44 protein-coding genes (1 of these 44 running past the window's edge) are annotated in these 57,671 nt (G+C 48.5%); 19 read left to right on the plus strand and 25 right to left on the minus strand.

What is annotated here, in order from left to right; genetic code table 11:
* The 5 genes from rplQ to ACOJUN_RS11265 all read left to right on the plus strand — a co-directional run.
* A protein-coding gene (gene rplQ, locus ACOJUN_RS11245; RefSeq protein WP_422136695.1) for a 50S ribosomal protein L17 crosses the window boundary here: on the plus strand, window positions 1–258 show its 3' portion. The gene continues 129 nt to the left of window position 1, outside the view; the window shows 258 of its 387 coding nt (coding positions 130–387); its start codon lies off the left edge, out of view; it ends in the stop codon at window positions 256–258.
* Between the two features lie 168 nt (window positions 259–426).
* Window positions 427–1,725: an amino acid permease gene (locus ACOJUN_RS11250; protein ID WP_422136696.1), complete on the plus strand. Its 1,299-nt coding sequence runs from the start codon at window positions 427–429 to the stop codon at window positions 1,723–1,725.
* Between the two features lie 369 nt (window positions 1,726–2,094).
* Window positions 2,095–2,670, plus strand: a complete 576-nt coding sequence (locus ACOJUN_RS11255) for an IS607 family transposase (protein WP_422136697.1) — start codon at window positions 2,095–2,097, stop codon at window positions 2,668–2,670.
* Between the two features lie 106 nt (window positions 2,671–2,776).
* On the plus strand, window positions 2,777–3,229 hold the full coding sequence (locus ACOJUN_RS11260; protein WP_422136698.1) for a hypothetical protein: 453 nt from the start codon (window positions 2,777–2,779) through the stop codon (window positions 3,227–3,229).
* A gap of 41 nt (window positions 3,230–3,270) precedes the next feature.
* A complete protein-coding gene (locus ACOJUN_RS11265; RefSeq protein WP_422136699.1) occupies window positions 3,271–3,795 on the plus strand; it encodes a zinc ribbon domain-containing protein in 525 nt (174 codons plus the stop codon).
* 136 nt (window positions 3,796–3,931) lie between these two features.
* Here ACOJUN_RS11265 and ACOJUN_RS11270 read toward each other — a convergent pair whose 3' ends face one another.
* Complete coding sequence (locus tag ACOJUN_RS11270; RefSeq protein WP_422136700.1) at window positions 3,932–4,375, minus strand: bactofilin family protein; 444 nt, start codon at window positions 4,373–4,375, stop codon at window positions 3,932–3,934.
* Window positions 4,376–4,611: 236 nt separating this feature from the next.
* Window positions 4,612–7,446 carry an excinuclease ABC subunit UvrA gene (uvrA, locus tag ACOJUN_RS11275; protein WP_422136701.1) on the minus strand — a complete coding sequence of 945 codons (2,835 nt, stop codon included), beginning with the start codon at window positions 7,444–7,446 and terminating at the stop codon, window positions 4,612–4,614.
* A 277-nt stretch (window positions 7,447–7,723) separates the two neighbouring features.
* Here uvrA and ACOJUN_RS11280 point away from each other — a divergent pair, with 277 nt between their 5' ends.
* Window positions 7,724–8,443, plus strand: a complete 720-nt coding sequence (locus ACOJUN_RS11280) for a riboflavin synthase subunit alpha (protein ID WP_422136702.1) — start codon at window positions 7,724–7,726, stop codon at window positions 8,441–8,443.
* A 109-nt stretch (window positions 8,444–8,552) separates the two neighbouring features.
* Here ACOJUN_RS11280 and ACOJUN_RS11285 read toward each other — a convergent pair whose 3' ends face one another.
* From ACOJUN_RS11285 to ACOJUN_RS11300, 4 genes are all read right to left on the minus strand, one after another.
* Window positions 8,553–9,419, minus strand: a complete 867-nt coding sequence (locus ACOJUN_RS11285) for an amino acid ABC transporter ATP-binding protein (protein WP_422136703.1) — start codon at window positions 9,417–9,419, stop codon at window positions 8,553–8,555.
* On the minus strand, window positions 9,412–10,077 hold the full coding sequence (locus ACOJUN_RS11290; RefSeq protein WP_422136704.1) for an amino acid ABC transporter permease: 666 nt from the start codon (window positions 10,075–10,077) through the stop codon (window positions 9,412–9,414). Before ACOJUN_RS11290 ends, ACOJUN_RS11285 begins: the two co-directional genes overlap by 8 nt.
* A gap of 15 nt (window positions 10,078–10,092) precedes the next feature.
* A complete protein-coding gene (locus ACOJUN_RS11295; RefSeq protein ID WP_422136705.1) occupies window positions 10,093–10,734 on the minus strand; it encodes an amino acid ABC transporter permease in 642 nt (213 codons plus the stop codon).
* Window positions 10,735–10,843: 109 nt separating this feature from the next.
* The gene (locus tag ACOJUN_RS11300; protein WP_422136706.1) at window positions 10,844–11,707 is read right to left on the minus strand and encodes a transporter substrate-binding domain-containing protein; all 864 of its coding nucleotides are present in this window, start codon (window positions 11,705–11,707) and stop codon (window positions 10,844–10,846) included.
* A gap of 165 nt (window positions 11,708–11,872) precedes the next feature.
* Here ACOJUN_RS11300 and ACOJUN_RS11305 point away from each other — a divergent pair, with 165 nt between their 5' ends.
* Window positions 11,873–13,393, plus strand: coding sequence for a PLP-dependent aminotransferase family protein (locus tag ACOJUN_RS11305; RefSeq protein ID WP_422136707.1), 1,521 nt, complete (start codon window positions 11,873–11,875; stop codon window positions 13,391–13,393).
* A gap of 72 nt (window positions 13,394–13,465) precedes the next feature.
* Here the strand turns inward: ACOJUN_RS11305 and ACOJUN_RS11310 are convergent, their stop codons facing one another.
* Window positions 13,466–14,779, minus strand: a complete 1,314-nt coding sequence (locus tag ACOJUN_RS11310; RefSeq protein WP_422136708.1) for an aspartate aminotransferase family protein — start codon at window positions 14,777–14,779, stop codon at window positions 13,466–13,468.
* A gap of 225 nt (window positions 14,780–15,004) precedes the next feature.
* Between ACOJUN_RS11310 and ACOJUN_RS11315 the strand changes: the two genes are divergently transcribed.
* Both ACOJUN_RS11315 and ACOJUN_RS11320 read left to right on the plus strand, forming a co-directional pair.
* Window positions 15,005–15,712 (plus strand): TSUP family transporter, encoded by a 708-nt coding sequence (locus ACOJUN_RS11315; RefSeq protein ID WP_422136709.1) that lies wholly within the window; start codon window positions 15,005–15,007, stop codon window positions 15,710–15,712.
* Between the two features lie 13 nt (window positions 15,713–15,725).
* Window positions 15,726–16,481 (plus strand): SDR family NAD(P)-dependent oxidoreductase, encoded by a 756-nt coding sequence (locus ACOJUN_RS11320; RefSeq protein ID WP_422137065.1) that lies wholly within the window; start codon window positions 15,726–15,728, stop codon window positions 16,479–16,481.
* Window positions 16,482–16,759: 278 nt separating this feature from the next.
* Here the strand turns inward: ACOJUN_RS11320 and ACOJUN_RS11325 are convergent, their stop codons facing one another.
* Window positions 16,760–17,710 (minus strand): hypothetical protein, encoded by a 951-nt coding sequence (locus ACOJUN_RS11325; protein WP_422136710.1) that lies wholly within the window; start codon window positions 17,708–17,710, stop codon window positions 16,760–16,762.
* 252 nt (window positions 17,711–17,962) lie between these two features.
* Between ACOJUN_RS11325 and ACOJUN_RS11330 the strand changes: the two genes are divergently transcribed.
* The 6 genes from ACOJUN_RS11330 (at window position 17,963) to ACOJUN_RS11355 (ending at window position 24,679) form a co-directional block, all read left to right on the plus strand.
* Window positions 17,963–19,303 carry an MFS transporter gene (locus ACOJUN_RS11330; protein WP_422136711.1) on the plus strand — a complete coding sequence of 447 codons (1,341 nt, stop codon included), beginning with the start codon at window positions 17,963–17,965 and terminating at the stop codon, window positions 19,301–19,303.
* A 90-nt stretch (window positions 19,304–19,393) separates the two neighbouring features.
* Window positions 19,394–20,017: a single-stranded DNA-binding protein gene (ssb, locus tag ACOJUN_RS11335; RefSeq protein ID WP_422136712.1), complete on the plus strand. Its 624-nt coding sequence runs from the start codon at window positions 19,394–19,396 to the stop codon at window positions 20,015–20,017.
* 539 nt (window positions 20,018–20,556) lie between these two features.
* Window positions 20,557–21,141 (plus strand): 5-formyltetrahydrofolate cyclo-ligase, encoded by a 585-nt coding sequence (locus tag ACOJUN_RS11340; protein WP_422136713.1) that lies wholly within the window; start codon window positions 20,557–20,559, stop codon window positions 21,139–21,141.
* A 498-nt stretch (window positions 21,142–21,639) separates the two neighbouring features.
* Entirely contained in the window at window positions 21,640–22,482 is an 843-nt protein-coding gene (locus ACOJUN_RS11345) for a DUF547 domain-containing protein (RefSeq protein WP_422136714.1), read from the plus strand.
* A gap of 45 nt (window positions 22,483–22,527) precedes the next feature.
* Window positions 22,528–23,145 carry a LysE/ArgO family amino acid transporter gene (locus tag ACOJUN_RS11350; protein ID WP_422136715.1) on the plus strand — a complete coding sequence of 206 codons (618 nt, stop codon included), beginning with the start codon at window positions 22,528–22,530 and terminating at the stop codon, window positions 23,143–23,145.
* Between the two features lie 154 nt (window positions 23,146–23,299).
* Entirely contained in the window at window positions 23,300–24,679 is a 1,380-nt protein-coding gene (locus ACOJUN_RS11355; RefSeq protein WP_422136716.1) for a hypothetical protein, read from the plus strand.
* Window positions 24,680–24,864: 185 nt separating this feature from the next.
* Here ACOJUN_RS11355 and ACOJUN_RS11360 read toward each other — a convergent pair whose 3' ends face one another.
* Complete coding sequence (locus ACOJUN_RS11360) at window positions 24,865–30,585, minus strand: hypothetical protein (protein ID WP_422136717.1); 5,721 nt, start codon at window positions 30,583–30,585, stop codon at window positions 24,865–24,867.
* Between the two features lie 198 nt (window positions 30,586–30,783).
* On the opposite strand from ACOJUN_RS11360, the gene ACOJUN_RS11365 reads away from it, so the two are divergent.
* Window positions 30,784–30,996 (plus strand): hypothetical protein, encoded by a 213-nt coding sequence (locus tag ACOJUN_RS11365; protein WP_422136718.1) that lies wholly within the window; start codon window positions 30,784–30,786, stop codon window positions 30,994–30,996.
* Window positions 30,997–31,180: 184 nt separating this feature from the next.
* Here the strand turns inward: ACOJUN_RS11365 and ACOJUN_RS11370 are convergent, their stop codons facing one another.
* From ACOJUN_RS11370 to rep, 4 genes are all read right to left on the minus strand, one after another.
* The gene (locus ACOJUN_RS11370; protein ID WP_422136719.1) at window positions 31,181–34,573 is read right to left on the minus strand and encodes a hypothetical protein; all 3,393 of its coding nucleotides are present in this window, start codon (window positions 34,571–34,573) and stop codon (window positions 31,181–31,183) included.
* Window positions 34,574–34,612: 39 nt separating this feature from the next.
* Window positions 34,613–37,222: a hypothetical protein gene (locus ACOJUN_RS11375; protein WP_422136720.1), complete on the minus strand. Its 2,610-nt coding sequence runs from the start codon at window positions 37,220–37,222 to the stop codon at window positions 34,613–34,615.
* 292 nt (window positions 37,223–37,514) lie between these two features.
* Window positions 37,515–40,289: a hypothetical protein gene (locus ACOJUN_RS11380; protein WP_422136721.1), complete on the minus strand. Its 2,775-nt coding sequence runs from the start codon at window positions 40,287–40,289 to the stop codon at window positions 37,515–37,517.
* A gap of 170 nt (window positions 40,290–40,459) precedes the next feature.
* Window positions 40,460–42,472, minus strand: coding sequence for a DNA helicase Rep (rep, locus tag ACOJUN_RS11385; RefSeq protein ID WP_422136722.1), 2,013 nt, complete (start codon window positions 42,470–42,472; stop codon window positions 40,460–40,462).
* 131 nt (window positions 42,473–42,603) lie between these two features.
* On the opposite strand from rep, the gene ACOJUN_RS11390 reads away from it, so the two are divergent.
* Window positions 42,604–43,398, plus strand: coding sequence for a DUF1028 domain-containing protein (locus ACOJUN_RS11390; protein ID WP_422136723.1), 795 nt, complete (start codon window positions 42,604–42,606; stop codon window positions 43,396–43,398).
* 92 nt (window positions 43,399–43,490) lie between these two features.
* Here ACOJUN_RS11390 and ACOJUN_RS11395 read toward each other — a convergent pair whose 3' ends face one another.
* From ACOJUN_RS11395 to phnR, 8 genes are all read right to left on the minus strand, one after another.
* A complete protein-coding gene (locus ACOJUN_RS11395) occupies window positions 43,491–45,254 on the minus strand; it encodes a putative 2-aminoethylphosphonate ABC transporter permease subunit (protein ID WP_422136724.1) in 1,764 nt (587 codons plus the stop codon).
* Window positions 45,235–46,293, minus strand: coding sequence for a putative 2-aminoethylphosphonate ABC transporter ATP-binding protein (locus tag ACOJUN_RS11400; protein WP_422136725.1), 1,059 nt, complete (start codon window positions 46,291–46,293; stop codon window positions 45,235–45,237). The genes ACOJUN_RS11395 and ACOJUN_RS11400 overlap by 20 nt, the downstream gene beginning before the upstream one ends.
* Window positions 46,294–46,380: 87 nt before the next feature.
* Window positions 46,381–47,403, minus strand: a complete 1,023-nt coding sequence (locus tag ACOJUN_RS11405) for a putative 2-aminoethylphosphonate ABC transporter substrate-binding protein (protein WP_422136726.1) — start codon at window positions 47,401–47,403, stop codon at window positions 46,381–46,383.
* A 249-nt stretch (window positions 47,404–47,652) separates the two neighbouring features.
* Window positions 47,653–48,144, minus strand: a complete 492-nt coding sequence (locus ACOJUN_RS11410; RefSeq protein ID WP_422136727.1) for a DUF29 domain-containing protein — start codon at window positions 48,142–48,144, stop codon at window positions 47,653–47,655.
* The gene (locus ACOJUN_RS11415; RefSeq protein WP_422136728.1) at window positions 48,134–48,601 is read right to left on the minus strand and encodes a DUF29 domain-containing protein; all 468 of its coding nucleotides are present in this window, start codon (window positions 48,599–48,601) and stop codon (window positions 48,134–48,136) included. The genes ACOJUN_RS11410 and ACOJUN_RS11415 overlap by 11 nt, the downstream gene beginning before the upstream one ends.
* 298 nt (window positions 48,602–48,899) lie before the next feature.
* The gene (locus ACOJUN_RS11420; protein WP_422136729.1) at window positions 48,900–50,033 is read right to left on the minus strand and encodes a TIGR03364 family FAD-dependent oxidoreductase; all 1,134 of its coding nucleotides are present in this window, start codon (window positions 50,031–50,033) and stop codon (window positions 48,900–48,902) included.
* Window positions 50,034–50,049: 16 nt separating this feature from the next.
* Entirely contained in the window at window positions 50,050–50,718 is a 669-nt protein-coding gene (locus ACOJUN_RS11425; RefSeq protein WP_422136730.1) for a phosphonatase-like hydrolase, read from the minus strand.
* Between the two features lie 99 nt (window positions 50,719–50,817).
* Entirely contained in the window at window positions 50,818–51,543 is a 726-nt protein-coding gene (phnR, locus tag ACOJUN_RS11430; RefSeq protein WP_422136731.1) for a phosphonate utilization transcriptional regulator PhnR, read from the minus strand.
* Window positions 51,544–51,826: 283 nt separating this feature from the next.
* On the opposite strand from phnR, the gene phnW reads away from it, so the two are divergent.
* Window positions 51,827–52,969 carry a 2-aminoethylphosphonate--pyruvate transaminase gene (gene phnW, locus ACOJUN_RS11435; RefSeq protein WP_422136732.1) on the plus strand — a complete coding sequence of 381 codons (1,143 nt, stop codon included), beginning with the start codon at window positions 51,827–51,829 and terminating at the stop codon, window positions 52,967–52,969.
* A gap of 115 nt (window positions 52,970–53,084) precedes the next feature.
* Here the strand turns inward: phnW and ACOJUN_RS11440 are convergent, their stop codons facing one another.
* The 4 genes from ACOJUN_RS11440 to ACOJUN_RS11455 all read right to left on the minus strand — a co-directional run bounded on the left by ACOJUN_RS11440 (window position 53,085) and on the right by ACOJUN_RS11455 (window position 56,504).
* Window positions 53,085–54,596 carry a YifB family Mg chelatase-like AAA ATPase gene (locus ACOJUN_RS11440; RefSeq protein WP_422136733.1) on the minus strand — a complete coding sequence of 504 codons (1,512 nt, stop codon included), beginning with the start codon at window positions 54,594–54,596 and terminating at the stop codon, window positions 53,085–53,087.
* 145 nt (window positions 54,597–54,741) lie between these two features.
* Window positions 54,742–55,461, minus strand: coding sequence for a hypothetical protein (locus tag ACOJUN_RS11445; protein ID WP_422136734.1), 720 nt, complete (start codon window positions 55,459–55,461; stop codon window positions 54,742–54,744).
* Between the two features lie 87 nt (window positions 55,462–55,548).
* Window positions 55,549–55,950 carry a hypothetical protein gene (locus tag ACOJUN_RS11450; RefSeq protein WP_422136735.1) on the minus strand — a complete coding sequence of 134 codons (402 nt, stop codon included), beginning with the start codon at window positions 55,948–55,950 and terminating at the stop codon, window positions 55,549–55,551.
* Between the two features lie 290 nt (window positions 55,951–56,240).
* Complete coding sequence (locus ACOJUN_RS11455; protein WP_422136736.1) at window positions 56,241–56,504, minus strand: accessory factor UbiK family protein; 264 nt, start codon at window positions 56,502–56,504, stop codon at window positions 56,241–56,243.
* Window positions 56,505–56,642: 138 nt separating this feature from the next.
* Here ACOJUN_RS11455 and ACOJUN_RS11460 point away from each other — a divergent pair, with 138 nt between their 5' ends.
* Window positions 56,643–57,668 (plus strand): serine hydrolase domain-containing protein, encoded by a 1,026-nt coding sequence (locus ACOJUN_RS11460; protein WP_422136737.1) that lies wholly within the window; start codon window positions 56,643–56,645, stop codon window positions 57,666–57,668.
* Window positions 57,669–57,671 lie beyond the last annotated feature (3 nt).

A 57,671-nucleotide genomic window follows, 5' to 3' on the forward strand; every position in this document is an offset into this window, starting at 1 on the left:
CTGCGCCGTGTTGCAGAACCGCTGATCACCCTGGCTAAGGAAGACAGCGTAGCCAACCGTCGTCTGGCGTTTGATCGTCTCCGTAACAAAGAGACTGTTGGCAAGCTGTTCTCCGAACTGGGCCCTCGCTTCAAAGAGCGTCCAGGCGGCTATATCCGCATCCTGAAGTGCGGATTCCGTAAGGGTGACAATGCACCTATGGCTATCGTCGAGCTGCTGGATCGTCCAGCTGCTGAAGTGGAAGCTACTGAAGAGTAAGATTTTTACTCCTTCAAAAAAAAACCGGACCTTGTGTCCGGTTTTTTTTTGAGGCTCCTAATGACAAGCCAACTTTGAATCGATTCAGCAGAAAATCACAGGGGAACCAGGCCATCTTTTCATTGTCTAAATTGTAAAGGCATTGCAGTTTTGCGAATGGGGGGGTCTATGTCAAATCAGGGTATTGAAGCAAAACGTTCCATAGAAAAATACGCCAAATCAGAATGGACCGCCAGGGACACAGGTTGGATGTTCAGTCACATAGGTACAGGCATAGGTGCAGGGCTGCTTTACCTCCCCATAGTCGCCGGTAGTGGTGGTATATGGCCTCTTTTCTTCATGGCCCTGGTCAGTGGTCCCATCATATTTCTCACCCATAGAGGGTTAACCCGTTTCTGTTTGTCTTCCCGGAAACCTGATGGGGATATCAGCAGTATTGTTAGAGAGAACTTTGGTGATAAAGTCGGTCAGTGGTTGATGCTGCTCTGTTTTTTGTCGATGTTTCCTGTCCTGCTGCTTTATACCATTGGCATTGCGAATGTTAGTGAGAGTTTTCTGATAAATCAGCTCAAATGGGAAGGCCTAATAAACAGACCTTTGCTTGTTTTTTTGCTTGTCACGGGCATGATCGCGCTGTTTAGTGGCTCAGAGCAGAAAATGTTGAAGCTGATCAGCAGTCTGGTTTTTCCTCTGACTGTGGTGCTTCTGTGCGTAAGTCTGTATTTGATACCTCAATGGCGAATGGATTTTCTCCGTCAGGAAGTGCCCATGGTGGATATCGTTAAAACCTTTCTTCTGACGTTACCCGTGCTGGTATTTTCTTTCTACCATGCGGCTGTTTGTCCATCCTTTGCCCGATCGTACCGGCGTCAAATGCCTGAGCTTCATCAGTGCATCGCCAAGACCGACCAGATTCACTTCAGAAGCTCTCTGGTTTTACTGCTTATCACATTGTTCTTCGTGCTTTCGTGTGTATTGGCTCTGGCGCCAGAACAGATTGAGCTTGCGAAAGTTCAAAATCTACCAATTCTTTCCATCCTGGCTAATCAACCCGGTAATCGTTTATTTTCCAGTCTGGCACCTGTTATCGCTTTTGTGGCGATTTTAACTTCTTACTATGGTTTTTTTCTCGGCACTATTGAAGTGATCAATGGCTTTATTGGTGTGGGGCTGGAACGGTTCAGGCCGGGTGAGTTAACAACCCCTTCTGCCAGACCCAGACGCTTGAGTATTTTTCTGGTGGCCCTGGGATGCTGGATTGCAGGTGTTGGTGATTGGAGTATTCTTATGATCATGGATGCCATAGTAGCCCCCATAATGGCGATTATCCTGTTCTTTATTCCGGTCATAGGGCTCTACAGGTCTGCTGCTCTGAAACGATATCGCAAGCCTTTGAACGATTTTTTTGTGGTGATTTTTGGTGTGATTGTTGTGGCAGGATTTCTGGTTTCACAGCTAATAAAATAAAAAAAACCAGGTTCTCTCAAACTTGGCTTTATATACTAACAGGCTATATCAAGTGTTATGATTTTTATACTTGGTCCCTTGTATTATTTTTTCTTATTGTGAAATCGTTCTTATTGTGTGTTTGCCCTTGCTCCTATGGTTCGTACTATACGTATTAACGCTTACAAGAGAATTGATCTGGATCAATACTTTTCTTTTCAGGTAGGTGTTTTTCCATAAAAAATTGGTTCGTACTGCGAATTTAAGCTTCGACACGGCAAGCTTTATCAGTCCCTAAAAGGCTGCGAAATAAACAGTCAAATAAAATTGCAATAATCGCAAAATCAATTACGCCAGACACAAGATAAATCGTCAAAAGGTGAATTTATCTTGTGGGGTTCAACTACAAAGCTAGCCAAGATTGAAGGCGTAACCAGTCAAACTATGAGGCGCAAGATCGAAAGCGGTCACTACGAAAAAGTGAAGCAAACCAGTGGTGGTCACTTCCGCATATTCATTAACCAGCAGAGGAAGATATGCTATACAAGAGTGAGTTCTGGAAAGCAAAAATCCAGCATTGACACGCAAAAGCGTATCTTACTCAAAGAGCACCCTGATGCAGAATTTATCAGCGACATTGCCAGTGCTTTCAACTTTAAGCGAAAAGGACTGCAAACCATTCTGGAATCAGCGGTGTGCGGAAATCCAACCCATATTGTGGTTGCCACAAAAGATCGCCTTGCCCGATCAGGGTTTGGACTCATCAAATGGCTTGTTGAATTATCGGGAGGACACATCGAGGTTTTGGATGACCCGGATAACGCCAGTAAGTCATTCGACACCCAAGAGCTTATCGGTTTCATTACCTCATTCTGCAATAGCCACTACGGGAAGCGATCTGCTAAAAGACGCAAAGGACGCAAAGATAGTAGCGTCAAAAAAGATCAGGTTTTACCCAGAGAATAAGCAAGCCTATCACGATGCCCTGATACTCTATCGCAGGTCGTACAACCTTGCTGTTGAGCGTTTCCGCAACGATGACTATAAAGATGCCAGCGGAAAATTCATCAACATGCGACCTGCCATTAAAGCTCAAGTGGAGCAGGAGCAAAAAGAAAGTGGCAGGGCTTATAACTCGATTGTTTCTGATAATGGAACACTGGCGGCAGCGGCTACATTCAAAGCGGTCTGCAAGCACAACAAGAAGCTCAAGGGAGCTAAAGAGGGCTTTGCAGAAATCAGTTTCAAAAGCCGCAAAGGTAGCAGGCACTCATTCTCTATTGACCGTTTGCCAAAGGGGTTAAATCCCTGCGTACAGGCTCTTGGCAAGATTCACCTGACAGAAGATGTGCCAGCAGAAGCGATTGGCAAGTCTTGTGTCGTAACCTACGACAAAGGTCGCTGGTTCATTCAGGTTCAACAACATATTGAGCTAAATCCCGAAATCCAAGGGAAGGTTAGATGCGTTGGAGTTGACCCCGGAGTTCGCCCTTTGCCACTTGCTACAGCGAAAAAGAGGCGTTGATAGCGGGTGATAAGGTTGCAAAAACAAAGCTGTTCCCACTGATGAAGCAAGTGGACAGCTTGATCAGTCAAAAGCAAAAAATCCTGAACACTCAGAAGGGCGTTGAGTTCCCCGACATGCCCCAGTGGGCAAGAGATCGGATTATTCATTTCAACAGGGAAATTGACCGGCTGAAATGCAAAAAGGATGACATTGTTCTTGATCTGCATAACCGGCTGGCGTTCGAGCTGGTGTCGAACTACGATGTTGTATTTTTGCCAACCTTTGAGACAAGAGGTATGGTCACACGCAAAGATAAGAAGGTTCGCACCATTCGCCGTAACACCTGCCGCCAGATGCTTGACCTCAATCACTACCAATTCAAAAAGCGGCTTAAGTGGTACGCAAAAAAGTATGGAAAGCATGTAGTTGATTGCAACGAAGCCTATACATCCAAGACTCGATCATGGAGCGGGACCATTGACGAAAAATTAGGTTCTTCCAAGGTTATTAAGGGTGAGGGCTTCACCGTTGATCGTGACATCAACGGTGCCAGAAATGTCTTTCTTAAGTGTTTGACAAGGTAGCTTGAACCTTAGCCATAACAGCGAGCGTTGCGCTCGTTGCGGTTTTAATCAAGAGGTGGTATTCATTGCAATAACGGATGAGTTGATCACCGGTTATTCATAAAGAGGAAAGAGTGTCTTCTTTCCTCTCGGAGGATCAGGTAGATCCAAGTTTCTTGACCTTGACTTCATTTTCTTCTTCAGAGGGGTTGGGCAACAGTTCGCCACTTTTGTGCATACGTTCCATCTTGCCATTTATGGCAGCTCCGGCCGCGATTTCCATCACATCGTAATATACGTTGCCTTCCACATGGGCCTCGGCTGATAGCTCAAGCTTTTCAGTAGCATAAACGTCACCAGTTACACGACCATTGATGACTATTTGGGCGGCAGTAATATTACCCTCTACACGACTGCCGGCAATCAGTTGAAGTTTGCCATCGTTGGAGCTGACATTGCCCTTGATCTTACCTTCAACATGAACGATGCCACGGAAACGGATGTCTCCTTCAACTTCTGTGCCTGCAGCTATCAGAGTGATGGTGTCATCATTTCTGGTGCTGCTGACCAAACTGTTTTCTGAGCTGTTCTTGCCCCACATAGTGAACTCCTTAGAGTGCTTAACCCGAGATGCCCGAAACGAAAGAAAAAGTGGTATGCGTCCAGCTGACTGAAAACGGAAGACCCTTTTTCAAGGCAAAACTTTAAGGGGAGAATCATCCTTCATTGCGCCTTCAGCTTCAATCTGTAAACGCTATCGATATCCGAAAGAGTGCTCCCGTCGAATCCGACGGGAGTGAATTCCATTAGCCCGTCAGGGCTGATATTGGTTCTCTGTTATTGATCAGGTGACTTTAGCATCAGCTTCAGGAAGCGACCGGTATGGGAAAATTCGTTGTCAGCCACAACTTCAGGCGTGCCCTCGGCAATGATCTGACCTCCACCATCACCTCCCTCGGGTCCCAGATCGACGATCCAGTCTGCTGTTTTGATGACATCGAGATTGTGCTCAATCACTACCACGGTATTCCCGCGATCTCTTAGCCTGTGCAACACTGCCAGTAACTGTTCAATATCGTGAAAGTGCAGGCCTGTAGTTGGCTCATCAAGAATGTACAGGGTCTTGCCGGTATCCCTTTTGGAAAGTTCCTTGGCCAGTTTCACCCGCTGTGCCTCACCGCCGGAGAGTGTGGTAGCATTTTGTCCCAGATGAATATACGACAAACCAACATCCATCAGAGTTTGCAGTTTACGTTTAACGGCAGGAATCGGTTCAAAGTATTCCAGAGCTTCCTCGACGGTCATTTCCAGAACTTCATGAATATTCTTGCCTTTGTATTTAACGTCCAGCGTTTCACGGTTGTATCGTTTGCCCTTACAGACGTCACAGGGCACATAAATGTCAGGCAGGAAATGCATCTCTACCTTTATGACACCGTCGCCCTGACAGGCTTCACAGCGACCCCCTTTAACGTTAAAGCTGAAACGTCCGGGCTTGTAGCCACGGGAACGGGCTTCCTGGGTTCCGGCAAACAGTTCACGAATCGCGGTAAAAATGCCTGTGTAGGTAGCTGGGTTGGACCTTGGAGTCCGACCAATAGGGCTTTGGTCAATGTCGATGCATTTATCGAAGTGGTCCAGACCGCTGATTTTCCTGTGCTTTGATGCCGTTAAAGTAGTGGCAGCATTCAAGACCTGGGCAGCAATAGGATAAAGAGTACTGTTGATGAGGGTGGACTTTCCTGAGCCGGAAACGCCTGTTACACAAGTCATCAGCCCCACCGGGATTTCCAGGGTGACATTTTTCAGGTTGTTGCCGGTGCAGCCCGTGAGTTTAAGTCGTTTCTTTTTATCCGCTGGTGTACGCTGTTCAGGTATCGCGATTTTTTTAGTGCCAGTCAAATATTGGCCTGTGACCGATTTTTCGTTGTCCATAATCTGGGCAGGTGTGCCCTGGGCAATAATTTCACCGCCATGAACTCCGGCACCCGGACCGATATCAATCACGTGGTCGGCAGTGCGAATGGCGTCCTCGTCATGTTCTACAACAATCACTGTATTACCCAGGTCGCGGAGACGGGTCAGTGTATTCAGTAGACGTTCGTTATCTCGCTGGTGCAAACCAATACTGGGCTCGTCCAGAATATACATAACGCCAACCAGGCCAGCACCAATCTGACTGGCCAGTCGAATGCGCTGGGCTTCACCTCCTGAGAGGGTATCCGCACTGCGATCTAGTGTCAGGTAGTTAAGACCCACGTTCACCAGGAAGCTCAGACGATCACAGATCTCTTTCAGAATTTTTTCTGCAATCTCACCTTTCTGGCCGGGAAGACTGAGTTGTTCGAAATAAGCAAGCGCACGTTCTACCGGTAGTTTCACCAGATCGGGCAGTGTTTCATCTTCGATAAAGACGTGTCTTGATTCCTGACGGAGACGAGTGCCTTTACAGCTTGGGCAGTGCTGGGTACTCAAATACTTGGAAAGCTCTTCACGCACAGACTGGGATTCTGTCTCACGGAAACGGCGTTCAAAGTTGGGGATAATGCCTTCAAAACGATGGCGCTTTTTATAAACATCGCCCCGATCGTTGACGTAACTGAAATCAATCTGCTCTTCGCCGGAGCCATGAAGAATAATCGTCTGTTGCTCCGCAGTAAGATCATCAAAAGCGGTATCAATATCAAAGCCGAAGTGTGCAGCCAGTGACTTTAAGAGGTGAAAGTAATAGACGCTGCGGCGATCCCAACCACGAATGGCGCCTTCCGCCAGGGTTAATTCCGGGTGCTGGACAATACGGTCTTCATCAAAAAACTGCTTGACCCCCAGACCATCACAGGTGGTGCAGGCCCCCGCCGGGTTATTGAACGAGAACATGCGGGGCTCCAGTTCATTGATGCTGTAGCCGCAAGACGGGCAGGCAAAGCGGGCTGAATACACAATGTCCTGCTCCTCCGCGTCCATAAAGCTGACTGCTGCCAGCCCGTCGGTCAGTTCGAGAGCTGTTTCGAAAGATTCTGCCAGACGCAACTGCAGATCTTCTCTTACCTTGAAGCGATCAACCACCACTTCGATAGTGTGCTTCTTCTTTTTGTCCAGCTCAGGTGGGTTATCGAGGTCGGTGACAATGCCATCAATGCGGGCTCGAATAAAACCCTGGGCTCTCAGTTCGCTGAAGACATGGAGGTGTTCACCTTTTCGATCCCTGACCACAGGTGCCAGCAACATCAGTTTGGTACCTTTTGGCAATGCCAGTACCTGATCCACCATCTGGCTGACGGTCTGGGCTTCCAGGGGTAAGTGATGCTCTGGGCAGCGGGGTGTACCGGTTCTGGCAAAAAGCAAACGAAGATAGTCGTATATTTCAGTAATGGTGCCGACTGTCGAACGAGGGTTATGGCTGGTGGACTTCTGCTCAATGGAAATGGCAGGAGACAAACCCTCGATGTGATCGACATCCGGCTTTTCCATCATCGAGAGAAACTGTCGTGCATAGGCAGACAGAGATTCCACATAGCGACGCTGACCCTCGGCATAAAGGGTATCGAAGGCCAGGGACGACTTTCCTGATCCGGAAAGACCGGTAATGACAATCAGGCTGTCCCGGGGCATATCGAGATCGATGTTCTTCAGGTTATGGGTTCTTGCACCCCTTACGGTGATTGTGTCCAAAGCCAGTCCCTCAGTACCATCTGTCAGGCAAAGGAGCAATTATATAGGCTTTGCTTGCGCAAACCCATGTTAAGTAAATGGCTAGCTGGTTTCACCTGTCTGGACGGTGGCTTTTTCTATCCTTACGAGTTTAAACCAGAGCACTTTAAGCTAAAATCGTGTGATATTTTGGCTGCAGATATTATATTGTTCGCCTGAAGAAACATCGTTGAAGATCCTGCTGACAGTCCTTACACGTATACCCTGACACTAATTCGAAAGTAATGGAGCAATTTGAATGTTTACAGGCATTGTTCAAGGCATGGCCAAAATTGGCCGTGTGGATGACCACGATGGCATCCGAACCTTTGACATTGAGTTCCCGGAAGGCTTTTGCCAGGGGCTGAATGTAGGGGCCAGTGTTGCGGTGGACGGCGTTTGTCTTACGGTAACAGAAATTATCAGTCCGACTCTGGCCAGATTTGATGTTATTTTGCAAAGCTTACGTGTAACGACATTAGGAGATCATGTCACTGGTCAGGCCGTGAATGTCGAGCGAGCAGCAATGGATGGGGCGGAAATTGGCGGACACCCTCTTTCTGGACACATCGACTTTCGGGCTCAGATTCTTGAAGTTGAAGAGATCGAGGGAAACTGCCGTATGCGGTTTGCATACAGCAATGAATGGGGGCAATACATTTTCCCTAAAGGGTATATAGCGATTAATGGATGCAGCCTAACCTTATCCGATGTCGACAAGAAGAAAGACTGTTTTGAAGTCTGGTTGATTCCTGAGACCCGAAGAGTCACAACATTCAATGCTAAAAAAGCAGATGATTGGGTCAACATTGAAATTGAGCGTGGTACGCAGGTGATCGTCGACACCATTAAAGACACGCTCGAAAAGCAACTGGGCGCTCTTTATCCTTTACTGGAAGCATTAATGGAAGAAAAAAATATTAACTTAACAGAGTCACTGACCACGAGCCTTGCGCAAACAGATCACGTCCGGCGCTGATTCAGCTCACTTCTACCCGGAAAGGGCCTGAAAACAGAGGAACCAGTGATTTGCAGCAGCCAGAGAGCCCTGCAATCCAGGGCTTTCTGTTCTCAGTGCTGAAGTTGAGTCAGGCGCCATCGAGCTTCAAAAACTGTCTTACCCGAGGTGAATCCGGATTGGTAAAGAACTTCTCTGGCGGACATTTTTCAATCAGAATACCTTTCTCCAGGAACACCACCTGGCTTGAAACGTTTCTGGCAAACTCCATTTCGTGTGTGACCACCACCATGGTGTAACCCTCTTTCGATAACGCCTGCATCACGGTCAGAACCTCATCAACCAATTCAGGATCAAGGGCTGAGGTGGGTTCATCAAACAGCAATACCTCTGGTTCCATAGCCAGTGCACGGGCGATAGCGACCCTCTGTTTTTGACCGCCCGATAGCATATTTGGATAGCTGTCGAGTTTATGGGACATACCAACTTTTTCTAACTGCACTCTGGCGATTTTTTCCGCCTCCGCTTTTGGCATTTTCTTAACATGTAACAGGGCTTCCATGACATTCTTGAGCACAGTGAGATGAGGCCAGAGATTGAAGCTTTGAAACACCATACCGATACGCTCGCGAATCCTGGCGAGCTCTTTGTATTTGAGCGGTTTCCTGGTAACAGGATTGATACCTATGCGCTCATCACCCAAATGGATGCTGCCTCGTTCCGGTTGTTCAAGCCAGTTCATACAACGAAGCAGGGTCGACTTACCTGAACCGGAAGAACCCAGAATACTGACAACGTCGCCCTTTTTGATGGTGAGGTTAATGTCTCTCAGCACCTCGATGCCATCAAACTGTTTGGACAGGTTCACCACCCTTACAATATCCCGGGCATTGGATTCGGTTTTTGGGTACTGGACAGGCAGTTCTACCACAGGTGCGCTTTCCTGAGCGGTTTTCGGGGTTTCAACTGGCTTGGTGAGAATCTTTTCATTAAGCATGGCTTAGCCCTCTATCCTGAACTTTATTAAGTGTGATTTTGCTGACCTGTTCGATGGCGATACTGATAATCCAGTACAGGGCAATAGCCACAATAAATGCGTTAAGCGGAATAAAGTAGGTTGATTGAATACTGTTAGCGGCCGCTGTGATCTCACCAACGGTAATAATGCACAGAAAGGCGGTGTCTTTCAGGCAGATGATCAGCTGATTGGCAATGAGCGGCACGGATCGAAACAGCACATTGGGCATGATAATGCGGGTAAAGGTCTTGAATCTGGAGAAGCCACAAGCCTGGGCTGCTTCCGTCAAGCCTGAATCCAGTCCTTTGCGAATACCTCTGAAGATCTCGCAGAAATAGGTGCCATGATAAAGGCATAAAGAGATCAGCCCCGCAGTAAAGGCATCCATGCGGATTCCGACCTCTGGCAACCCGTAATACAGCAGATAAGCCAAAATCAGGAAGGGCAGGGTGCGCATCATATTGATGATCAGGATTACGCTGCCTTTAACACCTTTTGAGCCATTTTCCAAGGTGTAGAGAAGGGTCACACCCAGGATGAAACTTGCGATTGATCCCGCCAAAAACAGTATAAAAGTATTACCAAAACCTGAAATAAAGATGTCTCTTTGCTGCCAGATTATTTCCCATTCAGCCATGATTACTCCTTATTATCAGCCAGCCAGGTAGTTAGCCTTTTTCTCGGCCATTTGTTGTAATTTGATTAGCACACCTATGATGCACATATAGAGAATGCCAGCACACAGAATAGGAAGTAGAGGTTCATAGGTGACGGCTGCGATTCGGTTGGTAACACGAGTCAGATCAACAACGCCAATCACGGCAATCGCCGGGCTGCCTTTGATTAAGAAAGACATCTCGTTGACCAGTGCGGGCAGGCTCATGACCACCATTTGAGGGAACATGATGCGCCTAAAATAGATCAGTCGTCGCATACCCAGAGCTTCAGCGGCCTCTTTCTGCCCACTGGAGAAGTTAAGGAATGCATTTCTCCAGATCTCGGCATTAAAGGCAGAGGTATTCAGGGTTAAACACAAGATGGCCGAGAAGTGTTTATCGAGATTGATGCCAAAAGACGGAAAAGAGAGGAAGATGAACAAGGCTAATGTCACCAGTGGTGTGGCTCTTGCCCAGCTGACATAGACACCTAATATCTGATCGACAATTGGCAGTTTCGCCATACGAATAAGCGCTATCACGAGCCCGAAAACCACCCCCAGGGCGATGGATACCATTGATATCCATGCCGTGGTCCATGCCCCCTGAAGCAATTGCATCCATCCGTAGTGATCCATAAATACCTACCTGTCTGCAGCAGTATTAACGTTGATTTTTTAAGTAAGACCAGGGCGATAGGAGTAGTCGTTTTTAAGCCCTGGTCATTACTGAACTGTGAGGAGTGGTTTACCGGACTGCAGTCAATTTATGGTACTGTTCAACTGAAACGATGGCGTTGGTTGGCAGTTCATCAAAGGATTCACCGAACCATTTTTCCTGCAACTCAGCCATACGACCTGTCTCTTTTAAGTGTGCAAAGAAGTCGGTCAGATAGGCCAGCAGTTCAGGGTTGTCTTTGGGTACAGGCCAGCTTACAAAGCCGGGGCCGGATACAGCTTCACCTTTCTTGAATACCTTGGGCTTGGTTTTTACCAACTCATTTATATTGACGATACTGTTGATCACGTAATCGATGCGACCATTTGCCAGGTCGGCGTAGGCTTCAGGGTATGATTGATACTCAACCACTTTTCCTAGTTTCTTATCCTGGGCTTCAAGCATGGTTTTCAATTCGGGAAGCCTTTCCAGTAGTGCGCTGCCTGCCTGCAAGCCAACTGTTTTTCCATCCAGATCTGCAATCGTGTTTACGCTGTCGTCTTTTGCCCGGGCGACGAAATAGTGCTGTGCGGAGGCGATGGGTGGGGTGAAATCGAATGCTTTGAGGCGAGCGTCAGTAATGATTGCACCGGTAAGGGCAAGGTCATACTGACCTGCGGAAACGGATGCCAGAAGACCTGTCCAGGGCAGAATCTCCTGCTTTACTTTAAAGTCGGAGTAGTCGCGCAGTTCATCCAGAAGATCTTTATTTATCCCGGTTGGCTTGCCTTTATCGATAAAGTTGAACGGAGAGTAGTTATCCTCTGTCGCAACCTTTATTCCCTTGCTGGCAAAAGATGGCGACTCATCGGCAACAACCATACTGGACATGCCTATAGTCATCGTTGCTGCGGCAACGGCTACCCATTTTCTAAGTTTTATTCCATGTCTCATAATTTGTTACTTGCTGTGATTTGTGAACGCCTTCACTTTAGAGATGAGATAGATAGTTGGGTTAGAGCCAATTTTCCGTGCTGATTGGGACAGTGGTTAGAATATAAGATAAATACGACTAATTAAGTATATTGGCTTGCTTTTTGCTGTGGTGAATCGAATGCAATGAATAAAAATATCCAAAAGGTTGACTCCATGGGGATAAATTACAGCTGTTTCATTGAGTTTGATTCGAAGAGAAGTTTGCAGGAGCAGGTAAGAGAGTATCTTGTTAAAGCAATACTCGAAGGTGTGTTCTCTGCCGATGAGGCGCTGCCTTCCTGCCGTAAGCTTTCAAGTCAATTGAAGGTGTCACGCAATACTGTGTCACTGGTCTACGAAGCACTGTCAGATGACGGTTACCTGATAAGTAAGCCAAGAAGCGGTTATTACCTGTCGGAAAAATATTCCACCAGACTTGAAGAGGTGGAACAGGAGTTGAACCATTTTGAGGCAGACAACCCTGCCAATGCCGCAAACTGGAGCCGTCGATTCAAGGTTTCTACAGATGCTTTCCCCCGTATAGTTAAACCCTCCCACTGGAGCTGTTATCAATATCCCTTTATCTATGGGCAACCAAGCATTCAAGATTTTCCTCTGGCGCAGTGGCGAGAATCCACTCGTAAGGTGATAGCAGACCCGAAAGATCATAGCTGGCTGTGTGACAAAGTTGATAAGGATGTAGAGTTATTGGTAGAGCAGATCCGAACCCGGGTACTCCCACAGCGAGGCATTCACGCCAGGAGCGATGAGATTCTCATTACCGTTGGCTCACAGAACGCGCTCTATTTGCTATCCAGGATGTTAATGGATAAACACACTCGAGTAGGGGTGGAAAACCCTGGCTATAAAGAAGCTAACAATATTTTTAGTCTGGCCCGGGCACAGCTTCATCCGCATACTGTTGACCAGAGCGGGCTGGTGCTTAACGAGCTGTCATCCAAGTGTGATTATTTCTATGTTACACCGAGTCATCAGGCTCCAACGGGCGTGACCATGAGTAAGCAACGCCGACATGACCTTTTGCAATTAGCGCAAAAGAGTGACGCCATCATTATAGAAGATGATTACGACTCAGACAGCAACTCCGAATGGAACCCCTTGCCTGCACTAAAGGCATTGGATAAAGACAACCGTGTTGTCTACGTCAGTAGTTTTTCCAAGACATTGGCACCTGGTCTACGCCTTGGTTATATCGTTGCTCCGGAAGAGTTGATCTATGAGTTACGAACACTGCGTCGTTTAATGTATCGCCACCCGCCAAGCCGGGTGCAAATGGAAATGGCGCATTTTATCTCACAGGGTTATTACGATAGCTTCCTGCGACGTTTCAAAGACAATACACGCCAGCGCTGGCACGAGATTAATGAAGCGGTTCAGCGCTATCTTCCCGATTGTAAGCGATTGGCCAAGGGTAACTATTGCAATGCGCTGTGGTTAGAAACACCCGACCGAATAAGCAGTCAGCGACTGGCGTCCAGAGCATCTCAACGGGGGGTTCTGATAGAAACAGGATATTCGCATTTCATGGGGCAGGAACAAGCTAACCCTGAAACCAATAGTTTTTTCAGGCTTGGCTTTCATGCCATCGATAAGGCGCTCATTACCCCCGGGGTTGAACAACTGGCAAGCGCCCTGGAAGGTTAGGCTTTATATAGATTTTTTCCTTTTGGAGGTGTCAACGCCAAGACCATTGTCCTGGCGTTTTTTGTTCAGGTTTTAATCAAAGTCCGAGAGTACCTGGCTAATAATGGCCACACCCTGGGCAATCTCATTGGGTTTAATGATAAGAGGCGGCGCTACGTGAATACGGTTGTTCACCATAAAAGAAAGTAGGCCCTTGTCGGTTAATCTGGCTTTAATGGAGGCCATTTTCTCATTGCTTAAAGGCTCTCGTGTTGTCCTGTCTTCGACCAGCTCCAGAGCCCAGAACATGCCCTTGCCACGAATGTCGCCAATGCTGTTGTGTTTTTCCATCAGGTCGATTAATGCGGGTCCCAAAACCGTGTTTCCTACCTCATCGGCATAGCGAACAATGCCTTCCTCTTCCATTGCATCCAGAGTTGCGACAATGGCGGACATGGCCAGTGGGTGGCCAGAATAGGTGAGGCCGCCCATAAAGAAGTGGCTCTTGAAATATTCGGATATTGGCTCGCTTACAACAACGCCGCCAGCAGGAACGTAGCCTGAGTTAACCCCTTTGGCAAAGGTGATCAGATCCGGAATAACGTTAAAGTGCTCAAAAGCAAACCAGCGGCCAGTGCGACCAAATCCCACCATCACTTCGTCGAAGATCAGTTGTATACCATGTTCGGTGGCCAGATCTCTAACCCCTTGTAGATAGCCTTCCGGTGGTAAAAGAAAGCCTGCTGTGCCCGGGATTGTCTCCAGAAGAATGGCGGCAATGGAATCTGGTCCTTCGCATTCAATCACTCGTTTCAGGTGCTGCAGAGCTCGCTCACATTCCTGTTCTTGCGTCTTTGCATTGAACTCGGTGCGATAAAGATAAGGGTTAAAAAAGTGTACATGCCCGCGGCTGTATTCATTGGGTACACGACGAAAATCACCTGTGGCAGCGATCGCTGAGCCGGTATTGCCATGGTATGAGCGGTAGGCAGAAAGCACCTTGTCACGACCGGTAAATTGTCTTGCCATGCGAATCGCATTTTCATTGGCATCAGCACCAGCGTTAGTAAAAAACACCTTATTGAACTTAGCCGGTGCTCTATCCAGTATGCGCCTGGCTGCTTCACCCCGGGCAAGGTTTGCTGTTGCCGGAGCTATGGTCACCAGAGATTCAGCCTGGGCCTTGATGGCATCAATCACCTTTGGGTGCTGATGCCCAATATTGGTGTTCACCAACTGGCTACTAAAATCCAGGTACTGCTTTCCTTCGAAATCCCAAAGGCTAGATCCCTGTGCACCGGCAATGGCTACCGGTGTTGCTGACTCTTGTACCGACCAAGAGTGGAATACATGTTTATCCAATTCCACGACATGATGATTTGATACATCTGATCCCAATACATCCATTTTAATTCTCCAGTGGGGTAAGGATTGAGTCTTTGTTTGTGATTTGCAGTTATCTTGGCGAGAAACATAAAAAAGGATGTAGGGACAGTTTAAAAAAAGCCTTGTGTCAGGGCGGCTGTTGGCGCTACTGACTCAGACAATCTGAAAAACTGGCTCTATAGGATAGGTCGTGGGCTGATTACATTGATGGCCTTCAGAAGCAATGTGTAATGTTTAACGGAATTGATGATGGGCTTAGCAACGGTATTTGTTTTGTTTGCCGGGTTGGTAAGGGGTTACAGTGGCTTTGGATTTGCCATTATTGCTGCCCTGTGCCTGAGTCTTGTCTATTCCCCCTTTGATGCCATTGCTATTGCTCTGACACTCGATCTGCTCAGTAGTCTGTGTCTGTTGCCGGGCGCCAGGAAGCAGGTTAATCGACGTCTGCTGACCATGCTTTCACTGGGCATGCTAGGCGCAATACCGGTCTCGCTTTTGTTTATTTCGGTCATATCTGCACATGAACTGAAGATGATGATTGCAGGCTTCTCATTGATTGCCGGTACTTTGATCATGTTTGATCTGCGGTTCACCTGGCTTAACCATCGCTATGCCATGCTTGCTGGTGCATTGTCAGGTTTTGGCATGACAACGGCTTCAGCGGGCGGTCCACCACTGGTTTTGTATCTGTTAAACCTGTCGTTAAAGGCCAGTGAAATCAGAGCAACGGCGATACTGTTTTTTATCCTGAGTTCAGCGACATCACTGTTGGGTTTGCTTTATGTCGATGCTATCTCGGCCCGGTCTGTTCAGTTCAGCCTGGTTCTTTTTCCTGTTGCCATGCTGGGCAGTTTATTGGGAAAGAAGTTGTTTGATTTATACCCGGATTCATCACCAAAAAACACGGTAGCGCCCATTTTGATGATGTTGGCACTGCTCACAATCATGATTTAACAAGGAAAACATGATGAAGAAAATCGCATTTATTACTGGCGCGACCTCTGGTTTTGGTAAAGCTGCTGCACACAGATTTGCCAAAGAGGGGTGGTCGCTGGTTCTTTCGGGGCGTCGTTTAGAGAGACTTTTGGACCTCAGGGAGACACTGGATGTTCCTGTGCATGTGATGCAACTGGATGTACGCGATTCAGAAGCCGTCAAGAAAGCAGTAGCGTCGTTGCCAGAGGAATTTTCAGCAGTAACGGCTTTGGTCAACAACGCAGGACTGGCACTGGCTCCCCAGGGAGCACCCGAGGTTGATCTTAATGACTGGCACACCATGATAGACACCAACGTTACTGGCCTGGTCAATGTCACGCATGCACTGCTGCCTGCCTTAATCAAGTCTGGGGCAGGCGCTACTATCATCAATGTAGGTTCGATTGCAGGTCAATGGCCCTATCCGGGAAGCCATGTTTATGGTGCAAGTAAGGCATTTGTTAAGCAGTTCAGTTATAACCTGAGGTGTGATCTGCAGGGGACAGGTGTGCGTGTTACGGACCTGTCGCCAGGCATTGCAGAGACCGAATTCACCCTGGTTCGTACCAAGGGAAACCAGGAGGCATCTGATAACCTGTACCGTGGCACCACGCCTTTGAGCGCAGAAGATATTGCCGAGCAAATGTTCTACATCGCAACCTTGCCGGAACACATCAATATCAACCGTGTTGAGGTGATGCCAACACGTCAGGCCTGGTCTCCATTTGCTATCGACCGTGATCAGTAGAGGGTGTCGCAAAAGGTCAATTAAAACGCTTCAAGCTTCAAACCGTCATCTCCGCGAAGGCGGAGATCCACTGTTCGTGGTGGGTTCCCGCCTGCGCGGGAACGACGATCTTGATATATCCTGCTGACCATACCCTTTTGCGACACCCTCAGTAGGGGGGGATAAAAAAGCCCCCAATATTGATGAGGCTTTTGCGACACCTTCTTGATGATCGGGGCTGAAGACTGTCTATGACAATACCGTGCATGCACTTAAACTGAACTGACTTTGTTTTCGGGTTACTCGTGATCAAGGACATGAATGGGCAGAATGTCCTTGGTTGCCGGAGTTAATCTGACTGGTCTGGGCATAGGTGGCCAGGGAGAGCCAAGCTTCCAGGCATAGGCAAATTTAGCCTGGCTGCTGGACAGGCGAGTCGCTATGAAATACTCGTTGTGTCCGTCATGATGCAGATGAGTAACGCCCTGTTTTGGCAGTTTGAAAACCAGTTCGCCTGCAGAGTCGATCATCGGAGGGTTCATGCCGGCGTTTCTTGGATAGTGATAACAGGTTTTAAAGTACTGGTTAGGCTCGAAGTCGCTCATCGCTATGCTGAAATAACTCATATCTTCTTTGGTAGCTTCTTTGTGATTGGGTTTCAGCGCTACCTGATAGGGAGTGAGGGTCAGAATGTTGGCTCTGTATACCATTTCCGGAAGCGCAACATTAAAGGCTTCTGCCAGATCAATACCACTGACTTCATGGGGAAATACCATATTGTTTCTGCTGAACCAGGCGTTGCATTGGTCGTGAATATCTTTTAATAGGTTTTTATTCACCTCTTTGACTTCCAGGATGGGGTTACAGACAGCCGCTTTTTTTGTGCCCTTCAGTTGCAAGAGGGTCCCTTTAAATTCGATTATTTCGCCTTTCGGGTCTACCGAAGGGGCAAGCCTGACATCAACGGAGTGATGGTTTTTTAACGCCGCCTCCTTTTTGTAGGTGATGACGGGCAATTGCAACGAGTGCTCCTGATTTTCAACATCCCCGGAGTAGTTTGAACCACCTGAATAGGAAGTCTCAATTAACAGCAGCAAACCGCCCACAAAAACCACTCCAGAGGAAAGAAGCGCATAGCGAAGCGTTCTGTCGTTAGCGGCCTCTGCTGGCTTGGGAGTTGCCAATGTGAAAGCAATTACCGCCATCATGAAAAGTGGTAAATGACCGAAGCGTCGGGCAGGGTATATCATGTTGATCAATCCTCTTTTTTTATTGCTTGGGCTACCTGTAAGCGGCCTCAGGTCTGGCAGACTTCTTGTTCATGGTTGTAATGATTCCACCGGAACGATTAAAAATAGCTGATTTTCGGGAAGTTGCAGGTAAATGTAAGTTTTTTTTTCTATTTTTAAATCCAATGGGCATATTGTCTTTCGGCGACTCCTTTCTTCAAAAGTTTTTCCTGATAAAATAAGCCGCTTGCAATGTTATATAAGAAGTCAGGAATGTCTCCGCAGGAACTGAAATCAACGGTCTCACTGTCACTGGTGTTTGTATTCAGGATGTTTGGCCTGTTTATGGTACTGCCTGTTCTGGTCCTTTATTCCGAAGACCTGCAGGGGGCCACTCCAGCCCTGGCCGGCTTTGCGATTGGTGCTTATGGGTTAACCCAGGCGGCTCTGCAAATTCCCTTTGGCTGGATGTCAGACCGGTTCGGGCGCAAGCCGGTTATCATAGCCGGTATGATGATCTTTATGCTGGGCAGTCTGGTTGCCGCTCAGGCCGACTCTATTTATGGAGTCATTTTTGGTCGGATTCTTCAGGGTGCTGGTGCGGTATCCGGGGCTGTCACCGCACTTCTGGCTGATTTGACCCGTGAGCAGTACCGTACCCGGGCCATGGCGGTATTTGGTATCAGTATCGGATTCTCATTCTGCATCGCCATGTTACTGGGCCCTCTTTTTGCCGACTGGTGGGGGCTGGAGGGGCTTTTTGGCAGTAATGCTGTAATGGCCGGATTGAGCATTCTGATTCTATTGTTCATGGTGCCAACTCCGGTAGTGACCCGGACTGATCTGAACACCAAAGTCAGTATCAAAGATGTGGGCAATGTTATAGGTAATCGGGAAATGCTCAGGTTGATGGCCGGTATCTTTACCCTGCATTTCACCTTGATGGCCCTGTTCGTATTCCTGCCTCAGATGCTGGAAGACACCCTTGGGATGGCCCGGGAAAATCATGGCTGGATTTACGTGGTGGCACTCTCGGTCTCTTTTGTGATGATTGTACCGGTGATTATTTTCAGTGAAGCCAAACGTCGCCTGAAACAGTGCTTTGTTGGCGCTGTCACTGTCCTGCTGGCAGCCATTGCCGGTATGTGGCGTGCCGAAAGTGTTTTGCTGGGAATATTCCTGTTTTTTGCTGCATTCAATTTTCTGGAAGCTACACTACCTTCTCTGGTCAGTAAATTATCGTCGGCAGGCACCCGGGGAACCTCCATGGGCGTATATTCAACCAGTCAGTTCCTGGGGGCTGCTCTGGGTGGAAGCCTTGGTGGACTCGCCTTTCAGTACTGGGGAGCGACCGGTGTCATGATGGTTTGTGCAATCCCTACTGCACTCTGGTGGTTATTGTCTGTTACCATGAAGCAACCTCCTTATGTCAGCAGTATGGTGATGGCCCTCGACTCCTCCATGAGCCTGGATGCCCGTGCTATTGGCAGGGAACTGGCCATTATTCCCGGGGTTGAGGAAGTGACTGTCCTGGACAGTGAGAGAACCGCCTATCTTAAGGTGGACAGAAAAATAGTGGATATGACCGCGCTGCGCCAATACGGTGAGTGCTGACATAAATGAATGAGAAAGCGACAACCAGGAGCCTGTTTTCATTCCTGTGAGGATGAAAAGGGTTCATGTTAAAAATTACTGGAGAAACTGATGGCACGAGGTGTTAACAAGGTCATTCTGATCGGCAACCTGGGCAATGATCCGGATGTCCGTTTTACCCCGAATGGCAGCGCTGTAGCCAACCTGAGTGTTGCGACCAGTGAGTCCTGGAAAGATCGTAACACCGGCCAGCCACAGGAAAAAACCGAATGGCACCGGGTGGTCATTTTCGGCAAGCTGGCTGAAATTGCTCAGCAATACCTGCGCAAGGGTTCCAAGGTTTACATTGAAGGTAAACTGCAGACCCGTAAGTGGCAGGATCAGTCCGGTCAGGATAAGTACACGACAGAAGTTGTTGTTGACGGTTTCAGTGGCCAGCTGCAAATGCTGGATGGCCGTCAGGACGGAATGGCTATGCCTGCGGGTGGTGGCGAGTTCCAGCCAAGAGCTGCACAACAGCCTGCTCCTCAGCAACAATACAATGCACCCCAGCAGCCGATGCAACAGCAGGCGCCTGCAGCCGCTCCACAGCAGCCGCAGCATCAGCCTCAACAACATCAGCCTCAGCAACATCAGCCTCAACAGCGTCCTGCTCCGCAGCAGCAACCTCAGCAACAGCCTCAGACTGCGCCAGCAGGTGGCTTTGACGACTTTGATGATGATATTCCGTTCTAGCAGCCTGTCGGACTTAAGACTGTCCTACACGGCAACTGCTCCTGCGTTGCTCTAGCTCCTGCATCCATGCAGTCGTGCGGTTGCAATAAATTGGTCTAAAAATCCCTGTTTCTTCGTCAAATAGCTCGCTATTCTCCTCAGAAACAGAGATTTTTATCCTCAATTTCTTGCAATCCTCGCTACGGACGCTTAAGTCCGACAGGCTGCTAGGAGCCTGACCGAGAATAGTCTGCCCTACTGCGGCGGCAGCAAATTGGTCTGAAAATCCGCTTTTGTTCGTCAAATAGCTCGCTATTCTCCTCACAAAACCGAATTTTCATCCTCAATTTTCTGCCGTCCTCGCTACGGGCGCTATTCTCGGTCAGGCTCCTAGTCAGGAACTGAACATAGCAAAAGGCCGCTGAAATCAGCGGCTTTTTGCCTTTTCTGGAGAGGCAGACGCCGATTTCTGACAGGCATCATCCATTTCAATCATTGAGTATTTCCTTTCAGCAGTAGACAATATTGCTCCAACAGAACAATGTCGGGTGTCATCTCAGATGGATCGAGCCAGCCTGCGCAAGCAGTTACGAAGCAATCGTCAATCCCTGTCGGCTGAACAGCAACTTACTGCGGCAAAGAAATTATCCTCTGTCGTGTGTAACAGTGAGGCTTTTCGGCACAGTCAGCATATCGCTCTGTATCTGGCTAATGATGGTGAAATTGATCCCGGATTTATCGCCGAAGCGATCTGGGAGCAGGATAAGTTCTGCTATCTTCCGGTTCTGGATCAGGAGCAGCCTGAAAAGATGTATTTCCAGCTCTACAGACCCAATACCCGGATGGTAGAGAACCGTTACGGGATTGCCGAACCGGAACTGGATCTTGAAAAAACCGTTAAGGCAGAAGCACTGGATCTGGTGCTTATGCCGCTCACCGGGTTTGATGAGCAGGGCAATCGTCTTGGCATGGGAGCGGGTTATTACGACCGGACTTTTGCCTTTCTGGAAAACCGCAGTAAACCGATACTGATGGGGTTAGCGCATGAGTGTCAGAAAGTCAGTTCAATTCCGGCGGCGGACTGGGATGTTCCAATGAAGAGTATTGCAACAGAAAAGCAGCTATATGGTGAGAAAGTTCAGTAAGCCACTCCCTGGCCTACGCCATCAGCTTGTCAGATCAGAGTCGAAGTCGCTGCTGTTGTTAACACGGCGACGATAAAGACAGCTAATAAAAGGCTGATTGAACTGGGTTTTGGGTTAACCATTTTCTTCAGAACTCCACTTTATTTTAATTATTATTCATGGCCGTCTTGAACACGGGGAAGTCAGCCAGTCATTGATTTGCCATCAAAAGCGACTCTTATTTTAATCGCTACGGGCATCAATTGCTTTTTTCAAGCGTTGGTGAATTTCGCATAAAGAGGTGTTAACTGCAAGCGAATGATAGACAGGGGCTTCATCTTAGTATTGGTATTGAGTCGTATGTCTCAAAACTTAGCCTGTCTCTCAACGCTTGCCATGGGCAGACCTTCGGAGCACTGCGTGACACTGAGTTGTTATTCACCACTTTATAATGGCGCGAGTGAGGGTTTTGTCCGCCTGATAAATCAAATGTTATGCTGAGGCAAAAGGAGCATCTCAATGAAATTTTTTACCCAATCTACCAAACTCGTTTTGCTGAGTTTGTTCGGCTTTCTTGGCATGCTCATGAGCGTCAGTGTCGTGCATGCGGCCCCTGAATCTGAGTTGATTCCTTTCTGGAATAAAAGCGACGAAAGCAATAAAGCTGTCATCGATCACAGCGACTGGCAACATACCCTCGACACATACTTGGACAACAAACATGCCTCCGGCGTGAACCTGTTCAATTACGGCAAAGTCTCCAAAGCCGACAGATCGCGGTTGCAAAACTACCTGAAAAAAATGACCGCGCTTGACCCCCGCAGCTATTCAAAGCAAGAGCAGTTCGCTTACTGGGTGAACCTCTACAATGCGCTCACGGTGGAATTGATTCTTGAAAACTACCCCGTGGATAGTATTACTGAGCTTGGCAAAAGTTTCTTCGGCTTTGGCCCCTGGAACGACGATATCACCCAAATTCAAGGTAAAAAACTCACGCTCAACAACATTGAGCACAATATCCTGAGACCCATCTGGAGCGAAGCACGCATCCATTACGCTGTCAACTGCGCCAGCTACAGTTGCCCGAATATTGCCGCAAAAGCTTTCACCTCAGAAAACACAGAAACACTGCTTGAAGCCGCCGCAACCGATTACGTCAACCACGAACGCGGCGTGACCTTTGACGATGGCGAACTGCTCGTCTCAAGTATCTATCATTGGTATAAAGTCGACTTCGGTGGGAATGACCAATCTTTGATCGCCCACTTGGTGAAATACGCCAAACCTGATCTGCGCACCAGGCTTCAGCAGTACAAAGGGGATTTAGATCATCACTATGATTGGGGTTTGAATGGGCCATAGTGGGTCGCTCTGTTGAATGTATAACGCGCTTTAAGAAAGTAGGCAATGCTGGAAATTTATCTGAATGGGTTGCTATTAAGCGGCGGCTTGATCATAGCTATTGGCAGTCAGAATGCATTTTTGCTGGCTCAGGGCTTACGTCGAGAGTCACCTATCCTGGTTGCCACAATTTGTGCAGTCTGCGATGCCTTATTGATACTGGCCGGTGTCATGGGTCTTGGTACACTTATCCAAAGTAATAACACACTGCTTGAAGTAGCCCGCTGGGCGGGTGTTGCTTATTTGACTGGATTTGGCCTGATGTCACTGAAGCGTAGTTTCAAAACCGGGCAACTCAAAGCAGAAGGGCAGGTGCAAAAGTCTATTCGGGGTATTGTGTTTTCGACTCTGGCGGTCACTCTGCTGAATCCGCACGTTTATCTTGATACGGTCATTTTGTTGGGCAGTATTGGTGCTCAATACGGTGATCAGCGTGGTTATTTTGTACTGGGAGCTATCACCGCATCGCTTATCTGGTTCTATGGTCTTGGGTTTGGTGCTGTGAAGCTGGCACCCCTGTTAGCCCGTCCAAAAGCATGGAAAATCATTGATCTGGTGATTTGTCTGATCATGTTCAGCATTGCCCTCAGTCTGCTGCAAATGGATCTGACCAATATTTTATAACGTTTCTGTCTAAACAATTATGCTTCCGGGTTTCATTTCATTGGCTATTTTGATGATCAGGTGCTTTTTTTAATGACGTTTGCACAGAAGTGCTGCGGTTCGCTGATACAGCAGTGTCCCTGCTGTAAGGTTTGCTAAAAAAGGGGTTGATCCGATGAAGCTCAGGCTTATAGGCAGTGTTGTCTTGATCTCTCTCAGTTTGTTCTCTTCACTATCCTTTGCCAAGACCTATTCAGACAATCTGGTGCTGGTGGTCTATGAAAGCAATGCCGAGGTCAACATGGTGTTGGCTTCGGCAAATAATCCAGAGAAGGTACTGGCCAGCTCTGTGGCCTCTCCGGTCCATGTCAGTTACAGCCAGTCATCTGGTAAAGAAGACTTTTATGAGGCTTCACTCACCGGTATGGGTCATCCGGGCAATCTGGCGTTCCGTGACTCGGAAACAGTTCTGTTCGCTAATGCTCTTGATAATCTCAGGAAATCGGCTCGCTTCCACTGGCCTGAGCTGAAAGATGACGACGAAATCGGGCTTGATGCCGTTTACGTCGGTATTGCCGGATATAATGACCATCACAAAAGAGCCGTTGTGGTCGGTGGCAGGTTAGTTCTGAAAGAGCAGTACATTCGCGAGAACATGGAAGAAGTTCTGAAGCTTCGTCATTTCCAGATGCCCCCCGATAAGCATTTACAAATGGATTCAGATACCCGTCTGATGGCGAAACTGGCCAGACAGAAAGTGGGTGAAAAGACAGAGCTAAGGGATCTGGATTTTATTCAACTGACCACCTACGCCATTGGTTACAAAATTCGGGATGGTGTTATGCGCTATGATCGGGTGAGCTACGACAGTGAGGGTGGGGGTTATGAGTATGGCGTAGCCATCCAGGTGTTCTTCCTCGATCAGCTGCCAGCAGCCTGCACAGCCAGTGATTTTGACACACTGGATTTGAAACATGTACCGGTTCTGAAAGCCATGAATGCTATGCCAACCGTTGACGTTTATGGACGGGCACCTAAAGGTGATTATCTGGCCTATCCTGTTCTGGGCTATAGCAAAAAGGAACAGGAGCGATTGAATACCACCCTGCCAACCAGAAAGTTTAATCACCTGTTTGTTCGCTTGAAAGATAAGAAAAATGAAGCCGGCTATGTCGGCTTCTGGGTGCTGCAACAGAATACAGTGCCAGAGGGTGTCAATGAAAAAGACTGGTATGCCGGTCAAAACGCATTAACCCGATGTGCCAGGGATACCTTTATTCCAGCCATCAAAAGAGTGGTAGACGGGCTGGGTGAACTGGGAATTGGCAAGGACAAGGAAGGCGCCAATTTGCCTCTGTTGATGGTAGGAGAGTTTCCGTTGGGTCAGACTGTGCGGATGAAAGAGGCACTTGATGAGATTCTGGGCGAGGAGGATTTTAAGCGGATTGTCTGGTTGAAACCTTTGGAATACCGTCAGCTTCTGGCGAAAGCGGGCATCAAGCTGGCCGGGAAGTATGTCTACAAGGAGGGCAATTTGGAGCTTGGCCAGGAATAGCTGCCTTACCCGGCAACTGCTCCTGCGTTGCTCTGGCTCCGTGTTCATGCAGTCGTGTGGTGGCAGTAAATTGGTGAAAATCTGCTTTTGTTCGTCAAATAGTTCGCTGTTCTGCTTGCAAAACCGGATTTTAATTATCAGTTTTCTGCCATCCTCGTTACGGGGCCGTCCTGTCTGTCAATTATCTAAAATTTATCCAAAGATAGTAATTCGTGAGTTTCTGTCCCTGATCCAAATCTCTGCCTTTTGAACTTCTTAATGGCCAGGATGATTGCAATTGTTGCAACAGTCACACTGCCGGCTGCAATAAACCCGATTCCCAGGCCACTCATTCCTTCAGTCGATCTCTCAGACGAGAAAGCGATAGGGGATACTTGGTAGTTGTAGTTTTCTATCTCCAGAGAAATCTCTTGCATACGCACAAGCCGTCTACCCTCCTCAATATTGGTATTTTCAACGGCCAGATAGGCGTTATTGCGCACAAAAACCGGGCGCATAGACTTTGCTGCTGCAGGTGTGAAGGTGGTGTCGAAACGATGGACGTTAACCTGATTTTGATAAGTAACTACGTACGCTTGTCCATCACTGTTGTAAATAATGGCATGTAATAAATCGTCTCTTGGTATCAGCCTGACAGTTGTTGTTGAGCCCTTTGTGCGGGAAGAAAAATCAATCCTGTCGTCAATAATAAAAGCACTGTCCATCTGTCCATTTTCGGTGGCGAACCGGCGAATAGAAAGTTTCTCTCCCTCATGGCTGAATACGGCAACGTAGGACTGGTCTTTTTGTATCAGGATGTACTGACTGTTGAACGTGTCAATGTCATAGGTGGCCATTATCTCTTTGCCATTGTTTCCAAAAGAGGCAGCGGGGTTTAGTTGGTTACTGTCGTACTCTCTGATAAACAGAGGATGGGGCGCATCCTGATCACTTTTTCCAGCAACATAAAGACGTTTGCCATCTGGGGAGAGTCTTAAAAAAAGTCCTTCTTCCTTATCTTCAGGATACTTTTCATGCAAATAGAGTCGTCGCTGGAGGTAACGGCCAACAAACAGGCTGTTATCGATGCTTCCTGTTAAATACATGACACCCTCATGATAAGCGGTATCATTAATTTGAACATTGTCGGGGAACAGGTTCTTGCGGACCCTGAGTCGTGCCTGGTCTCTCTGGGCCGCAGTTAACGGGAACTCAAGCAGAGTCGCTTTTCCTGACGTTGTCGTTGCAACAATGTCAAGATGAGGACCTGTGGTTTCATGAATAACCTGCCCTGTCAGAGACTGGTAAGAATCCAGTATTTTGGCCTGGTTGACAGAGGTTGTGTATTTCACAGTGCCGCATGAACCAAATTGTTTATCCAGTTCAGTGCCCTGGTAGCGTGCCAGAATAATCCCGGAAGGCTCATGTGACTCAGGCTGAATGACAACGTATATGCGCTGGTTCTCCCGGTCATAGGTCTGAAAGAGAGGTGTGCCTTCCGGTAGCGGGCAGTTATCCGACAGGCTGGCTGATGGCTTTTCCGATGACGATGATGAACCCGACGGAGTTATCTCCTTTTTCTCGCTGCAGTCAAACCCACTTGGTGTGCAATCAATTCCGGCCAATAATGTTTGTGCTCCGAAAAAAGCTTTTAAGAAAGGTAAATAGCCATCCTGACTGTTCCAGACAGTACGACTGAAAAAGGTGGCATTTGAGTTACCACCAGGGTCTGCAAACTCATTCAGGGCCCTGGGAAACTGGTTGTTTGCCTGTTTGGTACCGTTTATTCGGACAAGTTCGTTGTAGGGGGCGTTAATGCCTTTGAGCATCGGCAGCTGTGATGAATCACCGGAATTCCAGAGCTCGCTGCTCAAACCACTCAGGTTTGATTTTAGGACGTCTCTCGGTACTCTCACGACGCCTGTATTATATCCATCCCATTCGACGAAAGTAAGAACACTGCGATTCTTTGTGAAAGTATCCAGGTTATTCTCAATACGTCCGGCTTTGCGAATGTTTGCTACTGCCGCACTTTTTCGGTTGTCATAATAATATGTTTTAATCAACCCGGTGTTTACATTATTGTAAACGTTGGCCCCGCGGGCTGTTCCTGAAATACCAGCGACTGGGCTGCTCCTGCCTCTTCCTACGACCGCTCCAGCATTTAGGTTGTCATAAATGTTTTCACCTCTGGCTTTTCCGGCAATACCTCCGCTATAGGCAAATTTGCCGTCAGTAGTGACAGGTCCGACATTGACGTTTTGAACAGCAGGAGTCTTGACTACTCGCCCTGTTATGCCACCCACGTGGGAGCCATATTTTCCAGAAATACTCCCTGTATTGAGGTTGTTGCTGACGAGGCTATGGCTCGAGGCCTCCCCCACTATTCCGCCAACATTACCACCCCCCCGTTGGGAAGTGCCGTCCAAATAATCGGAAGCAATTTTTCCAGTGTTCAGGTTTTGTACGACTCTGGCTGCCTCGGCTTCTCCGGCAATGCCTCCGGAATTTTCGGTATGGCCGACATTAACCTCACCGGTATTCAAATTGTTATAAGCAAGGCTACTGATTTTAAGTCTGCCGACAATGCCGCCGGCAGGTGAGTCATGTAAGTTTCTGGGCGTTATTTTTCCGGTATTCAGGTTGTTTGAAATGACGGATGCCTGTTCGGCGAGTCCAGTGATGCCGCCAGCGCAGGCAATTCCGGTTGTGATTACGGTTCCGGTGTTGAGGCTGTCGCGTATGATGCTGTTATCAGAAACACTGCCCGCTATCCCACCGGCATGACTGCCGGAACCGCTCGTTTTGATGACTCCGGCAGAACTGGCCACTTCTTCAATCCGGCTCTGTTTCATCTCTCCCACCAGTGCGCCGGTCGGGCTTGCATCTCCGGAGCTGGTAACTTTTGGCTGGTTAAGCAGGATCTGTCTTATGGTGCTGTTCTCCAGTGACCCGAACAAGCCTGCTGTAGTGTTATCTGCTGATGTTGAAACTTCAAGGCCGGAAATCACGTGGCCGTTGCCAATGAGAGTGAGAGTAAACGGAACGGATTTATTGCCAACGGGCTCCCAGTGAGTGAATCGGCTCAGGTCAATATTACTGATTAACTCATAGTGACCTTTGACCGGATGGTCGGCATTTAGATATTGATTGAAATTATTATTGTCTAGCTGAATAGTCCTGGCCACGCTGGTTGATGGCTGTGACGATGATGCAGGGACAGCGGATGATGCTTCCAAAGATGACCCAGAAGTTGGTGAAGTACCAGTTACAGAAGCCGTTGTCAGTTCCCTGGTTTTCGGCTGTGCCGATGACGATGGTACAGCGGATGAAGCTTCCAATGATGACTCAGAAGTGGGTGAAGTACGAACTACAAAAGACGTGCTCAGTTCGCTGGTTGTTGGCTCTGCTGTTGACGATGGAACAGTGGACGAAGCTTCTTCTGATGGTGACTCAGAAGTGGACGAAGTACGAGCGGCAGAAGCTGTGGTCAATTCGCCAGTTGTTGGTTGTGCCGTTGACGAAGGAACAGTCGATGAAGCTTTTTCTGACGGTGACTCAGAAGTGGACGAAGTACGAGCGACAGAAGCCGTGTTTAGTTCGTCGGTTGTTGTTTGTACCGTTGACGATGGGACGGTAAATGAAGCTTCTTCCGACGGTGACTCAGATGTGGGCAAAGTACGAGCGACAGAAGCCGTGGTCAGTTCGCCGCTTGTTGGCTGCGCCGTTGACGATGGAACTGTGGATAAAGCTTCTTCCGACGGTGATTCAGAAGTGGGTGAAGTACGAGTGACAGAAGCCGTGGTCAGTTCGCCGCTTGTTGGCTGCGCCGTTGACGATGGAACACTGGATAAAGCTTCTTCCGACGGTGACTCAGATGTGAGCGAATTAGTAGCGACAGAAGCTGTGGTCAGTTTGCCGGTTGTTGGTTGTGCCGTTGTCGGTGGGGCAGTGGATGAAGCTTCTGACGGTAACTCAGAAGTGGGGGAAGTACGAGCCACAGAAGCCATGGTCATTTCGCTGGTTGTTGGCTGTGCCGTTGACGGTGGGATAGTAGATGAAGCTTCTTCTGACGGTGACTCAGAAGTAGGGGAAGTACGAGCCACAGAAGCCGTGATCAATGTTCCGGTTGACGTCTGCGCGGATGACAAGGGTATAGCGTTTGAAGCTTCTGATGGTGACTCAGAACTCAGAGTACTGTCCGTGGGTGATTGAGTAAGCATTTCTTTGCTGCAGTCAAATCCCCCTTGTGTGCAATCAACTCCGGCCAGTAGTGTTTGCGGTTCAAAGAAAGCTTTTGGAAACGGTAAATAGCCATCCTGACCGTTCCAGACAGTACGATTGAAAGAGGTAGCATTGGCGACACCACCAGGGTCGGCAAACTCATTCAGGACGGGAGGAAACTGGTTGTTTGCCTGTCGGGTCCCATTGATTCGGGCAAGGTCTCGGTAGGGGGTGTTAACGCCTTTGAGCATCGGCAGCTGTGTTGCATCACCGGCATTCCAGAGCTCGCTGCTCAAACCGCTCAGGTTTGCTTTAAGATCAGCTTTTGATATCCTCTCGACACCCGTGTTATATCCACTCCATTCGGAAGCCGGGTGATACTTTGTATAAGTATCCAGATTATTCTGAATACGGGCTGCGTCGTAATTGGTTGCGACTGCCGCACTTTTATTGCGTTCATAATGTGTTTTAATCAGACCCGTATTAACATTATTGTAAACTGAGGCCCGTTGGGCCGTCCCTGAAATACCAGCGACTGGACTGTAATAATCTTTCCCTATAACAGCTCCGGCATTTAGGTTGTCGTGAATGCTTGTACCTCTGGCTTTTCCAGCAATACCTCCGCTATAGGCATATTTGCCATCAGTAGTGACAGGGCCGACATTGACATTTTGAACAACCGGAGCGTTTATTACCTGGCCGGTTATTCCTCCCACCTTGGAGTAATATTTTCCAGAAATACTGCCTGTATTAAGGTTTTTGCTGACGCGGGTATGGCTTGAGGCCTGCCCTACTATTCCACCCACATTACCACCTCCCCGGTAGGAGGTGCCGTCCAGGTAGTCGGAGGCAATTTTTCCGGTGTTCAGGTTTTGTAAGACACTGGCCGCTATTGCCTGCCCTGCAATCCCTCCGGAATCTTCAGTATGGCCAGCATTAACCTCACCGGTATTCACATTGTTATTAGCAAAGCTATTCCTTTTCAGCATTCCGACAATGCCACCGGCGGGAGAAGAATAGAGGTTTCTGGAGGCTATTTTTCCGGTGTTCAGGTCATTTGAAACAGAAGATGCCTGATCGGCCAATCCAGCGATACCCCCTGAGATAGCGCTTCCGGTTGTGAAAATGGTGCCGGTGTTGACACTATCCCTTATGACGCTATCAGAAATACTGCCCGCTATACCTCCGCTATGACTGTGAAGACCCCCCGTTTGGATGGTTCCGGCATAATTAACCACCTCTTCAATCCTGCTGCTTTTCAACTCTCCCACAAGCGCACCTGACGGACTGTTAGTTCCGGAACTGGTCACTTTTGGCTGATTAAGCAGGATCTGTTTTATAACGCTATTCTGCAACGACCCGAACAAGCCTGAGGCCGTGTTATCTAACGAGGTTGAAACTTCGAGGCCGGAAATTACGTGGCCTTTGCCATCCAGAATGAGAGAAAACGGAATGGATTTATTGCCGACGGGTTCCCAGGGCCTGAATCGGCGCAAGTCAATATCACTGATTAACCGATAGCGACCTTCGACCGGGTGGTCGGCGTTCAGATATCGATTGAAATTATTATTGTCCAGCTCAATCGTGCCGGCCCAACTGTTCCAGTCTGGAAAACAGACGACAAGTGACAGTAATAATAAAGATGGCTTTTTGTTGATAGGCAGGCTACGCCAGTTCTGATTTTCTATCAGGTTGGTACTCATGGAAGCATTACCATAAAAATAATGATGATAACTACTCGTATTCTCATTTGTATTTATAGACTATAAGGGGTCATCATGAGCAAGCATGGCAAGCAGATTTTGTTATCCAGACGATCCGTAATAAAATCCTGTTCAGCTCATCAGTCACGGTTCATGCCAATGTTAGCAAAATCGTCGTAAACCCTCGCCCAATCGAGGGTGTCGCAAAACTCTCTCCGGCGTGGGAACTCGCTGACTCCCGTCATTGCCGACTTCATTCTCGTCATTCCCGCGAAGGCGGGAATCCACACTGACTCTCCACCAGAACCATACTGCCCGGTGTCCCCCTGGCCTTGTCATCCCCGAGAAGCCAGAGATCCACCGTTGGCGCTGGATTCCCGCCTTCGCGGGAATGACGACTTCAGAGCATGAGAACGAGCTGTTGAAGTTTTGCGACACCCACACAGAGCGTGGAAACGAGTTGTTGGGCTTTTGCGACACCCTCGATTGGGCGAGGGTTTACGACGATTTTGCTAAGAGGAGTCATTATGCAGGAACATATCAGGCAGCTTTTGTTATACGGATGATCCTTGATAAAAGCGTCTGGAAGTTGCATTTATATTGCTGATAGAGGCGGTTGTTTCTTGAGGGTCTTAATGGCTATCACAATTGCAATCGTTACAGTCATCACAGTGCTCGCTGTAATAAGCCCGATTCCCAAACCAAAAACTGCTGCAGAAAGTTTTCCGGATGATTTCCTGGACAATCCGAAGGACGATGGCGATTCCTTATACAATATGGCGGCAGGGGGTTTTTGATGGTTGTAGTTTCCAGGATGCAGAAAAATTTCCTGCATCTGAACATGCCGACTCCCCTTCTCACTCTCATAATCCTGAACGGACAGATAGACTTTATTGCCCACAAAAACCGGTCGCATAGACTTTACTGCTGCCGGTTTGAATGTGGTATCGAAACGATTAATGTTGGCCTGATCTTTATAAGTAACTACAGACATTTGTCCATCACTGGTGTAGATAATGGCGTGCGAATAATCTTCCGTTGTCACCAACCTGACAGTTGCAAACGAACCCGATGTGCGGGAAGGAAAGCCAACGCTATCGTCAATCATAAAAGCACTATCCATCTGGCCATTTTCAGTGGCGAACCGGCGAATAGACAGTTGCTCTTTCTCAGGGCTAAATGTTGCAACGTAGACTTGGTCTTTTTGTATCAGGATATCCTGCTGAATATTGACTCTGTCGATGTTATTGGTGGGTATTATCTCTTTCCCGCTGTCTCCAAAAGTGGCAATGGGGCTTAGTTGACTACTATCGAACTGCCTGATAAACAGTTGATAGGATGTATCTCTATCACTTTTGCCCGTTACATAAAGGCGTTCACCATCCGGGGAAAGCCTTAGACTAAGCCCTTGTTCCTCATCATATTGGCCACTGCTTTCGGCATAATCTATAGGATAAAAGAGCTGCTGCTGGTGGTAATGGCCAATAAATATGTTGTCATCGACTGTTCCAGTTAAATACATGAAACCCTGATGATGAGTAGCATCATTAATTTGCAGATTTTCAGGGAATAAGTCGTTATTAACGGTGAATTGTGCCTGGTATCCCTGGATAGCACTTAACGGGAACTCGAGCAGAGTCGTTTTTCCTGAATCTGTTGTTACAACAAGGTTAAGGAAGGAACCAGTTGTTTCCTGAATAACCTGTCCTACCAGTGACTGGGAGGGATCCAGCATTATGGCGTGGTTGTCAGAGGGGGTGTATTTCATAACGCCGCACAAACCAAATTGTTTATCCAGTTCGGTGCCTTTATAGCGTGCCAGAATAACCCCTTCCGAAAGTTCTTCATAATGTGTTCCAGGCTGGATGACAACGTATATCCGCTGGGTTACCGGGTCGTACGCCTGGTAGAGAGGTGTGCCCTTCAGTGGCGGACAGTTATCCAGCGGATTGGCTGAATGGGTTGTGGAGGATGTACTATCAGGTAAGGCTGTATGCAACAATTTTTCTGATGGTGACTCCGAATCAGGTAAAGTACGAGCCCCGAGTGTAGTGTCCAATTCGCTGATTGAATGCTGTGCAGATGACGATTGGGCCGGAGATGAAGTTTCTGACGCTGACTCCGAATCCGATAAGCTATGGGGTCTGGAAGCAGTGCTTAATGAAACGGTTGAGAGCCGAGCAGACGACGATGGTGTAACCGACGGAGTTGCCACGATGTTCTTATCCTCGCGGCAGTCAAATCCTCCTTGTGTGCAATCAATTCCAGCCAGTAGTGTTTGTGGTTTGTAGAAAACTTTTGGAAACGGTAAATAACCATCCCGTCCGTTCCAGATAATACGATTGAAAGAGGTAGCATCTGTCTCACCACCAGGATCAGCAAACTCATTCAGGACGGTGGGAAACTGGTTATTTGTCTGTTGGGTACCATCTATTCGGGCAAGGTCACGGTAAGGGGTGTTAACGCTTTTGAGCATCGGCAGCTGTGTTGCATCACCGGCATTCCAGAGTGTGCTGTTCAAACCACTCAGGTCTGATTTGAGAGCAGTTTTTGGCAGTCTTTTGATTCCTGTATTTCGTCCATCATCACCTAAACTAGCCGATTGATTCTTTGTGAAAGTATCCAGGTTATTCTCAATACGATCTGTCATCCAGATTCTTGCCACAGCCCCGCTCAGATAGAGACTTCCTTCCTGAGCCCCAAGTGACCCCGTATTTACATTGTTGTAAACCGAGTCCATATAGCTGGCATCTCCGGCAATACCACCGACATAGCCACCAATATCAGATGATACAATTGCTCCGGCATTAAGGTTGTGCTTAATGATTCCACCTTCAGTAGCCCCGGCAATACCTCCCACTGGGCCGTCAGCACTGACAGTCCCGGCATTTACATTTTGAACAACAGAACTCTCGTCCACTTGCCCCGCTATTCCACCCGCATGTGTTGGAACATACTCTGAAAAAATGTCACCAGTATTGAGGTTTCTGCTGACCATAGTTTGCCCGGAGGCCTGCCCCACTATTCCGCCCTTGCCTCCTGTTTTTATAGCGTCGACTAATCTCGAATTTATGGACATTTTTCCGGTATTAAGATTATTTAATACCCTGGCCGTTTCTGCCTTTCCTGCAATTCCCCCGGAATTTTCGGTATATCTGACAGTGACCCCGCCGGTATTCATATTATTGTTAGCAGTACTGTTATTTTTCAGTGTTCCAACAATGCCACCTGCGGGTGAGGAATGCCAAAATCCGGAGATTATTTTTCCGGTATTCAGGTTATTTGAAACAGATGATGTCTGATTGGCCAATCCGGCGATTCCGCCTGTGCTGCCTCCAAAAATTGTGGTGACGGTGCCGGTGTTTACACTATCGCGTATGACGCTGTCAGAAACACTGCCCGCCAAACCGCCGGCGTCACTGCCGTAACCGGTCGTTTTGATTGTTCCGGCATAATTAACCACCTCTTCAATTATGCTGCCTTTCAAGTCTCCCACAAGCGCACCTGTCGGGCTCACAAATCTGGAACTCCTTACTTTTGGCCGTTTAATCAGGATCTGCCTGATGACACTGTTCTGTAGTGACCCGAACAAGCCAGTGGCAGTGCCATAATGTGAAGTTGAAACCTTGAGGCCGGAAATAACATGTCCGTTGCCTTCCAGAGTGAGGGAAAACGGAACGGATTTATTGCCGACGGGTTTCCAGACAATTTGGCTCAGGTCAATATCACTGATTAACCGATAGCAACCTTTGACCGGGTGGTCAGCATTCAGATATTGCCTGAAATTATTATTGTCCAGCTCAATAGTGCTGGCCCAATTGCTTCCGTTTGAGAAACAGACGACAAGTGACAGTAATAGTACAGAGAATTTTTTTTGATAGTCAGGCTTTGCCTGATTTTGATCTTTTATCAGGCTTTTATCCATTGCGGCAATACCATGGAGATAATGATAATAGGTAGGTTTATATAGACTACTCAGAGTCATCATGCCGACTGGCCTTGTTATTTGCCCGTTTCTTCAGGGTCGCTACTTACGGGTTTTCATTCCTGACCTTTTAAACTTGTTGATGGCCAGGACGACTGCAACCGCCGTTGTAGCGACTGCAGCGCTTCCTGCAATAAGCTCAGTTCGCCAGTCAGAAATCACCGCAGACGATTCTGCAGACCATAAAGCGACAGAGGGTTTTTGACGATTGTAGTTTTCAAGACCCAGAGAGATTTCTTGCATCCGAACCTGCCGACCGCCCTCCTCAGTATCAGGGTTTTCAATGGCCAGGTAAGCTTTATTGCCTACAAATACCAGGCGCATAGATTCTACCGCCGCAGGCTTAAATCTGGTGTCAAAACGATGGACGTTGACCTGATCTTCATAAGTAAATACAGACAGTTGTCCATCGCTGTTGTAAATAATGGCGTGCAGATAATCTTCCGTTGTCATCAGCCTGACGGTTGTAGGTGAATCCGGGGAGCGGGAAGAAAAATCAATCCAGTCATCAATAATAAAAGTACTATCCATTTCTCCACTGTCAGCGGCAAACCGACGAATAGAAAGTTTCTCTTCTCCGGGACTGAATGTGGCAACGTAGGTCTGGTCTTTTTGTATCAGGATGTCCAGCCGAGAGTTGACCGTGTCAATGTTACTGGCGGTTATCAACTTTCTATCATCGTTTTCAGAAGCAGCAGCGGGATTTAGTTTTACGTTGAATTGCAATCGGTATCTCTGGTTGGCCGTTAACGGGAACTCGAACAGGGTCGTTTTTCCTGACTTTGTTGTTGCAATAATATTGAGGGAAGAGCCTGTGGTTTTGTGAATAACCTTTGCTGACAGAGACGGGTATGAGCTCAGTATTTTGGCGTGGGGGCTAGAGGTTGTATAAGTCACAATGCCGCACAAACCAAATTGTTGATCCAGTTCAGGGCCCTTATAGCGTGCCAGAATTATACCTCCAGGAGCCGATTCAGAAGACGGTTCAGCTTTAATCACAACGTATATATGCTGGTTTTCCGGGTCATAGGTTTGCAAGAGTGGTATGCCTTCTGGTGGCGGGCATTGACTTGAGAGGCCGGGCGAATGGGGTGGCAAAGGCTGTGTGGATGTTGGAGTCTGCGAGATGTCATTGTCTGTACTGCAGTCAAATCCTTCTTGTGTGCAGTCAATCCCGGCTAATAAGGCTTGTGATTTGGAGAAAACGTGTAGAAAGGGTAAGTAACCATCCCGAGCGTTCCAGACATCAGGATTAAAAGAGGTGGCATTTGAAACACCACCGGGGTCTGCAAACTCACTCAGAACTGTCGGCAATTTGTTACCACTTATTCGGACCAGTTCACGGTAGGGGATGTTAATGCCTCTGAGCATAGGCAGCTGCGATTCATTACCGGCATTCCAGAGCGTGCTATTCAATCCGGTCAGGTTTGATTTGAGATCACTTTTCGATAGTCTTACGACACCTTTATTACGTCCACTGCCTCTCTCACTGGTCCATTGGTACTTTGTGAAAGTATCCAGATTATGCTCAATACGACCTGCCTTCCAAACTCTTGCTGCGGCCCCGCTTACGTAGCTGAAGTTTCGCTGGGCTTCAACGGACCCTGTGTTGACATTGTTGCACACTGTGGCTGAAAGGGTGGCTGCCCCGGAAATAGCACCTATATGACCACTAACACCTTTCGTTGTGATTGCTCCGACATTCAGGTTGTCCCTTACGCTAGAACCTTCAGCTTCTCCGGTAATACCCCCGGCGGATGCCTGAGGGCCTTGAGTAGTGACAGTTCCGGCATTGACATTTTGAGCAACAGGAGCCTTGACCACATCCCCCGCTATTCCACCTGCATAGGTACGCCAATACTTTGTAGAAATGCTACCCGTATTGAGATTTTTGCTGACCAGAGTTTGCCCGGAGGCATGTCCCACTATTCCACCACTGCTACCACCTTCCCCGCAGCAGAAGCAGAAGCTTCGCAAATAATCCGAGGCAACTTTTCCGGTATTCAGGTTATGTAATACCTCCGATGCTTCTGCTTGTCCTGCTATCCCACCGGAATATTCGGTATAGCCAACATTAATTTCACCGGTGTTTATATTGTTGTTAGCAGTACTGTTGTTTTTCAGGGTTCCGACAATGCCACCGGCAGGCGAGGAGGAATATAAAATTCTGGAGGTTATTTTTCCGGTATTCAGGTTATTAGATATGGAAGATGTCTGATCGGCCCAGCCAGCGATACCACCTGCGCTGGCAGCTCTGATCGTCAGGACGGTGCCAGTATTTACACTGTCGTGTATAACGCTATCAGAAACACTGCCCGCCAAACCTCCGCTATGACTACCAGGACCGCTCGCTCTGACGATTCCGGCATAATTGACCACCTCTTCAATCCTGCTGCCTTTCAATTCTCCCACAAGGGCACCTGCCGGGCTTGTAAATCCGACAGTGCTCACTTTTGGCTCTTTAAACAGGATCTGCCTGATGGTGCTGTTCTGCAGTGACCCGAACAAGCCTGAGGCTGTGTTATCGGCTGACGTTGAAACCTTGAGTCCGGAAATAACGTGGCCGTTGCCATACAGTGTGAGAGAAAACGGAATGGAGGTGTTGCCGATGGGTTTCCAGGGAGTGAATTGGCTCAAGTCAATATCACTCACTAGCTGATAGTGACCTTCGACCGGGTGGTCGGCATTCAGATGTTCTCTGAAATTATTATTGTTCAGCTCAATAGTGCTGGCCCAATTGTTTCCGTTTGAGAAACAGACGACAAGTGACAGTAATAGTGCAAAGGATTTTTTTTTATAGTCAGGCTTTGCCGATTTTGATCTCTTATCAGGCTTTTATTCATTGCAGAACTACCATAGAGATAATGATAATAAGTACGTTAATGTAGACTATTCAGAGTCATCATGCCGACTGACTTTGTATTTGCCCGTTTTCTCAGGGTCGCTACTTACGTGTTCGCATTCCTGACCTTTTAAACTTGTTAATGATAAGGATGACTGCAACCGCCGTAGTAGCCACTACAGCGCCTGCTGCAATAAGCTCAGTCCGCCAGTCAGAAATCACCGCAGACGATTCCGAAGACCGTAATGCGACACAGGGTTTTTGACGATTGAAGTTTTCAATGCCCAGAGAGATTTCTTGCATCTGAACCTGCCGACCGCCTTCCTCAGTATCAGGGTTTTCAATGGCCAGGTAAGCTTTATTGCCTACAAATACCAGGCGCATAGACTCTGCTGCCGCAGGTTTAAATCTGGTGTCAAAACGATGGACGTTGACCTGATCTTCATAAGTAAATACAGACAGTTGTCCATCGCTGTTGTAAATAATGGCGTGCAGATAATCTTCCGTTGTCATCAGCCTGACGGTTGTAGGTGAATCCGGGGAGCGGGAAGAAAAATCAATCCAGTCATCAATAATAAAAGTACTATCCATTTCTCCACTGTCAGCGGCAAACCGACGAATAGAAAGTTTCTCTTCTCCGGGACTGAATGTGGCAACGTAGGTCTGGTCTTTTTGTATCAGGATGTCCAGCCGAGAGTTGACCGTGTCAATGTTACTGGCGGTTATCAACTTTTTATCATCGTTTTCAGAAGCAGCAGCGGGATTTAGTTTTACGTTGAATTGCAATCGGTATCTCTGGTTGGCCGTTAACGGGAACTCGAACAGGGTCGTTTTTCCTGACTTTGTTGTTGCAATAATATTGAGGGAAGAGCCTGTGGTTTTGTGAATAACCTTTGCTGACAGAGACGGGTATGAGCTCAGTATTTTGGCGTGGGGGCTAGAGGTTGTATAAGTCACAATGCCGCACAAACCAAATTGTTGATCCAGTTCAGGGCCCTTATAGCGTGCCAGAATTATACCTCCAGGAGCCGATTCAGAAGACGGTTCAGCCTTAATCACAACGTATATATGCTGGTTTTCCGGGTCATAGGCTTGCAAGAGCGGTGTGCCTTCTGGTGGCGGGCATTGACTTGAGAGGCCGGGCGAATGGGGTGGCAAAGGCTGTGTGGATGTTGGAGTCTGCGAGATGTCATTGTCTGTACTGCAGTCAAATCCTTCTTGTGTGCAGTCAATCCCGGCTAATAAGGCTTGTGATTTGGAGAAAACGTGTAGAAAGGGTAAGTAACCATCCCGAGCGTTCCAGACATCAGGATTAAAAGAGGTGGCATTTGAAAGACCACCGGGGTCTGCAAACTCACTCAGAGCTGTTGGGAATTTGTTACCACTTATTCGGGCCAGCTCACGGTAGGGGATGTTAATGCCTTTGAGCATCGGCAGCTGCGATTCATTACCGGCATTCCAGAGCGTGCTGTTCAATCCGGTCAGGTTTGATTTGAGAGCACTTTTCGATAGTCTTACGACACCTTTATTACGTCCACTGAATGTCTCACTGGTCCATTGGTACTTTGTGAAAGTATCCAGGTTATGCTCAATAGGACCTGCCCGGTACACTCTTGCGGCTGCAGGACTGACATAGGACCACGCTCCCTGTTGTGCCTCAACCCGCCCCGTATTGACATTATTGTAAACTGAGGCCAAGTGGGCCGCAGCCCCGGTAATACCACCTACGTGGCCATTAACGCCTTTCGTTATGACTGCTCCGGCATTCAGGTTGTCCTGAACGCTTGTACCAATCGCTTCCCCGGTAATTCCTCCGGCAGATGCCTGATTGCCGTGAGTCCTGACAGTTCCGACATTGACATTTTGAACAACAGGCGCGTTGATCACGTCTCCTGCTATTCCACCTGCGTAGGTACGCCAACGCTTTGTAGAAATGCTACCCGTATTGAGATTTTTGCTGACCAGGGTTTGCCCGCAAGCATGCCCCACTATTCCGCCACTGCTTCCACTTACGCTTCCAACTAACCTGGAGTAGGCTCTCGAATAATCTGAAGATATTTTTCCAGTGTTGAGGTTATGTAATACCTTGGCTGTTTGTGCTTCTCCTGCAACCCCCCCGGAAAATTGGCTAAAGCCAACATTAACTTCACCGGTATTGACATTGTTGTTAGCAATGCTGTTGTTTCTCAGAGCTCCGACAATGCCACCGGCAGGTGAGGCATATAAATTTCTGGAGGCTATTTTTCCGGTATTCAGGTTATTTGACAGGGACGATGCCTGAACCGCCAATCCGGCGATACCGCCTGCGCTGGCATCTGCGGTCGTGATAACGGTTCCGGTGTTTACGCTGTCGTGTATAATGCTATCAGTAACACTGCCCGCTACACCTCCGGCATGACTGAGAGAACCAATGGTTTTGACGGCTCCGTCATAATTGACTACTTCTTCAATCCTGCTGCCTTTCAACTCTCCCACAAGGGCACCTGCCGGGCTTGTAAATCCGGTACTGGTCACTTTTGGCTCTTTAAGCAGGATCTGCCTGATGGTGCTGTTTTGCAGTGACCCGAAAAAGCCTGAGGTCGTGTTATCGGTTGAAGTTGAAACCTTGAGTCCGGAAATAACGTGGCCGTTGCCATTCAGAGTGAGAGAAAACGGAACGGACGCATTGCCGATGGGTTTCCAGAGAAATTGGCTCAGGTCAATATTACTGGTTAACTGATAGTCACCTTTGACCGGATGGTCAGCATTCAGGTATTGATTGAAATTATTATTGTTCAGCTCGACAGTGTCAGCCCAACTGCTGCAGTCCGGAAAACAGGCGACAAGCGACACTAATAGCAAAGACGATCTTTCACCGACAGTCAGGCTTCTATTCATACGGGTACTGCGATAAGAATAATGATAACAACCACTCGAGTCTGTATGTATAGACTACGGGGCGTCATCATGCAGAAAGATTCCAGGCACCCCATTGACTGGGTCAGAGTCGCCTTGAAGCTGGCAGAAGAAAAATCCGAATGGTTTTTAAGGCGGGCTGCTGTTGCTATTCAGTCGCTCAACCGGCTGCGTAACATCGCCAGAGCTGCATTACCGGTCAGGGCATTCTGTTCCTTACTGGCCTTCTCGCCGAATCCTGTATATTCCAGGTCTTCCTGTGGCAGTTCGTCGAGGAAACGACTGGGTGTGGTATCAATGATTTCACCGTACTGCTTTCGCTGCCCTGCCAGCGTCATGGTCAAAGTCTTTCTGGCGCGGGTGATGCCGACGTAAGTCAGTCGTCGTTCTTCTTCAATATTGTCTTCTTCAATGCTGGTACGGTGGGGCAGAAGGTCCTCTTCCATACCCATCATGAATACATAGGGGTACTCAAGCCCCTTGGAAGCATGAAGCGTTAACAGTTGTACCTTGTCGTTATCTTCTTCCTCTTCCTGCCGTTCCATCATATCTCTGAGAATCAGTCGGGCGATGGCATCTTCAACCGTAGCATCTTCGTCGCCTCTTTCGAGAGTCTGTTGCAGTGAGTCAATCAGGAACCAGACATTGCCCATGCGTTTCTCTGCCCCTGCAGGCGTTGCTGTGGTCTGCATCAGCCAGTTTTCATAGTCGCAGTCGTTAATCATTTCACGGATAGCGGCAATGGGGTCTTCATCGGTCTGGCAGCGGCGGGATACCGAATCCAGCCACTGGGTAAAGTTGCGTAGCTTCTCGACATACTTGGGCGACAGGTCTTCCTGAAGACCCATTTCCTGCGAAGCAGCGTACAAACTCAGGTTGTGAGTACCGGCGTAATTGCCCAGTTTTTCCAACGTAGCAGGGCCTATCTCCCGACGGGGGATGTTGACAACACGCAGGAAGGCGTTGTCATCATCCTGATTCACCAGCAGTCGGAGATAAGCCATCATGTCTTTGACTTCAGCGCGGGCGAAGAATGAAGTGCCGCCATTGATGCGGTAAGGAATTTGATGATGCTGAAGCTTCATTTCCAGCAAGCGAGACTGGAAGTTGCCTCGATACAGCACCGCGTAATCTTTCCAGTGGGTACCGTTTTTTAGTTTCTGGGTCAGTATTTCGGTAGCAATGCGTTCACATTCCATCTCGTCATTACGGCATCGAATAACCCGAATAGTCTCCCCCATGCCCAGTTCGCTCCACAGCGTTTTTTCAAACACGTGGGGATTATTGGCAATCAGGGTATTGGCCGCTTTCAGGATACGGCTGGTGGAGCGGTAATTCTGTTCGAGCTTGATAACTCTTAACGAAGGATAATCGTCCTTGAGCAGTGCCAGGTTTTCAGGACGGGCACCACGCCAGGCGTAAATGGACTGATCATCGTCACCTACCACGGTGAGTTTGCCCCGGTCTCCTACCAGTCGACTGATCAACTCATACTGAGCACCATTGGTATCCTGATATTCGTCGACCAGCACATAGTGGGTTTTGTTCTGCCAGCGCTCCAGAACTTCCGGATGCTCACGGAACAACATGACCGGTTGCAGAATCAAATCATCAAAATCGACCGCATTAAAGGCTTTTAACGTGCGGTTATAATGTTCATAAACCCGAGCAGCGAGTTGCTCGTTGGGCTGACGGGCATTGGCCATGGCCTGTGGGGGCAGAATCAGGTCATTCTTCCAGTTGGAGATCATGTGCTGGACGGCATCAACGCTCTCTTCGTCTGATCCCATTTCCCGCTGCATCAATTCGCCTATCAGAGCGTGGGCATCCTGGGCATCAAAAATGGAAAAGCCCGGCTTGTATCCCAGCGTCTTGCATTCCTTGCGGATCAGGTTGAGCCCCAGGTTGTGAAAGGTTGAAACCGTCAAACCGTAGGAGGCCCTGCCCTTGACCAGTTTGCCGACACGCTCTTTCATTTCCCGTGCGGCCTTGTTGGTGAAGGTCACGGCAATGATATTGCGGGCATTGATACCACATTCCTGAATCAGGTAAGCGATTTTGGTGGTGATCACACTGGTTTTGCCACTGCCCGCACCGGCCAGAACCAGCAAAGGGGTATCAATGTATTTGACGGCTTCGGCCTGTCGGTCGTTGAGTCTGTGCACGGGGGGTCGCTTTGGTGTTGTGTCTTGAGCTGAGAGGATCAGTATATCAGGAATCTGGCTGTACCGTTGTCTGTTTTAAAATTGACATAAAGGCTCTCTGGCACCATTCTGGTCACAGGATCAATATAACAATGACAAAAATTCAAGTGGTTTTTGAGCCTATGAAATTTCGTTTTATTTTCAGTGTGCTGTCACTGCTGTCAGTCTCTTTAACTGCTCAGGGTACTTTTTCTATTGTTGCCGTTGACCCTGTTACCAGAGAAGTTGGGGCTGCCGGGGCAACCTGTTCTCCTCTAAGCGCCTTCCAGCGTACGGAAACCGATTTTTTATCACGACTGCATCCGGGCAAAGGTGTCATCGTCAGCCAGGCTTTTTACCACGAAGTCAATCAGCAAAATGCCAGCAAAAAGATGGATGAGGGTATGAGTCCCGAGCAAATCATTCGCTGGCTAAAGGCCAATGACGTGGATCAATTCCCATCCGCCCGGCAGTACGGCATTGTCGATTTTGATGCTGCCAATCATCCACGGTCTGCTGCTTTTACGGGAGAAGATGTCTTTATTGCAGATGGACATCGTACGGGAAACCATTATGTGATTCTGGGAAATTCTCTATTACATGAAGCAGTATTGGATAATATGGAAGATAGTTTTAACGGTACCCAGGGCAGTCTGGCTGATAAACTCATGGCCGCCATACAGGGCGCTAATTTTGCTGGTGCCGATCGCCGCTGTTCTTCTAAAGGGGTTTCCTCATTATTCTCTTTTTTGGTGGTTGCCCGACCTGATGACACCGAAGAGAACTACTACGTCGATTTGGGCGTAGCGTCCGTTCCCGCAGGTGTCGATCCGATCAATGAGCTTCAGGCTCAGTTTGACAAATGGAAAGCATCTATTTCCGGGAAGCAGGTGCATCAAGACCTTTGATATCCTCCCCGTCGTAAAAATATTCTGCTTCCCATGCTTCATCGTGGGAACGAATCAATCACGTTCCCACAGACCAGCGAGTTTTGAGTGCTTCAGGAGTGCTTCCACTTCTGGGTTCTGTTCAATAGCAATTTACCCAACGTCATATGAGCTATCTTGACGCAGGCTGCGGTTGCCAGAATCAAAACCGCCATGGCTGCGGCCGGGCCTGTTTGTCCGGCATCTTCCATATTCATTACAGAAACGGAAGCCAGCATAGTATCCGTGGAGTAAAGGAAAACAACAGCCGACGTGGTGGTCAGGGCGTTGACGAAAAGGTAGATCGCTATATCCAGCAAAGCAGGCGTGCAGACCGGCAGGGATACTTTCAGGAAAGCTTTATACTGTGGAATCTTGAGTGATGCGGCTACCTGTTCGATCTCGGCGGGTAACTTCTTCAGAGCGGTCAATGCCGTCAGGTGCCCGACAGTGAAATAGTGGGCCACGGTGTTGATAACCAGAATAGCCATGGTTCCATAGAGTATACCCAGCGGATTACCGGCCTGATTAAAGAAGAAGATATAACCCAGACCCAGCACCATACCGGGTACTGCCATCGGCAACATGGCCATAATGTGGATAAAGTGCCTTAGTATGGGGGGTAACTTACTTTTTTCCACATTGTAAGCGGTAATGAAAATAATCAGGGTTCCGGCAATAGCCGTATAGAACGCCATTTCCAGAGAGTTGAAATAGGGTTCCCAGCCATTGGCACTGAACCTTTCAAACTGATAGTTGTTCCAGGATAGCTCCATATTCCAGGGCCAGAAAGTGACCAATGAGCCATAAATCGCCATGCCCACCACGGCCAAAATGGCCAGAGAGACCAGGCTACAGAGCAGGAAGAAAATGCTGTCCTTCACGGGGTTTCGCTCGGGCTGGAAATTGACTGAGCGAGCGCCAAACAATTCCTTCTGTTTTTTCTGCACTCTGTGATCAATCACAAAAGCCAATAGAGCGGGTATCAGCAAAAGCACACTGATGACAGCGCCCATGGCAAAGTTCTGCTGACCGGCGACCTGTTTATAGATGTCGGTAGCCAGTACGTTATATTGGCCACCAATCACTTTCGGGACACCAAAGTCGGTTACGACCAGGGTGAATACGACAGTGACCGTGCTGATCAAACCAAACTTGGCAGCTGGAAGCGTGACTGTTGTAAACGTTCTGAATGGAGAGGTACCCATGGAGCGAGCTGCTTCATAGAGTCTGGCGTCGGATGTTGAAAGCGCCGTGGTAAGAATTAGCAGTGCATGGGGAAAGGTCCAGAAAGCCAGACCCATAACAATACCGGGCAGACCATAAATAGAGTGACCAAACAGCAGGTCTACAGCCACCCCCTGATTACCAAACAGATAAATCATACTGATGGCAGGCAATAGGGAAGGTGCCAGTATGGGTAACATGCCCATTACTTTGAAGAGCGGTTTCAAAGGCATCTGGGTTCGTGTCAGTCCGTAAGCAAACAGGAATGACAAGCTAACGACTATTGTCGTAACAATAACACCGACTTTCAGCGTGTTGCCAATGGAATGACTCAGGGCCGGGTTGCCAAGATACTCAGCAAAGTAACTCAGACCAATAAACGTCCCACTGCTGTCCTGAACGCTTCTTGCCAGCATGGCCAGGAGTGGCAGAAGCAGTGAAATGATCAGATAGAGAGCAACCGCTCCGATGACCAGCCCAAGAATCCATTGATCCCTGCTGATGGCTGGCAGCAGAGGCTTCCGGCCCAGTGCTGGAGAGTTTGCATCCGCTGGGGTGTGTGTAGATAGACTCATATTTAAAGCGGGCTCATCATGCTGCAGGGAAGACATGGATATGTTTTTCACTCAGGGACAACCGATTCTGGCTCCCCGGTTCCAGCTTAAGGCCAGCCAGCTGGTGGACAGGTACATCGACTTTAATCAGTCGCTCACTGCTCCAGCCAACAGGGCTGCACTCTGCACGAACAAAGGAGCCCTGAAACTCCAGACTTTCAACACTGACTGGCAAAGCAGACTGACCTTCACTGAAGCTCAGGTCTTCCGGACGAATCCCCAGAATCACTTTTCTCGTTGTTGACTCAGTCACTGGCAGAGAGAGTGGCTGGTTGGCCAGTACGACCTGATTCTTTTTGTTGGTATCACCTTCCAGAAAGTTCATGGCGCCAACAAATTCAGCAACGAAGCGAGAGGCTGGCTGTTTGTAAATTTCTTCCGGTGTGCCTATCTGTTCTATGTTTCCGTGATTCATCACCACGATGCGATCAGCCATAGCCATGGCTTCTTCCTGGTCATGGGTCACCATAATGGTGGTAATGCCCAGTTTTCTTTGCAGCTTACAGATCGTTTCCCGCAACTTGATTCTGACTTTGGCATCCAGGGCCGAGAGGGGTTCATCGAGCAACAACAACCCCGGAGAGAGTGCCAGAGCCCTTGCCAGTGCTACACGCTGTTGTTGACCGCCAGAAAGCTGAGAGGGAAATTTGAGGCCGGAATCCTGCAGGCCGATAATATCCAGCCATTGGTTCACGCTGTCCTCAACTTCACGTTTGGATTGACCCTGGTTTTTCAAACCAAAACCGATATTTTCTGAAACACTCAGGTTGGGGAACAGGGCATAGGATTGAAAGACAATGCCGAAGTCTCTTTGTTCAGGTGGGAGTGCTGTTATGTTGGTGCCATCCTGCCAGATCTCTCCCTGTTTACAGGCTTCCAATCCGGCAATCATTCTCAACAGCGTCGTCTTTCCGCAACCCGAGGGGCCGAGAAAACAGATGAATTCACCCTTATTAACGGACAGGGAAATCTCTTTGAGAGCGGTGAAATCGCCGAAGCGTTTCCCCAGGTTTTCGATGGTGAGAAAGGGTTTCATAGCGTTAACTTCCTAAAGCTCCAAACCTGAAAAGCCGTTTATTCCCGTTGGGGAATAAACGGCACTTTCTGTGTAACTAGTGTGATATCACGACTTGGGTTCGGACATATGATCGAAACGCTTGGACCACTCAGCAAGTACAGTCTCACGCTCACTGGCCATTTCACCAAAGTCCAGATCCACCATGGCGCTTTCTACATCTGGATAGTTAGGTACTTCTTTACGGACGTCTTTGTGACCGACAACGGGGTAAGCCTCTACATAATGCTCATTCGCTTCCTGGCTGAGAGACCAGTCGATCAGTTTTTTTCCAGCTGCAGCCTTGTCGGTACCTGCAACCAGACCCACTGACTCCACATCCCAGCCAATGCCACCTTTTGGCAGAATCAGATCCAGTGGCGCGCCCTGGCTTTTCAGTTGAGCTCCACGAACTGCCATGGAAATACCAATAGCCACTTCACCCATGGCAGCCTGAACACAGGGCTTGGAACCTGAGTGAGTGTATTGGGACATGTTGTTGTTCAGCTTATCCATATAGGCCCAGCCTTTGTCTTCACCCATGCTCTGCAGCCAGGCGGAAACCTGCATATAGCCAGTGCCGGAAGAGGCCGGGTTAGGCATGGCAATCTGGCCCTGATAGACCGGATCAAGCAGGTCTTGCCAGGATTGAGGCTTGGGCAGTTTTTTGGCTGCGGCTACCGCTTCGTTGTAGCAAATGACATTGAAATAGGCCTGGTTGCCAAACCAGGCTTTAGCGGCATCAGGATCAACCAGCTGAGTCTTGATTTGATCCAGACCTCTGGGCTTGTAGGTGCCCAGTACGCCTTCGTCCTTCAGCAGTGCCATGCTGGAACCGGCCAGACCCCATACGACGTCTGCCCTGCTGTTATCTTTTTCTGCCAGCAGTTTAGCGGTCATGATACCGGTAGAGTCCCGTACCCATTTGATGCTGATATCGGGATTATCCTGCTCAAAGGCTTTCTTGTAGCGATTCAGAATGTCGGTCTCAAAAGCAGTATAAACCGTCAATTCCACAGGAGATGCAGCGAAAGATGAAGCGCTGAAAATTGAAGTTGTTGCCAGGGTCAGGGCTGTCAGGTGTTTTTTCATGGAGCTCTCTCCAGTCGGATAATCATTTTGTTCTGGCTAAGACCAGAAGGGATATCGCGATTCTACGAGAGAGAAATGACTAAAATATTACAGATCTTTTTCGACTCTGTGACAGCTTCCTGCAACATGGCCAACTCCTGGTCGTCGGAGGCTGTGCAATCAGGCGGCGGTTCGGCAGAGTGCCCAGAACCAGGGCGGGGTCTTTGGCACCATTATTACGGTGGCGGGGATTGGGGCTGCTGCGCTGCTTTAGTCGCCGGGCAGCCAGTCGTCATCTGTGATCTGTTCAAAGGTCCATGGGCATTGGCCGGGAAAGCTTTTTTTGCTCAGCTTCTGGCTTTCACTGCGAGCGTAATTGTTCATCTGCTTAACTGCTTGCCGACAAGCATCGGAATATGCACCCGCCAATAACTCCACGATCATGGGCTGTAAATGAGGGTGTTTTGAAATTTGCTTTTCAATCGCTGCTCTGGAATTGTAGATACTTGGCATCCACGTCTGGACAACCTTATCCTCTACCCACAAATCTTTCAGAATGCGTTTCTGATAATCGTATTTGAGAAGATGTAAAACCAATACCGATAAATGAGACTCAAGAGTATCTCTGGTACTGCCCATTTCGTACTCCATCGCCTCCAACAGATTGTCAATGTCGAGTTTGTGAAATTGTCGCTGAGCCAGCAGCTCCCGTTGCTGGCTTAGCCAGGCGGTGTAGTCGGTTTTGTATAAATCAGTCATCATCAGCCTCCGGCAGCCAGCCATCTTCCATGATTTCGTCATAGGTCCATGGGCACTCAGACGGGAAAGCGTCGGGTCTGCACTGCATCTCGTTGGCAGCAAGCTTTCGGGCGTACTGATAGGCTTTTGGCAAAATCTCGTCCAGTTTACTATTGAGAGCGGGATTTTCTTCAAGCTCATGCTCAATGGCAATACGTTGTTTACTGATACTGGTTGACCAGCTTCGGAACCATTGATCCATCTCATGCAAATCATTTTTTTTACGCTGCATCTGCCATTTAAGCGAGTGCATGAGTAATTGAGACAAACGGCTCTGTACTGAACGATAACGGGCTCTACCCATGTCCTCAACTTCCTCGACCAGGTTGTCCATATCAAGTTCATCGAAACGGCCTTGCCTGATAAGCTCGGCTTGTCGATAAGACCATGTGTAGAAATCAGTGTCATACAAGTTTTCCATAAATCACCTCCATTGCCCTACCACTGTAGGCAAATAACATAGGGGAATCAAAATGAATTGCTAAAGCACAGATGCTTTTGCCGGGGCTTTGCCCGTGGTTTTGGGCTGGTCAATTTGGTCATTGATGCCAGGGAGAACCGTCAATATCGCAAAGAAATGATGGGTTTGCTGAAAGATTTATCGAATGAGCGTAAAACCCCGTACTTTAATAGGGTGTCGCAAAACTCTGGTTCCCACGGACCAGCACGGGAACGAGTTTTTGGAGTTGTGCGACACCCTCTTTACGACAGGGAGGATGTCAAAGGATGTTTTCAATATTCTTTTCTGCAATGCCGGGAGCCAGGGTCATGCCCTTGCCACCGATGGCCGTGAGAAAATGAATTTTGTCGTCTATATCATCCTGGTAGTAGTGATCGGTTTTACTCTGGCAATAATAACCTGCCCAATATTCCGCGATATCCCAGCAAGGAAGCTCAACAATGTTTCTGGCTTCTGTCAGCATCCGTTCATTGATGGATTGATTCATTGTGAAGGAGAGTTTCTCTGCCTCGCGGGCATCGGCGTACTCGTGTGAGTCGCCAATGATGATGGACCCGTCAAGCTCCTGTTTGAACAGAATATGTATCCCGTACTTATCCAGCTCTGAGTCTTTTTCTCCGGCACTCCAGGAAGGCAAGTTGCGAAAGCTCTCATAGCGTCTGATAGTCCTGCCCGAAAGCAAATTGCCATTGAGACTGACGCTCTTCAGTGGTTTGGTACGCATCATTTGGAGCTTGACCAGCTCAATATCACTGTTGAGAAAGCGTGATGGAAACAGGGTTTTGAAATCATGCCCGTTACAGACTATCGCTTTTGAAGCCCGGTATTGCTCACCAGCTGAATCCATACTGATGACTTCATCCTGCCCGGTTTCCATGCTGATGATTTGGGTGTTGGGTCGGTATTCAACGGTGTATTCCTGCTGAATAAACTCAATGATGCGGTAAATCAGTTGCAGGGGGTTAACACTGAATTCCTCCGGGAAGTACAAGGCACCTTTTGCATAACTTTTCTTGACGGCAGGATTGGCACGTATAACCTCGTCAATACTTAGCAGTGATGAAGGGTAGCCCGTTTGCTGATTTCGTTGGTGTAGCTCTTGCAACATGGCCAACTCCTGGTCATCGGAGGCTATATACCAGCTGCCATTTCTTCGGGCTGAAATATCAAACTGATCTTGCAGGGTCTGATAAATGCTCAGAGAGTCCAGGGCGGTCGGCAGCAGGTCTGCTGTCATGCCGGATGGAACAACCATGCCAAAGTTTCTGACGGTGGCCTGTACCGGTTGACTGTCTTTTTCAACCAGCAGTACCTTATACCCCCGCTTCGCAGCAGCGAAGGCGTGAAAAGTGCCAAGAATACCTGCACCGACAACCATTAAATCGTATTTCAAAGGTGTCTCCCTGTGTTCAAATGTGCTTAAGGATATCGGCCAGGCTGTCGAGCACCAGCGTTGGAGCGGCTGTTGCCAGTTGCTCCCGGGTCTGGGCGCCTGTAGTCACGCCAACCGTGATACCGCAGTGGGCGTTTTTTCCTTCCTCGATGTCAATGGCTGAATCTCCGGCTTTAAGTACCTGTGAACTGTCGTGAATACCGGTTTTCTCCATGGCCAGCTCAATCATGTCCGGTGCTGGTCTGCCGTTTGTTACATCATCCGCAGTGATCAGGGTGTCGAATTCGACCCCGGGCAGCCAGTTCATCTTTTTCAGCAGGCCTGTTGCTACCTGTCGGCTATAGCCGGTGTTGAGTGCGACCTTGATGCCTCTTGCCCGCAGCTCTTTCAAAAGTTCGGGGACGCCGTCAAAAGAGGTGACTGCCAGTTCTTCATAGGCCCGTGTCAGTTGTTTTTTAAAGGACTGGAAGATTTGTTCCGAGTCCGAGTGGTCAAAGCCTTTGGACGACAGGGTATCTTTTATGGCCTGATGCTTCTCTTTGCCTGCGCCATGCTCAAGGACTTCGTCCAGAGTGAAATCGTAGCCTGCGTCGACAAGGCTCTTCTGAACGGTTTTGTAAACGACGTTGTGTTCATTGACCGTGGTACCAGCCATATCAAAAACCGCGAGTTGAATTTTGTTCATTGTGACCTCTTCTCATTTTTCAGATTCGGAAATTAAAGGGTTTGGACGTTCAGTAAGAAAATGGCTCATACCATTGGCACCAGCAGGTATTAATGACTCTCAAGTCATGGGGCTCACAGTGGTGTCAGCGGCTATAACCACCGCATCCTGCCGCCAATACTCAAAGTCACAGTCAATCAAGACATTCGATTGATCGTAGTTTGTTCGCTCAACCAACAAACCGGAACTGCCCGTGGTGACCTTGAGGTGCAAAGAAGCCTCGGCATTCAGGCCTACCGGGTACAACCTGAAACTGACCCGGGCATACTGGCGGTTATAATGCTCCTGATAGATATCGGAGAGTGATCGAGACAGATCATGCTTGAGCAGATCCGGGAAGTAGGCAGGGTTCATGTAATTTTCAACGTAGAGGACATTTCGCCCATCCACTGAACGAAGGCGTTGCAGCCGATACACAGGGGTCAGAGCTGGGATCTGAAGTAGCTTTTGAACCCTGGGCGGTGCTGGAACCCGTTCAGCATGGATCATCCGGGTACCGGGTACTCTGCCCTGGCGGGTAACGATGGTATGAAAGTTAGCATTCACCGTAGGGTCATAGGTCACTCTTTGCGGAGAAACAAACCAGCCTCTGCGATCTTCTCGATAGACCAGTCCGTCGGCTTCCAGTGATGACAATGACTCTCTGAGAGTAATGCGGGTGGTACCGAATTTTTCACTCAGCAATCGCTCCGAGGGTAGCTTGCTTCCCGGTTTTAATGCCCCGCTTTCTATCTGCTCGTTCAGGGCCGTGCGAATGATTTGATACTGATTTTTTCCCTGTCCCATAAATACTATTCTCTAAGGGTCAATGGATTTTCAACTGGTATAGACCATACTAAACGACTTTTATGACAATTAAATGATCGCTTTTATGACAATTAACTATTTGCTTGACTGACGTTGGGGGAGCTCTTTTAGCTGTTGTTTCCAGACTGGTATGAATGTGAAATTTTTATGAAGAGTGGTCGCTGGGTATTTACAGAAAAAAGTGTCTCCATCATGATTTTGTACCAATTGGTATATACCAGACGATTGAAATTTCTGTTTCTACAGGTGTCTCATTAAAGTCATGTCTACAAAAGAAGTGCCCACTGTGAAAGAAAAGAGCCTGGAAAATCCTTATCTTCTGTTGACTCCGGGACCCCTCTCAACCTCTGCCAGTGTCCGAGAAGCGATGCTGCGTGACTGGTGTACCTGGGACGATGATTACAACCTTGGCGTGGTTGAAGAGATCCGCAGTCAGCTGATTAAACTGGCCTCGGATACTGATGACTACACCGCCGTTCTCATGCAGGGTAGTGGTACTGCTTCGGTAGAAGCAACCGTCGGGTCGGTTATCTCTGATGAAGGGAAATTACTGGTCATTAACAATGGGGCTTACGGTGCCCGTATTGCCCGGATTGCCGAGTATCTGAATATTCCCCACAGTGTTCTGAATTGTGGTGAGATTAATCCGCCGACGCCGGGGGAAATTGATCAGGTACTCTCTGAAGATAAAGCCATCACTCATGTCGCCATTGTTCATTGTGAAACCACAACAGGCATGCTGAACCCTGTTGAAGCAGTCGCACAGGTGGTGAAGAAACACGACTGTATTCTGATTATTGATGCCATGAGCAGCTTCGGCGGTGTGCCGATTGACCTTGCCGGGCTGGGTATTGATTTTCTGATCAGCTCTGCCAACAAGTGTATTCAGGGCGTACCCGGTTTTGGCTTTGTTATAGCTCGTCGTACTCTTTTGTCCCAATGCAAAGGCCTGGCCCGCTCTCTGTCTCTGGACCTCTATGATCAGTGGCAATGCATGGAAAAGAATCACGGTAAGTGGCGTTTTACTTCCCCCACCCACACCGTAAGGGCTTTCCATCAAGCCCTGGCAGAGTTGATTGAAGAGGGGGGCATTGCTGCCCGTCACAAGCGCTACGCCAGCAATCAGCGTTTGCTCGTCCAGGGTATGAGTGAGCTGGGCTTCCGGTGCCTGTTAGACACTGAACTGCACTCTCCGTTTATAACTTCATTTTACTCCCCCGAGCACCCCGATTATGAATTCCTCCGCTTTTATGAGCAGCTGAAAGGGAAAGGTTTCGTCATTTATCCCGGTAAAGTCTCTGATGCTGACTGTTTCAGAATTGGCAATATCGGGGAAGTGTATCCGGAAGACATCAGCCGATTGATTAAAGCCGTTTCCGAAAGCATGTACTGGCAGGAACAGTAATACTGTCAGGGTGTGAACCTGAAAGTAAGCGCTGACTGATAGATGATCTGCCTGAGCCGCTGAGCTGATAGCCAGAGATTGAAAAAACAGCTTCATAACAAAGAGAGGTTATCGGTTAACCTGGTTCACGATCCAGCTTTCTGTAATGCACCGCTTCAGCAAGATGCTTCTGTTGAATGTCTTTGTCCTCATCAATATCCGCCAGAGTTCGGGCCACTCTCAGTATTCGGTGTACGGCTCTGGCTGAGTAACCCAGTTTGTCACACAGCCGGGTCATAAAATCCTGTTCTTGCTTATTCAGTGAACAGTATTCATCCATCTCGCTGGCAGACAATCGGGCGTTGGGTTTCCCCTGCCTGTGCTGCTGGATAGACCTTGCCTGAATCACCTGTTGACGTATTTTTTCAGTTGACAGGTTTTCATCTTCGGGCGGGTTTTCAAAAAGTCGCTCCGTTTTCTGACTGGAAACCTCTATCTGTAAATCAATGCGATCCAGTAAAGGACCTGACAGTTTTCGTTTGTAACGTCTGACCTGCTCGGCAGAACACTGGCAGGCTTTCTGTGGATCGCCAAGATATCCACAGGGGCAGGGGTTCATAGCGGCAATTAACTGAAAGCCGGCAGGGAAGCTGGCCTGACCTTTGGCCCTGGAAATAACCACTTCCCGGGTTTCCAGGGGCTCTCTCAGTACTTCCAGGGCTACCTTTTGAAACTCCGGCAGTTCATCCAGAAACAGGACACCATTGTGAGCAAAGGAAATCTCTCCTGGTCGGGGCTGACTGCCACCACCCACCAGGGCGACGGCTGAAGCGGTATGATGGGGGTTGCGAAAGGGTCGCTGCTTCCATGAAGGGGGCTGGCTGTAGGAAGACAAAGTATGTATGGCGGCCACTTCCAGAGCTTCCTGGTCATTCATCTCGGGAAGAATCCCGGGCAGGCGACTGGCCAGCATGGTTTTGCCGGTTCCCGGAGGACCGTAGAAAATCAGATGGTGAGCACCAGCGGCCGCCGTCATCAAACCTCGTTTAGCCTGTTGTTGCCCCTTTACATCCAGCAGGTCGGGATAATCGACAGGGGATTCATTCCTGTTGCAGGTGGCTTCTGTAAGATGTTGATTACCGGTGAGATGAGCGCAGACGCCCAGCAGGTTTTCTGCTCCCAACACTCTGGCATCAGGGCAAAGGGCTGCCGCTTGTGCATTCATTTGGGGAAGCAGCAGTGTGTGAGCCGATTGGCTGCAGGCTATGGATGCTGGCAGTGAGCCGGTGATCGGTCTCAGCGCGCCTGAGAGGGCCAGTTCACCAAGAAACTCGTAACCTTCCAGAGACTCAGGTTTGAGCTGGCCCGATGCCGCCAGAATACCCAGAGCGATAGGCAGATCAAAGCGACCGCCTTCTTTGGGAAGATCAGCGGGTGCCAGATTAACGGTAATACGGGAAACCGGAAACTCAAAGCCACTGTTGAGGATGGCACTTCTTACCCTGTCTTTGCTTTCACGAACAGCAGCTTCCGGAAGACCGACCATATTCAGGGCTGGCAGACCTGCCGACAAATGCACTTCAACCGATACCGCAGGCGCATCCAGCCCGGTTTTGGCGCGGGTTTGAACAACAGCTAGCCGCGACATAAACACTCCCTTCTTTTTGTGCTTGTTTTTGTTGTTTTGGCACACCGGAATGGAATGCCTTTGCAAAGCTGAAGGGTTGAGAATAGCAGTGATTCAGAGATTTGCTGGCAGAATTGCCCGGCCAGCAGGCTGGCCGGTGCAGAGGTCAGTTAATGATTTTCCAGGAACCGTCTTCCTGCAGGCAAGCCTGACCCCAGGCATCCTCAGTTTGACCACCTACTGTAATGGACTGTTGAAATTCACGGCAAACCAGACCGCTGGAGGCACTTTTGCCTTCTTTGGTAGTAACAACATAGCCGGAGGCATCGCCTTCATCCCAGATGATTTTTTCACCGACAGGCGCTGTAGTGGCTTTGATCTGTGCTTCTTCGTGAGCACGCTGCGCCGCTTCATTGATGTTGTCGAGAATTTTCAGCGTGATGGCCGTAAACGCCAGCCATTTGTAGGCATCGTTGTCATCGTGGTAATGGCCATAGCCGTAGTATGAGTTACCATAGTTTCTTACCACGACAATATTGTTTCTGATCACCCTTTTTCTAGGGGCTACAACGACCAGGTTGTTCTTAATGACCTTTGGGCCATCCCAGCCATTATGACGGTGGTCTTGACGATCATCTCTTCTGTCTTCTCTGTTATCCTGGCGGTCGTCTCGACGCTCTTCACGATTATCCTGACGGTCGTCATGACGTTCTTCGCGATTGTCCTGACGGTCGTCTCGACGCTCTTCACGATTATCCTGACGGTCGTCACGGCGCTCTTCACGTATTTCATCCCGATCATTATTGCCCGGGCTTGCATGGACCATTGTTGAGACCGGTGAAAAAGTGGTGAGTAAAACTAAAAACGTAAACAGTCGTTTTATCATATGGGTTCTCTCCAGAGAGGTCTGAAGCTCAATGGCTCCAGACCCGGAAGCTTAGTCGTTCAGCTGCCACTTCTCGGTTGTCTGTTATCAGGCAGACTTACCCATCAGCAGAACACTGGCCTGAACGCGTCCGGTTCCTTCGGTGTCGTAATAGAATCTTACTTTTTCAATGGCCCTTGCTTTGCCGGGCAGGTCAATGACGCGGGAGCTACCGCCTTTTCTGACTTTGCTGCGGATGGCTACTTCACGGCTCTGACCGTTCTCGTAGTGAACAATCACTTTGTCGAAATCCACGTCTGCACCTTTGACCTTGAACTGCAGACGCTTGAAAGCACCGTCTCTCAGACCAACACGGATGGTGTCTACTTCTGCACGACGACTGACTTTCTTTTCGCCCAGAAGCTCCCAGCCAGCCGCAGATGCAGTCTGTGCAAAGCCAGACATCACCATGGTCATCAGCAGAGTAAACATTGAAAGTGCGCGTTTCATAGTGATTGTTCTCCTGAAATTTTCACTATTTGTCCTTGAGGCCATCCTGTCTTTGTAGGGATATGGCCATTGCTACCAAATGGAGTTGAGGCAGTCATCTTAATTTGTAGAGCAATGCTATAGCGAAGAAAGTAGTATCTCTATAGGGATAACTACCGAGGGGGATAATTTTGATTTCAAGTTAACTTATTGATTTGAATTATTTTTTTATACAATGAAAAGTGTCAGTGAAGAGTAAAATCTGGCAGTGCGTGGGGCAGCCGTTCTCAGGGCAAGAACGGCCAATGACATCAGCAGCAACCGTCGGACGATCCAGCTTTTTCCAATTCGGCCACTTTCTTTTCGAGGGCTTCCAGTCTTTCACGGGTATGCTTCAGAACCGCGACCTGGGCATCAAACTCGTCACGGGTGACCAGTTCAAATTTGGCCAGAGCACTGCTCACCATTGCCTTGATGTTGTGCTCAATATCTTCCCGGGTCTGGCTTTTCTGCCCACCCAGAACCTGTCCTGCTTTGCCGGCAATACTACCGATAAGGGAGGCTTTATCGATCATCGATTATTCCTGCAATTGCTGTGATTTAAAACCGGCAGTGATGATACCACAAGCAGCTATTTCGCCGTGTCTGCTTTTATGTGCTAAATTGTTGGTTAATTCATGAACATTGACTTGGTGAACTCATGGATTTGGCTTATGCCAAAGACTCAAATCAAACTTGTATCTGCCCTCGGCTGGTTCTCTCTGTTCGTAAGCCTTATCCTCTCAAACAGTGTCAGCGCAGCGGGTAACAGAGACGACGCCTACGCCACGCCAACCGAAGATTTCTCGGTGCACGCAATCAAACATGGTTATAGCCTGACCGATGCACGACGGTTGCATAATGAGTGGAGCTTGAGCAAGTTTCTAAATATTACCGAATCGGGTGCTTACTCTTATTTGCACTTGGGTGAGTTTCTTCCGCAAGCCATGATTTACCATGATGGAGGGGTGGTCAGGCTTAATGAAAATGCCAGGAAATCAATTGCTGAAATCGCACTCAAAAAAGACGGCGAATCCACTACATTCGAGCAAGTGATCCTGGATAAGCATTCACCGGTTCAGGGCGTTCTGGTTGTCAAAAACGGCGAAATTGTCTACCAGCAATACCCCGGCATTAGAGAGAACGACCGCCATGTGTGGATGTCGAATTTAAAACTGATCGTCGGCACGCTCATCGCTTTGCTGGAAGAGGAAGGGCGTATTGATCTACAGAAAACCGTGGCAGACTATCTACCCAAAGCAAAAAGTACAGCTTGGGGGAAAGTGAAACTATTTGATGTGTTGAATATGCAGTCGGGCCTCAATTTAGAGGAAAGTCCCGCAACACGTAGCGGTGATACCCCTTACAACGCCTTTGTGAGAGCAGAGGTTGGTTTGCCCGCTGATGACGGAAAAGTTTACACCCACGACGATGCCTTATTCGCGATTCCTTATCTGAAAAAGCCGGGCACGGCTTTTGAGTATTCATCCGCTAATACACAGATGTTGGGTTTGGTAATTGAGGAAATCACACAAAAAAGATTGGCAGAGGTTGTTGCTGAGCGGATTTGGTCCAAAGCGAGCATGGCGGGCGATGCAACAGTTGGTTTAAGTCCGCAGGGTAATGCCATTATTCATGGCCTGGTCAGCTCTCGTTTAGATGATATGGCACGTTTTGGCATGTTGTTTACCCCGAGTTAGAAG

The sequence above is a fragment of the Endozoicomonas sp. ALD040 genome, from assembly GCF_049275945.1.
Lineage (GTDB): Bacteria > Pseudomonadota > Gammaproteobacteria > Pseudomonadales > Endozoicomonadaceae > Endozoicomonas_A.

What these genes read in the sequence shown, in the direction of transcription:
- ACOJUN_RS11250 (WP_422136696.1), top strand. Translation starts at nt 427, where the DNA reads ATGTCAAATCAGGGTATTGAAGCAAAACGTTCCATAGAAAAATACGCC.
- ACOJUN_RS11425 (WP_422136730.1), bottom strand. Translation starts at nt 50,718, where the DNA reads ATGAACAAAATTCAACTCGCGGTTTTTGATATGGCTGGTACCACGGTC.
- ACOJUN_RS11300 (WP_422136706.1), bottom strand. Translation starts at nt 11,707, where the DNA reads ATGAGACATGGAATAAAACTTAGAAAATGGGTAGCCGTTGCCGCAGCA.
- ACOJUN_RS11295 (WP_422136705.1), bottom strand. Translation starts at nt 10,734, where the DNA reads ATGGATCACTACGGATGGATGCAATTGCTTCAGGGGGCATGGACCACG.
- ACOJUN_RS11340 (WP_422136713.1), top strand. Translation starts at nt 20,557, where the DNA reads ATGGATCGAGCCAGCCTGCGCAAGCAGTTACGAAGCAATCGTCAATCC.
- ACOJUN_RS11285 (WP_422136703.1), bottom strand. Translation starts at nt 9,419, where the DNA reads ATGCTTAATGAAAAGATTCTCACCAAGCCAGTTGAAACCCCGAAAACC.
- ACOJUN_RS11345 (WP_422136714.1), top strand. Translation starts at nt 21,640, where the DNA reads ATGAAATTTTTTACCCAATCTACCAAACTCGTTTTGCTGAGTTTGTTC.
- ACOJUN_RS11330 (WP_422136711.1), top strand. Translation starts at nt 17,963, where the DNA reads ATGTCTCCGCAGGAACTGAAATCAACGGTCTCACTGTCACTGGTGTTT.
- ACOJUN_RS11455 (WP_422136736.1), bottom strand. Translation starts at nt 56,504, where the DNA reads ATGATCGATAAAGCCTCCCTTATCGGTAGTATTGCCGGCAAAGCAGGA.
- ACOJUN_RS11325 (WP_422136710.1), bottom strand. Translation starts at nt 17,710, where the DNA reads ATGATATACCCTGCCCGACGCTTCGGTCATTTACCACTTTTCATGATG.
- ACOJUN_RS11405 (WP_422136726.1), bottom strand. Translation starts at nt 47,403, where the DNA reads ATGAAAAAACACCTGACAGCCCTGACCCTGGCAACAACTTCAATTTTC.
- ACOJUN_RS11355 (WP_422136716.1), top strand. Translation starts at nt 23,300, where the DNA reads ATGAAGCTCAGGCTTATAGGCAGTGTTGTCTTGATCTCTCTCAGTTTG.
- ACOJUN_RS11360 (WP_422136717.1), bottom strand. Translation starts at nt 30,585, where the DNA reads ATGAGTACCAACCTGATAGAAAATCAGAACTGGCGTAGCCTGCCTATC.
- ssb (WP_422136712.1), top strand. Translation starts at nt 19,394, where the DNA reads ATGGCACGAGGTGTTAACAAGGTCATTCTGATCGGCAACCTGGGCAAT.
- ACOJUN_RS11310 (WP_422136708.1), bottom strand. Translation starts at nt 14,779, where the DNA reads ATGGATGTATTGGGATCAGATGTATCAAATCATCATGTCGTGGAATTG.
- ACOJUN_RS11370 (WP_422136719.1), bottom strand. Translation starts at nt 34,573, where the DNA reads ATGATGACTCTGAGTAGTCTATATAAACCTACCTATTATCATTATCTC.
- ACOJUN_RS11400 (WP_422136725.1), bottom strand. Translation starts at nt 46,293, where the DNA reads ATGAAACCCTTTCTCACCATCGAAAACCTGGGGAAACGCTTCGGCGAT.
- ACOJUN_RS11305 (WP_422136707.1), top strand. Translation starts at nt 11,873, where the DNA reads ATGAATAAAAATATCCAAAAGGTTGACTCCATGGGGATAAATTACAGC.
- ACOJUN_RS11460 (WP_422136737.1), top strand. Translation starts at nt 56,643, where the DNA reads ATGCCAAAGACTCAAATCAAACTTGTATCTGCCCTCGGCTGGTTCTCT.
- phnR (WP_422136731.1), bottom strand. Translation starts at nt 51,543, where the DNA reads ATGGGACAGGGAAAAAATCAGTATCAAATCATTCGCACGGCCCTGAAC.
- ACOJUN_RS11390 (WP_422136723.1), top strand. Translation starts at nt 42,604, where the DNA reads ATGACAAAAATTCAAGTGGTTTTTGAGCCTATGAAATTTCGTTTTATT.
- ACOJUN_RS11410 (WP_422136727.1), bottom strand. Translation starts at nt 48,144, where the DNA reads ATGATGACTGATTTATACAAAACCGACTACACCGCCTGGCTAAGCCAG.
- ACOJUN_RS11380 (WP_422136721.1), bottom strand. Translation starts at nt 40,289, where the DNA reads ATGAATAGAAGCCTGACTGTCGGTGAAAGATCGTCTTTGCTATTAGTG.
- ACOJUN_RS11445 (WP_422136734.1), bottom strand. Translation starts at nt 55,461, where the DNA reads ATGATAAAACGACTGTTTACGTTTTTAGTTTTACTCACCACTTTTTCA.
- ACOJUN_RS11290 (WP_422136704.1), bottom strand. Translation starts at nt 10,077, where the DNA reads ATGGCTGAATGGGAAATAATCTGGCAGCAAAGAGACATCTTTATTTCA.
- ACOJUN_RS11260 (WP_422136698.1), top strand. Translation starts at nt 2,777, where the DNA reads ATGCGACCTGCCATTAAAGCTCAAGTGGAGCAGGAGCAAAAAGAAAGT.
- ACOJUN_RS11415 (WP_422136728.1), bottom strand. Translation starts at nt 48,601, where the DNA reads ATGGAAAACTTGTATGACACTGATTTCTACACATGGTCTTATCGACAA.
- ACOJUN_RS11265 (WP_422136699.1), top strand. Translation starts at nt 3,271, where the DNA reads ATGAAGCAAGTGGACAGCTTGATCAGTCAAAAGCAAAAAATCCTGAAC.
- ACOJUN_RS11280 (WP_422136702.1), top strand. Translation starts at nt 7,724, where the DNA reads ATGTTTACAGGCATTGTTCAAGGCATGGCCAAAATTGGCCGTGTGGAT.
- ACOJUN_RS11320 (WP_422137065.1), top strand. Translation starts at nt 15,726, where the DNA reads ATGAAGAAAATCGCATTTATTACTGGCGCGACCTCTGGTTTTGGTAAA.
- phnW (WP_422136732.1), top strand. Translation starts at nt 51,827, where the DNA reads ATGTCTACAAAAGAAGTGCCCACTGTGAAAGAAAAGAGCCTGGAAAAT.
- ACOJUN_RS11450 (WP_422136735.1), bottom strand. Translation starts at nt 55,950, where the DNA reads ATGAAACGCGCACTTTCAATGTTTACTCTGCTGATGACCATGGTGATG.
- ACOJUN_RS11440 (WP_422136733.1), bottom strand. Translation starts at nt 54,596, where the DNA reads ATGTCGCGGCTAGCTGTTGTTCAAACCCGCGCCAAAACCGGGCTGGAT.
- ACOJUN_RS11315 (WP_422136709.1), top strand. Translation starts at nt 15,005, where the DNA reads ATGATGGGCTTAGCAACGGTATTTGTTTTGTTTGCCGGGTTGGTAAGG.
- ACOJUN_RS11270 (WP_422136700.1), bottom strand. Translation starts at nt 4,375, where the DNA reads ATGTGGGGCAAGAACAGCTCAGAAAACAGTTTGGTCAGCAGCACCAGA.
- ACOJUN_RS11350 (WP_422136715.1), top strand. Translation starts at nt 22,528, where the DNA reads ATGCTGGAAATTTATCTGAATGGGTTGCTATTAAGCGGCGGCTTGATC.
- ACOJUN_RS11395 (WP_422136724.1), bottom strand. Translation starts at nt 45,254, where the DNA reads ATGTCTTCCCTGCAGCATGATGAGCCCGCTTTAAATATGAGTCTATCT.